The organism is Actinocrinis sp., assembly GCF_035605935.1.
In the GTDB taxonomy this organism is placed as follows: domain Bacteria; phylum Actinomycetota; class Actinomycetes; order Streptomycetales; family Catenulisporaceae; genus Actinocrinis.
The window spans coordinates 1-57,671 of the sequence record NZ_DATNGK010000266.1 but is presented as its reverse complement, the minus strand read 5'-3'; the positions used below and the strand labels follow the sequence as shown (position 1 = coordinate 57,671).

Annotated in this window: 47 protein-coding genes (1 of these 47 running past the window's edge); 21 read left to right on the top strand and 26 right to left on the bottom strand. The window is 68.9% G+C overall.

The features are described 5' to 3' along the window. Both VN779_RS21350 and VN779_RS21345 read left to right on the top strand, forming a co-directional pair. Nucleotides 1–1,262, top strand: the 3' portion of a protein-coding gene (locus VN779_RS21350) for an acyl-CoA dehydrogenase family protein (protein ID WP_325726126.1). The gene continues 382 nt to the left of window position 1, outside the view; only the last 1,262 of its 1,644 coding nucleotides appear in the window; its start codon lies beyond the left edge, outside the window; its stop codon occupies nucleotides 1,260–1,262. A 194-nt stretch (nucleotides 1,263–1,456) separates the two neighbouring features. Beyond that, nucleotides 1,457–2,113, top strand: coding sequence for a hypothetical protein (locus VN779_RS21345; RefSeq protein WP_325726124.1), 657 nt, complete (start codon nucleotides 1,457–1,459; stop codon nucleotides 2,111–2,113). Between the two features lie 47 nt (nucleotides 2,114–2,160). On the opposite strand, the gene VN779_RS21340 is transcribed toward VN779_RS21345, so the two are convergent. Then, nucleotides 2,161–3,363: a lactate 2-monooxygenase gene (locus tag VN779_RS21340; protein WP_325726122.1), complete on the bottom strand. Its 1,203-nt coding sequence runs from the start codon at nucleotides 3,361–3,363 to the stop codon at nucleotides 2,161–2,163. Between the two features lie 30 nt (nucleotides 3,364–3,393). Here VN779_RS21340 and VN779_RS21335 point away from each other — a divergent pair, with 30 nt between their 5' ends. Continuing rightward, on the top strand, nucleotides 3,394–4,839 hold the full coding sequence (locus tag VN779_RS21335) for a class II fumarate hydratase (RefSeq protein WP_325726120.1): 1,446 nt from the start codon (nucleotides 3,394–3,396) through the stop codon (nucleotides 4,837–4,839). Nucleotides 4,840–4,886: 47 nt separating this feature from the next. Here VN779_RS21335 and VN779_RS21330 read toward each other — a convergent pair whose 3' ends face one another. The 5 genes from VN779_RS21330 to VN779_RS21310 all read right to left on the bottom strand — a co-directional run bounded on the left by VN779_RS21330 (nucleotide 4,887) and on the right by VN779_RS21310 (nucleotide 14,412). Beyond that, complete coding sequence (locus VN779_RS21330; protein ID WP_325726118.1) at nucleotides 4,887–5,663, bottom strand: hypothetical protein; 777 nt, start codon at nucleotides 5,661–5,663, stop codon at nucleotides 4,887–4,889. A gap of 160 nt (nucleotides 5,664–5,823) precedes the next feature. After that, a complete protein-coding gene (locus tag VN779_RS21325) occupies nucleotides 5,824–6,978 on the bottom strand; it encodes a hypothetical protein (RefSeq protein ID WP_325726116.1) in 1,155 nt (384 codons plus the stop codon). A 190-nt stretch (nucleotides 6,979–7,168) separates the two neighbouring features. Then, complete coding sequence (locus tag VN779_RS21320; RefSeq protein ID WP_325726114.1) at nucleotides 7,169–8,362, bottom strand: methyltransferase; 1,194 nt, start codon at nucleotides 8,360–8,362, stop codon at nucleotides 7,169–7,171. 84 nt (nucleotides 8,363–8,446) lie between these two features. Next, complete coding sequence (locus VN779_RS21315) at nucleotides 8,447–13,018, bottom strand: carbohydrate binding domain-containing protein (RefSeq protein WP_325726112.1); 4,572 nt, start codon at nucleotides 13,016–13,018, stop codon at nucleotides 8,447–8,449. Then, nucleotides 13,018–14,412 carry a ricin-type beta-trefoil lectin domain protein gene (locus VN779_RS21310; RefSeq protein WP_325726108.1) on the bottom strand — a complete coding sequence of 465 codons (1,395 nt, stop codon included), beginning with the start codon at nucleotides 14,410–14,412 and terminating at the stop codon, nucleotides 13,018–13,020. The genes VN779_RS21315 and VN779_RS21310 overlap by 1 nt, the downstream gene beginning before the upstream one ends. Nucleotides 14,413–15,036: 624 nt before the next feature. Here VN779_RS21310 and VN779_RS21305 point away from each other — a divergent pair. After that, nucleotides 15,037–17,772, top strand: a complete 2,736-nt coding sequence (locus VN779_RS21305) for a caspase, EACC1-associated type (RefSeq protein WP_414639735.1) — start codon at nucleotides 15,037–15,039, stop codon at nucleotides 17,770–17,772. Nucleotides 17,773–17,801: 29 nt separating this feature from the next. Here VN779_RS21305 and VN779_RS21300 read toward each other — a convergent pair whose 3' ends face one another. From VN779_RS21300 to VN779_RS21290, 3 genes are all read right to left on the bottom strand, one after another. Further along, nucleotides 17,802–18,254: a hypothetical protein gene (locus VN779_RS21300; protein WP_325726104.1), complete on the bottom strand. Its 453-nt coding sequence runs from the start codon at nucleotides 18,252–18,254 to the stop codon at nucleotides 17,802–17,804. Between the two features lie 236 nt (nucleotides 18,255–18,490). Beyond that, on the bottom strand, nucleotides 18,491–19,108 hold the full coding sequence (locus VN779_RS21295; protein ID WP_325726102.1) for a flavin reductase family protein: 618 nt from the start codon (nucleotides 19,106–19,108) through the stop codon (nucleotides 18,491–18,493). A 141-nt stretch (nucleotides 19,109–19,249) separates the two neighbouring features. Beyond that, the gene (locus VN779_RS21290) at nucleotides 19,250–19,681 is read right to left on the bottom strand and encodes an STAS domain-containing protein (protein ID WP_325726100.1); all 432 of its coding nucleotides are present in this window, start codon (nucleotides 19,679–19,681) and stop codon (nucleotides 19,250–19,252) included. 232 nt (nucleotides 19,682–19,913) lie between these two features. On the opposite strand from VN779_RS21290, the gene VN779_RS21285 reads away from it, so the two are divergent. The 3 genes from VN779_RS21285 to VN779_RS21275 all read left to right on the top strand — a co-directional run bounded on the left by VN779_RS21285 (nucleotide 19,914) and on the right by VN779_RS21275 (nucleotide 22,857). Further along, complete coding sequence (locus tag VN779_RS21285; RefSeq protein WP_325726098.1) at nucleotides 19,914–20,768, top strand: DUF5753 domain-containing protein; 855 nt, start codon at nucleotides 19,914–19,916, stop codon at nucleotides 20,766–20,768. Next, nucleotides 20,768–20,962, top strand: coding sequence for a DUF397 domain-containing protein (locus tag VN779_RS21280; RefSeq protein ID WP_325726096.1), 195 nt, complete (start codon nucleotides 20,768–20,770; stop codon nucleotides 20,960–20,962). Before VN779_RS21285 ends, VN779_RS21280 begins: the two co-directional genes overlap by 1 nt. Nucleotides 20,963–21,111: 149 nt before the next feature. Next, entirely contained in the window at nucleotides 21,112–22,857 is a 1,746-nt protein-coding gene (locus VN779_RS21275) for a serine/threonine-protein kinase (protein ID WP_325726094.1), read from the top strand. A 351-nt stretch (nucleotides 22,858–23,208) separates the two neighbouring features. On the opposite strand, the gene VN779_RS21270 is transcribed toward VN779_RS21275, so the two are convergent. Together VN779_RS21270 and VN779_RS21265 are read right to left on the bottom strand one after the other, a co-directional pair. Continuing rightward, nucleotides 23,209–23,544 (bottom strand): hypothetical protein, encoded by a 336-nt coding sequence (locus tag VN779_RS21270; protein WP_325726092.1) that lies wholly within the window; start codon nucleotides 23,542–23,544, stop codon nucleotides 23,209–23,211. Nucleotides 23,545–23,689: 145 nt separating this feature from the next. Further along, complete coding sequence (locus VN779_RS21265) at nucleotides 23,690–23,923, bottom strand: hypothetical protein (RefSeq protein WP_325726090.1); 234 nt, start codon at nucleotides 23,921–23,923, stop codon at nucleotides 23,690–23,692. A 163-nt stretch (nucleotides 23,924–24,086) separates the two neighbouring features. Here VN779_RS21265 and VN779_RS21260 point away from each other — a divergent pair, with 163 nt between their 5' ends. After that, nucleotides 24,087–25,637 carry an MFS transporter gene (locus tag VN779_RS21260; protein ID WP_325726088.1) on the top strand — a complete coding sequence of 517 codons (1,551 nt, stop codon included), beginning with the start codon at nucleotides 24,087–24,089 and terminating at the stop codon, nucleotides 25,635–25,637. A gap of 147 nt (nucleotides 25,638–25,784) precedes the next feature. Continuing rightward, nucleotides 25,785–26,123, top strand: a complete 339-nt coding sequence (locus VN779_RS21255; RefSeq protein WP_325726086.1) for an STAS domain-containing protein — start codon at nucleotides 25,785–25,787, stop codon at nucleotides 26,121–26,123. Nucleotides 26,124–26,261: 138 nt separating this feature from the next. On the opposite strand, the gene VN779_RS21250 is transcribed toward VN779_RS21255, so the two are convergent. Both VN779_RS21250 and coaA read right to left on the bottom strand, forming a co-directional pair. Continuing rightward, entirely contained in the window at nucleotides 26,262–26,681 is a 420-nt protein-coding gene (locus VN779_RS21250; protein ID WP_325726084.1) for a CBS domain-containing protein, read from the bottom strand. A 79-nt stretch (nucleotides 26,682–26,760) separates the two neighbouring features. Next, a complete protein-coding gene (gene coaA, locus VN779_RS21245) occupies nucleotides 26,761–27,810 on the bottom strand; it encodes a type I pantothenate kinase (RefSeq protein ID WP_325726082.1) in 1,050 nt (349 codons plus the stop codon). Nucleotides 27,811–27,967: 157 nt separating this feature from the next. Between coaA and VN779_RS21240 the strand changes: the two genes are divergently transcribed. Beyond that, nucleotides 27,968–29,452: an SGNH/GDSL hydrolase family protein gene (locus VN779_RS21240; RefSeq protein ID WP_325726080.1), complete on the top strand. Its 1,485-nt coding sequence runs from the start codon at nucleotides 27,968–27,970 to the stop codon at nucleotides 29,450–29,452. A gap of 100 nt (nucleotides 29,453–29,552) precedes the next feature. Here the strand turns inward: VN779_RS21240 and VN779_RS21235 are convergent, their stop codons facing one another. Further along, a complete protein-coding gene (locus tag VN779_RS21235; protein WP_325726078.1) occupies nucleotides 29,553–29,858 on the bottom strand; it encodes an adhesin in 306 nt (101 codons plus the stop codon). A gap of 123 nt (nucleotides 29,859–29,981) precedes the next feature. Beyond that, the gene (locus tag VN779_RS21230) at nucleotides 29,982–30,593 is read right to left on the bottom strand and encodes a hypothetical protein (protein ID WP_325726076.1); all 612 of its coding nucleotides are present in this window, start codon (nucleotides 30,591–30,593) and stop codon (nucleotides 29,982–29,984) included. A gap of 249 nt (nucleotides 30,594–30,842) precedes the next feature. On the opposite strand from VN779_RS21230, the gene VN779_RS21225 reads away from it, so the two are divergent. The 4 genes from VN779_RS21225 (at nucleotide 30,843) to VN779_RS21210 (ending at nucleotide 35,421) form a co-directional block, all read left to right on the top strand. Next, nucleotides 30,843–31,556 (top strand): methyltransferase, encoded by a 714-nt coding sequence (locus VN779_RS21225; protein WP_325726074.1) that lies wholly within the window; start codon nucleotides 30,843–30,845, stop codon nucleotides 31,554–31,556. Nucleotides 31,557–31,677: 121 nt separating this feature from the next. Beyond that, entirely contained in the window at nucleotides 31,678–32,952 is a 1,275-nt protein-coding gene (locus VN779_RS21220; protein WP_325726072.1) for a cellulose-binding domain-containing protein, read from the top strand. Nucleotides 32,953–33,019: 67 nt separating this feature from the next. Further along, nucleotides 33,020–34,276, top strand: a complete 1,257-nt coding sequence (locus VN779_RS21215) for a cytochrome P450 (RefSeq protein ID WP_325726070.1) — start codon at nucleotides 33,020–33,022, stop codon at nucleotides 34,274–34,276. A gap of 443 nt (nucleotides 34,277–34,719) precedes the next feature. Beyond that, entirely contained in the window at nucleotides 34,720–35,421 is a 702-nt protein-coding gene (locus VN779_RS21210; protein WP_325726067.1) for a hypothetical protein, read from the top strand. Between the two features lie 11 nt (nucleotides 35,422–35,432). On the opposite strand, the gene VN779_RS21205 is transcribed toward VN779_RS21210, so the two are convergent. Then, complete coding sequence (locus VN779_RS21205) at nucleotides 35,433–36,887, bottom strand: ATP-binding protein (protein ID WP_325726065.1); 1,455 nt, start codon at nucleotides 36,885–36,887, stop codon at nucleotides 35,433–35,435. Nucleotides 36,888–36,891: 4 nt separating this feature from the next. Next, a complete protein-coding gene (locus tag VN779_RS21200; protein ID WP_325726063.1) occupies nucleotides 36,892–39,204 on the bottom strand; it encodes a terpene synthase family protein in 2,313 nt (770 codons plus the stop codon). Nucleotides 39,205–39,653: 449 nt separating this feature from the next. Between VN779_RS21200 and VN779_RS21195 the strand changes: the two genes are divergently transcribed. From VN779_RS21195 to VN779_RS21185, 3 genes are all read left to right on the top strand, one after another. After that, nucleotides 39,654–40,598, top strand: a complete 945-nt coding sequence (locus tag VN779_RS21195) for a lytic polysaccharide monooxygenase (RefSeq protein ID WP_325726061.1) — start codon at nucleotides 39,654–39,656, stop codon at nucleotides 40,596–40,598. Nucleotides 40,599–40,773: 175 nt separating this feature from the next. Then, the gene (locus VN779_RS21190) at nucleotides 40,774–41,697 is read left to right on the top strand and encodes a hypothetical protein (protein ID WP_325726059.1); all 924 of its coding nucleotides are present in this window, start codon (nucleotides 40,774–40,776) and stop codon (nucleotides 41,695–41,697) included. A 155-nt stretch (nucleotides 41,698–41,852) separates the two neighbouring features. Further along, entirely contained in the window at nucleotides 41,853–43,502 is a 1,650-nt protein-coding gene (locus tag VN779_RS21185) for a serine/threonine-protein kinase (protein ID WP_325726057.1), read from the top strand. 12 nt (nucleotides 43,503–43,514) lie between these two features. On the opposite strand, the gene VN779_RS21180 is transcribed toward VN779_RS21185, so the two are convergent. Genes VN779_RS21180 through VN779_RS21170 form a run of 3 tightly spaced genes read right to left on the bottom strand, consistent with a single transcriptional unit; the run spans nucleotide 43,515 to nucleotide 46,677 of the window. After that, nucleotides 43,515–43,991: a type II toxin-antitoxin system PemK/MazF family toxin gene (locus VN779_RS21180; RefSeq protein WP_325726055.1), complete on the bottom strand. Its 477-nt coding sequence runs from the start codon at nucleotides 43,989–43,991 to the stop codon at nucleotides 43,515–43,517. Continuing rightward, on the bottom strand, nucleotides 43,988–45,157 hold the full coding sequence (locus tag VN779_RS21175; protein ID WP_349260881.1) for an amidohydrolase family protein: 1,170 nt from the start codon (nucleotides 45,155–45,157) through the stop codon (nucleotides 43,988–43,990). Before VN779_RS21175 ends, VN779_RS21180 begins: the two co-directional genes overlap by 4 nt. Next, on the bottom strand, nucleotides 45,154–46,677 hold the full coding sequence (locus VN779_RS21170; RefSeq protein ID WP_325726051.1) for an APC family permease: 1,524 nt from the start codon (nucleotides 46,675–46,677) through the stop codon (nucleotides 45,154–45,156). Before VN779_RS21170 ends, VN779_RS21175 begins: the two co-directional genes overlap by 4 nt. A 208-nt stretch (nucleotides 46,678–46,885) precedes the next feature. Here VN779_RS21170 and VN779_RS21165 point away from each other — a divergent pair, with 208 nt between their 5' ends. The 4 genes from VN779_RS21165 (at nucleotide 46,886) to VN779_RS21150 (ending at nucleotide 51,664) form a co-directional block, all read left to right on the top strand. Further along, nucleotides 46,886–48,304 carry a hypothetical protein gene (locus VN779_RS21165; protein WP_325726049.1) on the top strand — a complete coding sequence of 473 codons (1,419 nt, stop codon included), beginning with the start codon at nucleotides 46,886–46,888 and terminating at the stop codon, nucleotides 48,302–48,304. A 258-nt stretch (nucleotides 48,305–48,562) separates the two neighbouring features. Continuing rightward, nucleotides 48,563–49,801 carry a hypothetical protein gene (locus VN779_RS21160; protein ID WP_325726048.1) on the top strand — a complete coding sequence of 413 codons (1,239 nt, stop codon included), beginning with the start codon at nucleotides 48,563–48,565 and terminating at the stop codon, nucleotides 49,799–49,801. Between the two features lies 1 nt (nucleotide 49,802). Further along, entirely contained in the window at nucleotides 49,803–50,789 is a 987-nt protein-coding gene (locus tag VN779_RS21155) for an ABC transporter ATP-binding protein (RefSeq protein ID WP_325726047.1), read from the top strand. Next, the gene (locus tag VN779_RS21150) at nucleotides 50,786–51,664 is read left to right on the top strand and encodes an ABC transporter permease (RefSeq protein WP_325726045.1); all 879 of its coding nucleotides are present in this window, start codon (nucleotides 50,786–50,788) and stop codon (nucleotides 51,662–51,664) included. Before VN779_RS21155 ends, VN779_RS21150 begins: the two co-directional genes overlap by 4 nt. Here the strand turns inward: VN779_RS21150 and VN779_RS21145 are convergent. The 6 genes from VN779_RS21145 to VN779_RS21120 all read right to left on the bottom strand — a co-directional run. Continuing rightward, nucleotides 51,654–52,511 (bottom strand): hypothetical protein, encoded by an 858-nt coding sequence (locus VN779_RS21145; protein ID WP_325726043.1) that lies wholly within the window; start codon nucleotides 52,509–52,511, stop codon nucleotides 51,654–51,656. The genes VN779_RS21150 and VN779_RS21145 overlap by 11 nt on opposite strands. Before the next feature lie 48 nt (nucleotides 52,512–52,559). Continuing rightward, nucleotides 52,560–53,408 (bottom strand): metal ABC transporter permease, encoded by an 849-nt coding sequence (locus tag VN779_RS21140; protein WP_325726041.1) that lies wholly within the window; start codon nucleotides 53,406–53,408, stop codon nucleotides 52,560–52,562. Beyond that, complete coding sequence (locus VN779_RS21135) at nucleotides 53,405–54,331, bottom strand: metal ABC transporter permease (protein ID WP_325726039.1); 927 nt, start codon at nucleotides 54,329–54,331, stop codon at nucleotides 53,405–53,407. Before VN779_RS21135 ends, VN779_RS21140 begins: the two co-directional genes overlap by 4 nt. Continuing rightward, nucleotides 54,321–55,244, bottom strand: a complete 924-nt coding sequence (locus tag VN779_RS21130) for a metal ABC transporter ATP-binding protein (RefSeq protein WP_325726037.1) — start codon at nucleotides 55,242–55,244, stop codon at nucleotides 54,321–54,323. Before VN779_RS21130 ends, VN779_RS21135 begins: the two co-directional genes overlap by 11 nt. A 76-nt stretch (nucleotides 55,245–55,320) precedes the next feature. Next, complete coding sequence (locus tag VN779_RS21125) at nucleotides 55,321–56,376, bottom strand: metal ABC transporter solute-binding protein, Zn/Mn family (protein ID WP_349260880.1); 1,056 nt, start codon at nucleotides 56,374–56,376, stop codon at nucleotides 55,321–55,323. Nucleotides 56,377–56,587: 211 nt separating this feature from the next. Continuing rightward, on the bottom strand, nucleotides 56,588–57,671 hold a 1,084-nt coding region (locus VN779_RS21120; RefSeq protein WP_325726036.1), incomplete at its 5' end, for an alkaline phosphatase family protein.

Here is a 57,671-nt window from a genome sequence, read left to right as displayed (position 1 = left end):
CAGGGCATGGATGCCCGATCTCGATGACCTACGCCGGGATCGCCGCGCTGCGCACCGATCCCGAGGCCGCGGCGATGTGGGAGCCTGGACTCAAGTCCCTGATTTACGACTTCGGGCTGCGGGCGCCGGCGGGAAAGGCCGGGCTGCTGTGCGGCATGGCGATGACCGAGAAGCAGGGCGGCTCGGACGTGCGCGCGAACACGACAGCGGCCGCGCCCCTCGACGCAGAAGCCGAATACCTGCTCACCGGCCACAAGTGGTTCTGTTCGGCTCCGATGAGCGACCTGTTCCTCGTCCTCGCCCAGGCGCCTGAAGGTCTGACCTGCTTCGTCGTGCCGCGCGTGTTACCTGACGGCACCCGCAACCGGATCTCCTTGCAACGGCTCAAGGACAAGCTCGGCAACCGCTCCAACGCGTCGAGCGAGATCGAGTTCGATGGCGCGTGGGCACGCCGGCTCGGCCCTGAGGGGCGCGGAGTGGCGACCATCATCGAGATGGTCTCGATGACGCGGCTGGACTGTGTGCTGGGTTCGGCCGCGATCATGCGCCGCGCGATTACCGAGGCGACACATCACGCCGCGCACCGCCGGGCCTTCGGCTCGGTACTCATCGACAAGCCGCTGATGCGCAACGTGCTGTCCGATCTCGCGGTCGAGTCGCAGGCGGCGACCGCGCTCGGCATCCGGCTGGCCGCCGCGTTCGACGCGGCGGATCCGGCCGAGCGTGCCTTCCGCCGCCTCGGCGTCGCGGTGGGCAAGTACTGGGTGACCAAGCGGGCGATCGGGGTCGCGGCCGAGGCGCTGGAGTGCTTGGGCGGCAACGGATACGTCGAGGAATCCGGGATGCCGCGGCTGCTGCGCGAAGCTCCGGTCAACTCGATCTGGGAGGGATCAGGGAACGTCAACGCCCTGGACGTGCTGCGGGCGCTGGCCCGCGAGCCGGAAAGCGCGGAAGCGTTTCTCGCGGAGGCGGGAGCGGCGCAGGGTTCAGATTCACGCTTCGACGCCGCTTTCGCTCGTTTGCGTGACGAGTTGACCAGCCTGGCCGATCTCGCGGAAGCGGAATTCCAGGCTCGGCGGCTGGTCGAAAGGCTCGCGACGGTGCTCCAGGGCTCGCTGTTGGTCCGGTACGCGCCGACAGCCGTCGCGGACGCATACTGCGCCACGCGCCTCGCCGGGAACGCCGGTCACACGTTCGGCACGCTCCCGGCCGGTACGGACACGAAGACGATCCTGCATCGGGCACAGCCGCGGCTCGGTTGAGGCGGTGCGGCTGAAGCGGCGTGCCGAGGTGCGCAGCTGAGCGCCCGCGCGTCACCGGTTCGGCCTTCACCTGCGTGGATGCATGGGGATGCGGCCCGGCGGCGCACCCGGATGACTGGAGGGCGAGAACCGCGCAGCGGACCGTCGCGCCCGCGACCCGGCCACGCCGCGCCCCAGCCAGGCAAGGAGTGCTCATGCTCAGCGACTTCCAGCGGGCCAAGCTCGAACGCCGCTTCGAACTGCTCGATATGGACGGCGACGGCTACATCACCGCGAACGACTACGACGTGGCCTCGGCGAGCGTGTGCCGCGCCTTCGACTTCGCGACGGATTCGCCGCAGTACGAGAAGGTGCACGTGCTCTACCTGCGGCTGTGGGTGGCCCTGAGCCGCCGGATGGACCAGCAGCAGACCGGCATGATCTCCCGCCAGCAGTTCGTCGCTTCCTGCGAGCGGGTCATCCTGGAGGCCGAGGAGGGCTATGACCGGATCATCGGCCCGATCGCGCTGACCATCTTCGACCTCATCGACGCCGACGACAGCGGCACGCTGGACATCGAGGAACTCACCACCTGGTTCAACGCGTACGGCGTGTGCGCGGACGACGCGGAACGCGCGTTCCGGGCGGTGGACCGCAACGGCGATGGCCTGCTGGACGTCAAGGAGGTGCAGCAGGCGATCCGCGAGTTCTACACCAGCGATGACCCGCAGGCGCCGGGCAACCTTATCTTCGGGCCGCTGCCGAGCCAGGCCGCCGTGAAGAACGGGGACGGCCACGCCGCCTCCATGCGGGCCGCAGCGCAAAAGCACCCGTCGAAGAAGAAGCCTGCGACGATCTCAGCCAAGCGATAACCATCTGCAAGGACGACTCAGTGCTCGCGCGTTATTGCGTCAGCGCATTAACGTACTAGCGCGTCCGGCGTCAGCTGGCCGGGTTCGGTGTAGCCCGACAAGGCGAGGGTGAGATCGAACTCGGCCAGCAGGCACCGCAGCACATGCTCGACCCCCGCTTGTCCGTCCAACCCGAGCCCGTACGCATACGGTCTGCCCAGCAGCACCGCTTGCGCGCCGAGCGCCAGGGCCTTGAACACGTCGTCGCCGCTGCGCACGCCGCTGTCGAAGAGCACAGTGATCTGGTCGCCGACCGCCCGCGCGATCCCCGGCAGCGCGTCCGCCGCGCCGATCGAGCCGTTGACTTGCCGGCCACCGTGGTTCGACACGACCAGGCCGTCCATTCCGGCGTCCGCGGCGCGCCGGGCGTCGTCTGGATGCAGAACTCCCTTCAGCACGATCGGTCCGTCCCAGTGCTCGCGCAGGAACGCCAGATCCGCCCAAGTCTTCGCGGGATCGGCGAACATTTGCGCGAAGTGCAGCACCGCCGCGTTCAAGTCCTCGTGCACCGGCTTGGCCAGCCCGGCCTGGAACGCCGGATCGGAGAAGTAGTTGGCGGTGCCGACGCCGCGCAGGAACGGCAGATACGCCTGGTCCAGGTCGCGCGGTCGCCAGGCCAGCAGCCAGGTGTCCAAGGTGACGACCAGGACCCGGTAGCCGGCCTTCGCCGCACGAGTAAGCAGGCTGACAGTCACCTCGCGATCCTTCGGCCAGTACAGCTGAAACCATCGTTCAGCCGCAGCGCTGACACTGTCCATCGCCTCAGCCACCTGCTCCAGCGTCGTGCTCGATGCCGTAGACAGGATGAACGGCAGTCCCTGCGCGGCGGCGGCGCGCGCCGCCGCCGGCTCGGCATCCGGATGCATGATCGACAGAACGCCCACCGGTGCCAGCGCGACCGGAGCGGGCACGCGCGTGCCGAACAGCTCGACTGAGAGGTCACGCTGCCGCACGTCGCGCAGCATCCGCGGCACGATCCGCCACCGGTCCAGCGCCTCCCGATTCGCCCGCACCGTCTTCCCGTCGCCCGCCGCACCCGCGACATACCCGACCGGCCCGGGACCGAGCCGCCGCTCGGCGATCTCCTCCAGCCGGGTCAGGTCGGTCGGCAGCCGCGGCACCGTGCCGGCCAGGCCGTTGAGGTAGATCTCGAACTGGAACGCGGACCAATCCTTCGCGGGGACCGGGTTCGGGACATCGGAAGCGGTCATAGGTGAGGATGGTAGGAGGAGGTGACCGGCATGAACAGTGACGACGCCGCCGTGACCGGCGGCGATCGCGGGCGCGTCGAGTCGCGCGAGGGCATGCGCGTCGAGCACGACTCGATGGGTGAAGTCCTGGTCCCGCAGCACGCCAAGTGGCGGGCGCAGACGCAGCGCGCGGTCCAGAACTTCCCGATCTCCGGGCTGCGGCTCGAACGGGCGCACATCGGCGCGCTCGGCCGGATCAAGGCAGCGGCGGCGGCCGCGAACGGAAAGCTCGGCGTGCTCGAGCCCGACCTGGCCGAGGCGATCAGGACCGCCGCGACCGAGGTGGCGGACGGCCGCTGGGACGAGCAGTTCCCGATCGACGTCTTCCAGACCGGCTCCGGTACCTCCTCCAACATGAACGCCAACGAGGTCATCGCGACGCTCGCGGCCGAACGGCTCGGCCGGCCGGTGCACCCGAACGATGAGGTGAACGCGTCGCAGAGCTCGAACGATGTGTTCCCGTCGTCGATTCACGTCGCGGCCACCGACCTGCTGGTGCGTGACCTGCTGCCAGCGCTCGACCTGCTGGAGAACGCGCTGGCGACCAAGGCCGCGCAGTTCGCCGAGGTGGTCAAGGCCGGGCGCACGCACCTGATGGACGCCACGCCGGTCACCCTCGGCCAGGAGTTCGGCGGCTACGCGGCGCAGGTCCGCCGCGCGGTGCAGCGGCTCGAGTCCGCGCTGCCCAGGCTGGCCGAGCTGCCACTCGGCGGTACCGCGGTGGGTACCGGCCTCAACGCTCCGCCCGGCTTCGCCGAGACCGCGGTGGCGCGGCTCGCCGAGGACACCGGCCTGCCCTTCACCGAGGCGCGTAACCACTTCGAGGCGCAGGGCTCGCGCGACGCGCTCGCCGAGTGCTCGGGCCAGCTGCGTGCCCTTGCCCTCGCCCTGTTCAAGATCTGCGGCGATCTGCGCTGGATGGGCTCTGGGCCGCGGGCCGGACTCGGCGAGATCGCGCTGCCGGATTTGCAACCCGGTTCCTCGATCATGCCGGGAAAGGTGAATCCGGTGATCCCGGAGGCGGTGCGCATGGTGTGCATCCAGGTGGTCGGCAACGACGCGGCGGTCGCCTTCGGCTGCGCCTCGGGCGAGTTCGAGCTCAACGTCACGCTGCCGGTGCTGGCGCGCAACCTGCTCGAGTCCATCAGGCTGCTGGCTTCCTCGGCGCGGCTGCTGGCCGAGCGGTGCGTATCAGGCATCGAAGCCAACGTGGACCGGCTGCGCGAGCACGCCCAGTCCTCGCCGTCGATCGTCACGCCGCTCAACCGGATCGTCGGCTACGAGGAGGCGGCGAAGATCGTCAAGCAGTCGCTGTCGCAGGGCACGACGATCCGGCAGGCCGTCATCGACCGCGGTCACGTCAAATCCGGTGCGATCAGCGAGCAGCGCCTTGACGAACTGCTCGACGTGCTCGGGATGACGCGCCCGCCGTCCTGACGAGACCGGGACACCCAAGCTCGGCACGCCCAAGCTCGGCACAGCGATCAGGCGAGCACGTCGAGGCCGACCGGGACGTCGCCGTCCGTCACGTTCACCGAGACCTTGTTCGTGTCCGCGGGCAGCGGCATGCTCACCGCGCCGCCGTTCGCCGCGACCGTGTGATTGACCACCGTCCAGCTGTTGTTCTTGAAGCTGAAGGTGGCCACGCGCACCGTCGCGTTGCCATAGTCACTGGCCAGCAGCATGGTCGAGCTGCCGCCCAGCGCCGCCGCCGGATTGGTGAACACCACCGGGGTGTTCAGCTTCAGGTCGACGTGCATGTCGTTCCTCCTGAGACGCGCGGCGAAGGTGCCCCCGGACGCCGAGTCGACGCCGGGCCAGTAGTCGGCGACCACGGACAGGTCATAGCCCGCCTGGTTGTTGTTGTAGTACTGCTTGGCGACCGCCCCGGCGGGCAGGGAGGCGACCCCGTCGTACTGGGCGATCCAGTAGTGCGGCTCGGCCACCCCGCGCGCCCTGAACGCAGAGCGCACGGTGGACCAGGTAGAGGTGTTCATGTAGACGGTCGGGTCCACGCCCGCGCCGCGACGCCGCAGTACCCAGTCCACTGATTCAGCCGGAGTCGCATTGCCCGGTTCGACGTCAAGCACCTCGCCGTCGTTCGTGCCCGACAACACGGCGATGCGCACCTTGACCGAATGCGGGAACCTCGCCCAATCGGCGGCGGACCACGCGTACAACCCGTCCACGTAACCGGCGACGAGTTGCGCGTTCGTCGGCAGTCTGCTCGCGTCCACGCCGTCGTACATCGTCCTGGTCACGATCGCGGCACTCCGTCCTATCCTGCGCGCGTGGCTTCGAACATGCCCGCCTTTCCCTTTCGCATGCCTCTGCACGCGCTACTGCGGTGTGGCGGTTCATGGCGTGTCCGAGGCCTGCGTAGATATGAGGCCTCGAGGTAGATATGAGACCTTGACGGGCTTAGCCGCCGGAGCAGACGGTGCTGATCTCGGCGTCCAGATCCTTGGTGAACTGCGCGCCGAGCTTCGCGTCCCAGGTCTGCGTGGTCTGATTCGCCAGAGCGGTGATCTCCACTCCGGGCGCCGAATGCACCGAGGTGGCGATGACGCAGCTCATCACGCGCCAGGTGACGGTCAGCCGGACGGTCTGCCCGTCGAGCACGGTAACCGGCACCGGCGGATCGGTCGTCGCGCTGATGCCGGGATTGTCCTGCGAGATGCTGCTGACCGTGACGACGGTGCTCGGTGGCGCGGTGAGCGTCAGGCTGTAATTGAAGTGAACCGGAGTCAGTCCCACCATGGTGTCGCCGTAACCGCCGTACGCCACCTTGAGGTCGGTCTGGGGCGAGGGCTGGTCGCATAGCGCCGTGCGCAGTGCGTCGCGTGACTGCCAGGGCGTCGCATCGAGGGGGAGGGCGAGTTGGATCGTGCGTGAGTTGCCGCGCGAGCTGAATCCGGTAATGCCCACGGTGTGCGTCACCGCCGGGTCGGTCCGGTTCGAGCAGTCGTAGCGGAACGGCACGGTGACCATTTCGACGTCGCGCGGGGAGATCGCGACCGGATTGATCGCGGTGCCGAGGCCGAACGCGGACTGCTGCGGCGAGCCGACTTCGAACTCGGTGACGCCGGGCGCCTCTTCGGCCTGCGTGAACCTGATCAGCCCGGGCTGGTAGATCGACACCCCGGTCAGCTCGATCATTGTCGAGCCCATGTTCTGCACGGCCATCGCCAGATCGATGCCGGAGGCGTCCTGCCGCAGCGTGTACTGCGCGGAGATCAGCGTGACGTCGAAGTCGTCGCTCGTGCGGTCCTGGTGCCGCACGACCGCATACGCGCCGCCGGCGACTGCGAGGACCAGCACCGCCAGCAGCGTGGTGACCGGCGTGATCCAGGCGTTCGCCCGGATCCGGCGGCGAAGCGCGAGTCCCGGCAGTTGGACGCGGCGGCGCGGCGGCTCTGAGCCGAGGGCCTCGCGGTCGGACTCTGCTGCATCTTCGGATCGCGCTGGGGAGGTTGAGCCGGCCGCTGAATCGGCCGGGCCTTCGGCGCCGGCAGCGTCGGGTTCCGGCTCGGCTTCGTCGTCCGGGCCGAGGAACTCGACCTCGGAGATTCCCATGTTTCCAGTGTCCTCTGTGCGCTCGCCGCCGGGTACTGCGCGGCGAAGTTTCTGGTCGCCGCTGCCTGTCTCGTGAGCGGACACCCCTGCCCCGCTCAACGAGACGGGCAACTGTCCCGTTCAACTGAACACGACTGTCCCGATCAACTGGACACCGCGGCGCCTCCGGCATGCACCGCCCAGGAGCCGCCTAAAAGCCACCGTCTGACACGATTCCGGCCCGGATCGCGCGCTCACGCCACCGGTCGAGCGTGTTGGGCAGCCGGACCTCGGCGCTGTAGCCGGGCGCGGCGAGGATGACGTGCGAGACGCGCCCGGCGAGGCGGATCGTCTGCACCAGCGCGACCGTGTATCCAGCCCGATCCAGTCGTGACGGAACCTCGAGATCCGCCTCGGCCACGGTGCAGATCCGGCCATGCGGCGCGAGCGCGCCCGCAATTGTGCGCCAGAAGGGGTCGAGCGACTCGGCCAGCGAGCCTGCCGCGCCCACGGCCCGATTCCACGGCGGGTTGGTGACCAGCAGATCGAACCGTCCGTCGGCCCACGTCGGACGCCCGGCATCGGCCAGCACGAAGCGCGTACGGGTCGCGACGCGGGCTCGCGCGGCGTTCGCGCGGGCATTGCCTAAGCGCTCCGCGTCCAGGTCGGCGGCCACGACGCGGGCGCCGGGGAAGGCGTGCGCGGTTTCGATGGCGAGGGTGCCATCGCCGCAGAACGGATCGAGCGCCGTCTCCAGCGGGCCTTGGCCGCCGATCCGGGCGAGCGCGGCCGCCAACGGCGGGTGCAGCGTGCCCGGGCCGGTGGCCAGCTTCCACGAGCGCCGATGCAGCGGCTTGCGGGAGAGGCGCAGCGCGACGTCGACAGAGTCGCCGCTTAGCGAAAGCCGCACCGTGAACTCGGCCTCCGCCGCCCCGAGTGCCCGGCCGAAGCCGGCCGCGGGATTGCGTGAGGCGTACCGCGCGCCGACCGCCTTGGCCACGACCTCACCGGCGGCGTCCTCGACCATGAACCGGTTGTAGTTGCGCCGGCCGAGCAGGCTCACCACCACATCGAAGGCGAGCGCGCCGAGTTCGTCGCCTTCATCGCCACGCGCTCGCTGCACCAAGGCGAGCCCGGTGCCGAAATCGATGCCGGCCAGCTGCCGGGAAAGCTCGGCCACCGCGGCGCGCGTGTGGTCGACGCCGTGCAAGGTCCCCAGATCCAGCAGCACATCGTCGGCGGTGCGCAGATCGAGCCAGCCCGCGTCGATCTCGGCGGTTTCGAAGGACACCTGGCGTTCGCCGAAAGTGATCTCGCGCGCCGCGCCGTCCGCGATGCCCGCCACTTCGGCTGCGAGAAGCCACTCGAGGCCGCGTACGCAGCGGGCGGTAAGGCGGAAGGTCACGCAGGACATGGTACGGGCGGCGCCCGACCGGACGCCGCCCGTAGGTCCCTTCTTCTCGATGAGCACTGTCCGCGCGGTGAGCGACTACTTCGCGGTGAGCATCGCCTTGGTCAACCCGCTGATCGCCGCTTCCGCTTCGCCGCTGAGCAGGGCGTGCTCGGCGTCGGCCGTCGTCGCCGCGGTCTTCGTCATGGCCGCCGCTCCGCCCGCCGTGATCGCCTGCTGTGCGAAGTCGCGCACGACCGAGACCAGCAGGTTCGCGTTCTGCTCCGCTGCGGGCGAGGTACCGGAGACGGCTGGGGAGGCGAGTCCGATCAGCACCAGCGCCACTGTCTGGTTACGTACCGAGCCGTCCGCGTTCCAGTTGCCCTTTGCTGCCAGCAGCGCGCTGAGCGATACCGCACCAAACTGCGCGATGAAGCTGGGCTGCTTGGCCAACGCATCGCGCACTGCGGTAACGCGTGCCTTCTCCGAGTCGGTCCGCAGGCCCCAGCCATACGGGTACAGCGGGTCGTACGTTCCAGTCGTATGCGGTACGCCAACGTCCACAGGCGAAGTGGTGGTGTCCACCTGCTTGGCCCAGGTATCGGGCAGCCGGCCGGTGAACGCGGACTTGCCGAACAGCGTGTCGGCGACACCCTCGCCCTCCGAGCCGGGCAGCCACGAGGCCACGATCGCGGTTGCCTCGGCCTGAATCGGCGCGATGTTCATCGGCCGGCCGGAAACGACCAGCACCACGCACTTCATCGCCGCGCAGACCTTGTCCACGGCTGCCTTGTCGGCCGCCGTCAGGTCGAGCGTGTGGCCGTTGCCGACGTCGCCCACGCCCTCGGCGTATGGCGTTTCGCCGACCACGACGACGCCGACATCAGAGCCCGTAGTAGGAGCCGAGGCGTCCTTCGAGTAAGTGAAGTGCGCGTTCGGCGCATCGGCTTGCATGCCCTGGTAGATGGTGGTGCCCACGTCCGTGTTGCCCGAGGCGCCCTGCCAGGTGACCGTCCAGCCGCCTACCTGGTTGCCGAGATTGTCGGCGTTGCTTCCGGCGACATAGATGTTCGCGGTCGAGGACAACGGCAGCGCTGCCTTCCCGTCCGCTCCGGCCGCGTTCTTGAGCAGCACCTGCGACTCGGCCGCCGCCTGCCGCGCCACGGCCCGGTGCGCCGCGTCACCGATGGTCGAGGCGTTGGTCCGGTCCGCGTACGGCTGCTCGAACAGGCCAAGCCGGAACTTCTGGGTCAGGATCCTGCTGACCGCGTCGTCGATCCGGGACTGCGCCACCAGGCCCTTGGTCACCAGGTCCTTCAGGTCGTTCTCGAAGGTCGTGTACTGGTCCGGCACCATGATCATGTCGAGGCCGGCGTTGATCGAGGTCTCGATGTCGGTCTCGTAGTCCGGGCCGAGCTGGTTGATGGCCTGCCAGTCGCTGATCACGAACCCGGAGAAGCCGTACTGCTGCTTGAGCACTCCGGCGATCATGTCGGCGCGGGCATGCATCTTGATCGGCGCGGCGTCCTTGCCGATGATCTGCAGGCTCGAATAGGACGGCATGACCGAGCCGACCTCGTGCTGCTGCACGGCCGCCTGGAACGGCGCCAGGTACAGCGCTTGCAGCTGAGCCTGCGTCACCTGAGTGACGCCTTGGTCGATCTTGTACGAGCCCGTGGTCGACGAGCCGTAGGTCGTGCCGCCGTCACCGACGAAGTGCTTCGCCGTCGCCAGCACGCTGGTGTCCTTGTTCAGCGCGCCGTCCCCTTGCAGGCCGTCGATGATGGTCTCCATCTGGGTGACCAGCGCCGGGTCCTCGCCGAAGGACTCGTACGTGCGGCCCCAGCGTTCGTCCCGCGCCACGCACAGGCAGGGCGAGAAGGCCCAAGTGACGCCGGTCGCGCGGGTCTCGGTCGCGGTGATCTGGCCGTCCTGCTTCACCAGCGCCGGGTCACGCGTCGCGCCCATCGCGATGTTCTGCGGGAAGACCGTCGCGCCGACCAGGTTGTTGTCTCCGTGTACTGAGTCCTCGCCGTAGATCAGCGGGATCTGCAGCGCCGTGGCCTGCGCCCGCGCCTGGAAGGAATCGATCATGTCGGCCCAGGCCTGCGCCGTGTTCGGGGTCGGCGTCGAGCCGCCGCCGCTCAGCAGCGAGCCGAGCGCCGCTCCGGTGATGTCCGACTGATGCGCCAGGTCACCGCGCTCCGCCTGCGTCATCTGGCCGATCTTCTGATCCAGCGTCATCCGCGAAAGCAGATCCTGCACGCGCTTGGCGACCGGCAGCGAAGAGTCCAGATATGGCAGCCCGTGCGCGTTGATGACCACCACCGGGTTGTCCGCGGTCACGTCGGCGCCGGTGGGCGTCAGCTGGATCGGGATCGTCTTCGCGGTCGAGGCGGCCGTGTTCGGCAGCGTCTGCACCGTGAAGGACTGGGTGCTGCCCGAGGCCGAACCGGTGGCGAAGGTGAGGCTGCCGCTGGCATCGGTGTAGTCCGTGCCGGCTGCCGCGCTTGCGCCGCCGAGCGCGTAGTTGACGGTCACGTCGTGATCCAACGCCTTGCCGCCGTCAGTCGTCAGCGTCACACCGACCGTGGCGGTGCCGCCGGGGTTGACCGCGTAGACGGCCTGAGCGGTGCTCACGTGCGCACCAAGGGTCCCGGTGTTGATTCCGTAGACCGCGAACTGGTCCACGTCGAACTCGCCGTTGGTCGTGCCGGCCGGCTCGGTGAGGGCGAAGCCGCGCATCGTGGTCAGGTCGATCGTGGTGTTGCCGGGCGCGCCGGAGGGCTGGAAGTCGGTGCGCCGCTTGAGCGAGGAGAACGGCACTTGGATCAGGTGCCAGCCCTGCCAGTCGTCGGTGAAGAAGGTCTGCCACAGCTCGGCGTGCTCGCCGTCCGCGCCGCCCATCTTCACTTCGAACTCGTATTTGGCGCCGGAGCCGGGCACCGCGTCATTGCTTGGGTTGTGGCCGTAGAACCAGAACTCGATGCCGGCGTAGGGGCTCCAGTCCTGCGGCGTGTTCGTCGCCAGGTCGTAGCTCATGCCGCCGTAGCTGCTGTCGGAGACCCAGGCGCCGCGCAGCACGTGGTTGTTGGTCACGCCCGGCCGGTCGAGCTGCGCGATGCTCAGCGTCGGGGTGCTGTTGGTATCGCCGCCCCAGGAGAACGCGCCGGTGTTCGCGAGCGCGCCATTGGTGTCCGTGATCGGGTTCGCGCCCTCGAAGTCCTGGATGGTCTGCAGCGACTGGTAGACCTGGAAGTCGTCGAACCGCAGTGTGTTCGTGGAGTTGCCGGGCAGATTGACCGCATAACCCCACATGCTGGCCAGCGAGATCTGCGCGGAGTTCGGTGCGCCAGAGGGCTGGTAGTCGGCCCGCTTCTTCAGGTTCGCGAAACCGACCTGCACCTTCTTCCAGCCGTTGACGTCGTCGGTGAAGAAGGACTGCCACAGCTCGGCGTGCTCTGCGTCCGCGCCGCCCATCTTGACCTCGAACTCGACCTTCTGGCCCGAACCGGTGCCCTTGACCCAGAAGCTGAAGCCGTCATAGGCGCTCCAGTCCTGCGCCGCGGCCAGGTCGTGCGAGAACCCGCCCCAGCCGCTGATCTTGTAAGAGACCTGCAACGCGTGGTTGCCGCTCGCGGCGCCGGGCCGGTCAGCGGCCGCGACCTGGGTGAGCGTGGGCGTCGATGCGGCGTCGGAGGAGAAGGTGAAGATGCCCGGATTGCCGCTGCTGAATGGGACCGTGCCCTCGAAGTCGTCGACGGTCGCCACCGCCCCGTCGCTGGGCACCGGATTGTTGTTCAGGATACTGACAGTCGTGGTGGCACGCGGGCCGATCGCGGTCCCGGACGGGCTCGCGTTCGCCAGCGTCACGCTGAAGGTCTTGGTCGGCGCGTGCAGCGCGTTCGGTAGCGCGACCAGATGGATCGTCTGCGAGGTCTGACCCGCCGCGAAGGTCAGCGTCCCGGCGGCCGCGGTGTAGTCGGCGCCGGCCACCGCGCTGCCGTCGGTGGTCGCGTAGTCCACGGTGACCGGTGCGGTCGAGGCCGTGTTCAGCTTCACCGGCAGGTCTATCGACGTGCCCTGCTGCAGACTGACCGCGTCAGTGCTCGTACTCACTGCCTGCTGGGTGAAGTGCCCGAGCACCTGGAACTCAAAGATCGAATAGCCGTACTGCGCGCCGCCGATGGTGGTGCGCGCGGTGCCGGTCAGCCGCACGTAGCGGCCGGTGGTGCCGGACGGCACCGAGACGGACTCGGTGCCGCCGGCGCCCGACGTGGTCGCAGAGACCTGCGACCACGTCGTCGCGTCGCTGGAGACCTCGATGTGGTACGCGGTGGCGAAGGCGGCTTCCCACTGGATCGAGAAGCCGCTGATCGCCGCGTTCGCGCCGAGATCTACTTGCAGCCATTGCGGATCGCTCCACGCGGAAGACCACCGCGTGGTCGAGTCGCCGTCCACGGCGGCGGAGGCCGGCGTGTCGGCCCCCTGGACCGAGGAGGCGGTGGCTTCGGCGCCGAGTGCGATGTTCGTATCGGCGGCCGTGTCGGCCACGGCGATCCGCTGGAATCCCAGCCCGAGCAGGCCCGCGAGGAGGGCGAGCACCGCGGCGTACACGATGGCTCGCCGCCGCGCCCGAGATCGGCTGCGATCAGCGACGGGGGAGAACATCAGGGCAGATTCCACTTCTGGTTGGAGTTACCGGTGCAATCCCAGATCTCGGTTTGCGTCCCAGAGCCGCCCCAACCCGTGTCGTCGAGACACTTGTTGGACTGCGGGTTGTAGAGCGACCCGTTGGACTGCGGGATGAAGACCTGCGCGGCCGTGTTATTGCAGTCGTACAGATCCACGGTCGTGCCGTTGGCCGTCCCGCCTCCGTTGATATCGAGGCACTTACCGAGTGCGTGCAGCGTGGAGCCGGCTTGGACGAAGTTCCACTGCTGCGCGTTGGTGCCGTTGCAGGTGTAGACCTGGACTGGCGTGAAGTTGGCGCTGTTGGCACCACGCACGTCGAGGCACAGGCCGTTGTAGGCGAGGGTCACCGCGCCGGAGCCGGGCGGCGGAGGCGGCGGGCCGCCGCTGCCGTTAGTGGTGTACGCGGCGACGTAGTCGACCCGCATCGTGCCGCCGGACGCGGTCGAGCCAGTCGGCGTCGAGCAGCCGCACACGCCGTTGGGGAACGCCCCGCCGATCGCCAAGTCGAAGATGATCGACAGGTTGTGGTCGAAGGCCTGCTGCCAGGTCGAGGCGCCGACCTGCCCCTCGGTGACGGTGAAGTACGACGCGCCGTCGAGGTAGAAGGTGATCGACTCGTTCGAGGTGTTCGTGCGGTCGAGGATCATCGTGTAGGTGTGGAAGCCGGACTGGCAGCCGCCGCATCCGCGCAGCCCGCTGCCGATTCCGTTGCCCTCGTTGCACGGTCCGCCGGGGGAGACGCCGCAGTGGATGGTGCCCGCCACCTCGGAGAGCGCGTTGACGTCCTCCATGATGTCGATCTCGCCGTTCTCAGGCCATTGACCCGGACCGAGCATCCAGAACGCCGGCCAGTAGCCGAGGCCGCCGGTCGGTTGCTGAAGCGAAGCGGTGACCTCCAGCTTGCCGCCGGCCGGCGCGCCGACGTTCGCGCTGGTGGTCTGCACCCGGCCGGAGGTCCAGTTGCTTCCGGAACCGAGCGCGGTGATGTCGAGGTTGCCCGCGCCGTCCAGGTGGACGTTGGCGGTGGAGTTGGTCATGTTCTCGATCTCACCGGTACCCCAGACGCCCTGGCCGGTGTCGTACATCCACTGTCCGTCGATGCCGCTGCCGTTGGAGCCGTTGAAATCGTCGGCGAAAACCTGCGTCCAGCCCGAGGGCGGGCCGGGCAGCGCCGCGTTCGCCTGGGTGGTCGCGACGGTGAACAGTCCGACCAGCGCGACGGCCGCCCCGGCGGCGATCAGCCGGGACCAGCGGCCGGGCAGCAGCCGCGTGACGCGCGATCGGCGCGTAGTGGTGGAGTGGGTGTGGGTGGATGAGGTGGGTACGGCGGGGTCAGGGGGATTGGCGCGACCTCGCGTCTCTTCGATCATGGCATGCGACCTCTCGCGTTGGACGCCTGCACCCGTCAGGCCGCGCCGAGCCGTCCGAGCAGTATTGGGTTCTGTGCGCTCGCGCTCAAGGCGTCCGCAGGTCGGAAACGAGACACGGACCAGCCGCGCTTGGAAACGTTTCCGAGCCGTTGCCGACTCCGCAACCGCTGAGCTTCGGGGTGGTGGTTGGGAGTATGTGGTCGCGGACAACTAACGTCAAGAGAGTGGTGTTCTGCCGCGTCGCAGGCCGAACACCGGCTCGAACGCCCGTCCGGAAGAGCCGGAAAAACCCGAGCCACATTCACGTTCACCTGCCAGTGAGCCGAGGGTGATCGGATTCGGCGCAGAGTAAAGCGACACTAAGGGCAAAACAGCTTATTGCGCGCAGAAGTATCGCAAGAACGCACCGTGGTTGATTTCCCGGCTTTCATGGGCGCACGCGGTATTCTTCAGGGCGCGACATTCGCGGGCTCAACTGTGCCTACACTGTGGGATCGATCCCAATGCCCAACAGCGGTAACGGCTCGGTTACAGCGGCTCGAATGGGCATCGGATTTTACCGTCGCGTTGCAGGATCATCTGATGAACCCTGCGGCGGCCCAGAGGGAGGGGGCGGCATTGCCAGTGCAAGATCCGAGCACGTCGCGCGCGGTCCTCATCGCGGTGGACGACTATCTGCCCACTGACGACCTCGGACCGGTACCCGGCGTCGCCGAGAACGTCGAACAACTGTCCGCGTTGCTCACCGATCCCGGGCTGCTCGGCCTCGCCCCGGAGCACTGCACCGTGCTGCGCAATCCGCCCGACGCGGCGACGGTTTTCGACGTCGTCTACGAGGCGGCCGCGGCAGCGACGGGGGCACTCATCCTCTACCTCGCCGGCTACACCCTGGCCGCGCCCCGTCACCCGGATCTCTACTTCGCACTGCCCGGTTCGTCGGAATCCCGGCTCTACCGCGCGCTGCGCTACCCGGATGTCGCCGCGCTGGTGCGTGACACCGGCCGCGCCGCCGACCGCATCGTCATCCTCGACTACTGCTATGACGGCGAGACCCCGCCCACGCACTCCACCGGACCGGCGATCCTCGAGGCCGTGCCGGGTGCCTCGGTCCTCGCCGCCACCGCGAAGGACGCGAAGTCCTGGGTGCCGTCTGGGCAGCGGTTGACCGCGTTCACCGGCTCGCTGATCCGTACCGCGCAACACGGCGTCGCGGACGCCGGAGACGCACTCGACCTGGCCGCGCTGCACCATGAAGTCGGCCAGGACCTATCGGCCCATCAGTTCCCCACGCCCCGGCTGTGGCCGGGCCAAGGCGAACGGAGAGTCTTGCTGCTCCGCAATACACACATTCAGGAAGCGAACGGAGCCGGGTCCGCCGGGCCCGGCGCCGCGAACGGCACTGCGAACGGCACCGCAAACAGCGGCGCGACCGGAGCCGGGAGCGCCGCGGCACCGGGGCAGGAGCGCTCCACCGCCGAGCCGGATCCGGCTGATCGCACCTACACCGACAATCTGCCCAAGGTGCCGGAAGGGCAGGACGCCGCGCTGACCATGGCGCCGTCGGCCCTGGCCGACTGGACCGCGCAGCTGCGCACCTCGGGCTGGGGACAGGTGGCCGACGAGGTGCTCGCCGGGGTAGCCGCGCGCGGCTTGCCCCCGAACGTCGCGCTGCTGCTGGTCGTGTTGCGAATGGCCGGCCGCGAGGCCGAGGCCGACCAGGCCGGGTCGGTCGCGCTGCTGCGGCCGCCGGATCAAAGCGCTGAGATCACGCTCGCGCTGGTGCAGTCCGGCTACCGAGAGGAATGCGGCAGGCTGCTGGCGCAGGCCGCGCGCCGGCCGGCCGACCACATCAAACGGCTGGTGCGGGCGCTGATGGCGCGCGGCGGCAGGCCGCAGGCCGCGCTGCTGTTCGCCGAGGCCACCGGACACGCCCCGGCCGGCGCCGCGATCGAGCCCTTCGCCGACCTGCTCTCGGAGCTCGGCGCGCCGAGCGAGATCGGCCCGGCGCTGGCCGAAGCCACCACGCACTGGCAGGAAGGCAGGGTGCTGACGCTCGCGGAGGAGCTTGAGGCCGGGGGAGCGGAACGCTACTCCTACGCGCTCTACGCCCGCGCCGCACAGCTCGCCGCCGGCAACTGGCCGCCGGACCGCTTCGCCGCGCTGCTGCACCGCATGTCCGACGCCGGCGCGCTGGCGGAGATCGACACTCTGCTCGGCGCGGCCGAGAAGGCGGTGGGCCCGTTCCCGTCGCTGACCGCATACCTCGCCACCGACCTGGCCTCCGCCAAGGTCCCCGGCCTCGCCTACAAGCTGCTCAGCCACGCCGTCCCGGCGTACTCGGACGTCGAGCTGGTCGCCCTTTCCTCGTACCTTGAGGCGGGCCGGCAACGGGACCTGGCCGTGCACGCGTACGCCACCGCCGCGCTCAGCCGTCCACCGTCCGCGACCGTCGGCTACATCGACGTGCTGCGGCGGCACCGCGAGGCCGCCAACGCCGACAAGCTCATCCTCGGCGTGCTCGGCGGCAGACCCGGTTATGTCGTCGGCCTGCTCGAGGCGTTGCGCGCAGCCGAGCGGGAAGCGGACGCGGACCACGTCCTGACGCTCGCCGCCAAGGGTCCCGCCGAGTTGGCCGGGGCGGTGGCCCGAGAGCTGTGGGAGGCCGGCAGCGAGCAGGACACGGCTCGGGTGCTCGACGGCGTCGCCAGCAGGCCGCTGGTGGACATCGCCGGGTCGCTGGTCGCCCTCGCCACGTCAGGCTCGACCGCGGCGCTGCTCGATCCGCAGCTGCGTGCCCGCTCGCCGCAGGAGTTCATCGACGCCGTCAGTGTGCTGCGAACCGCCAAGCGGGATGAGGAGGCTGATCTGCTCTTCGCCGCCCTCGGCCGCGGCGCCCCGCACCAGATGTGCGCCGCGGTGCTCGCGCTCACTCAGGCTGGCCGGCATCAGGACGCCGCCAGTTTGCTCGACAGCTTCGCCGCACAGGCCACCGCGATCGAGGCGGTCGAGGCGATGGCGCTGCTCGCGGAGACGCGGCAGGGAGCGCAAGCCGCTGGGGAGCTGTTGATCACCGCGCTGGCTACGCGTACCGATCCCAGCCGCGTCCTGGCCACGCTGCGACAGGTGCGCGCCTCCGACCAGACGGACCGCTACCTGGAACACCTCGGCGCCAGCATGCCGCCCGCTGATCTGGTCGTGCTCGCCTCGAACCTGGCGACGCGCGGCTGCGACGCTGAGGCGGACTTGATGCTGACCCGGGCCGCGCGCCGCGACGACTTCATGGATCTACGCGCGGCCTTCCACGAGGCCGGCCGGCACGCCCAGGCCTACCACCTGACCGAGCGCCGCGGAGAGTTCTAAGAGCGAGGCGAGCCCTGAGAGCGGTCCGGCTAAGCTGCCAGCCGTCTGCTGCGAGGTTGCCGCACGGAGGCCTGCGCGAGACCGGCCAGCGCGGTCACCGTCGCGACGGCCTCGGCGATCGTCGCGGCGGTCTTCTTCGGGAACCACAAGGGCTCGTACATGTTCGGCAGCGGACCCAGGGTGCCGACATTGACATAGCGGTACAGCAGGAGCGCCCCGACCCCGCTGGCCGCGACGACGAACGCGAACGCCCACACGAGGCGATGCGCGCTCAGCAGGATGAGCAGCGCGGCGAGCGCGGACGCGCCGGCCTCGATGCGGAACAGGTCCCCCTGGCTGATGCTTTTGCGTACCGGATCGTAGGCCGAGGCCAGGTCCGCGTGCACGTACGCGTCCACGGCCAGTCCGGCGGCAGTCAGCACGCGCAGCAGAGCCTGCCTCCCCGTCTCGGGACGCGACCCCACCTGTCCGTACTTGATCATTGCCTCACCGTCCGTCACAGTCACTGTTCAACACGTGACGGTAGACGTAAGGGTTCAAGGCTGCATCCGATCGGCGGCCATTCGCGTCTGTAATCGTCGGATGGTTGTGGCCGGGGTCGCTCCCCGGTCACCGAGGCACAGAGCAGGACTGCCCGTCCGCGTCGTGGATGGTCATCCAAGGCGCGGACGGCTTCGTCTCGCCAGCCGTGCTATCAGCTGTGATATCAGCCGTCTGATCAGCAGACTCGCGGCAGCGCGCCGTTACCCGCGACCGGGAAGCAATTGGCGAACGCGCCGCGGTGATAGACCAGCGGGGCCGCCTCTCGCTGCACCGCGAGCGAGCGCACGTTACCGACCACGATCGTGTGATCCCCGGCCGGGTACTCCGCCTCGACCGTGCAGTCGATCCAGGCCAGCGAACCGTCAAGCACCGGGTTGCCGCCGGGCGAGCGCCACCAGTCGACGCCGAGGAAGCGGTCGACCTCGCGGGTGGCGAACCGGGCGCACAGCGAGTGCTGGTCGAAGGCCAGCACGTTCACACAGAACCGGCCGGCGGCGAGTATCCGCGGGCGGCTGCTCGAGGCACGCGCGACGGAGAAGGAGACCATCGGCGGGTCGAGCGAGAGCGAATTGAACGCCTGGCAGGTAAAGCCGATGGGCCGCGGACCGTCCAGCGTGGTGATGACGGTGACCCCGGTGGCGAAGTTGCCCAGCACCTCGCGAAACTCGCCGGCTGCGACCTCCTGCGTGTCAGATGCCATCTCGGCTCGGTGGCGTGGCCGGAAGGGCAGGGCCGGGGCGTCTTGGACGTCCGCGCGCTCGAAACCGGGCACCGCGCGCCGCCGTCCGTCCATCGAGCCTCCCAGCTTCAGCTCCAGTAGGTAAGCCTCACCTTACTAGATAGTACGGTGCGCGCGCCGGGACCTTAATCGGGTCTCGGCGGCTTCCAGTACCCCTAACTGGGAAGATGAATGCACAGCGCGGACGGGATGTGGCTAAAACCTCACTGAACGCCGAATGAGTGCGCGCTCGGACTCCGTCTCGATGCGTTTTACGGCCTCGAGCGCTGATTCGACGTCGGCGTGAATGGGCCAGAGCTTGACCAGGCCCATCCGCCGCAGCTTGACCAGCAGGTGGCTTTCCGGGATCACCAGCCGCAGGGTGCCGGCCCGGGCGGTGGCCTGCTTGCCCAGCGCCACGATCACGGCGATGCCGGCCGAGTCGATGAAACCGAGCCGCCGCAGGTCCATCACCACATGCACGAACCGGCTTGGCGGATACAGCGCGAGATAGCGGCGTAGCTCGTACGCCGTGTATGCGTCGAACTCCCCCGAAAGCTCGAGGACGGTCGCCGATCCGCTGTCACGGATGGTGAGCGTCAAATCCGCGAAGGTCTTGCAGTCGCACGCATCGCGGGGGAGCGTCATGCCGAATCCTGAGATAGAGATGAGGCGCGAGTTACCGACGTGGCGACAACCCGGCGCTTAACATGTGCAGATCCGATGCGCTGTGCATCCGCCGTGTGCGAGTGCGGGGCGCTAACATCTCGTCAGACGGTGAGGATGCCTTTACGCTAAGTTACTAAACTGACGATGCACCGGAGCGTGCTCCGGTGCAAGCAACGACGTGTGGCTTTACCAACTCTTTACTCTTTGCTGGTTGGGGTTCCCGATGGCGTTCCAAGCGAGCTGGCTGCAACGGCAGCTGGGCCGGGAACTGCTGGAACTGCGCGAAGAGCGGGGGCACACCACGCGCGAGGTCGGCGAGGCGCTGGGTTGGGCGCACACCAAGGTGGGCCGGATCGAGCGGGCCGAGAACAAGATCGACCCGATGGACGTCATCCGGCTGGCAAAGCACTACAAGCTCTCCGACACGGACGCCGAGCGGCTGTGCACCATGGCCCGGGAAAGCCGCACGGACAGCTGGTGGGAACGCTTCAGACCCTGGATCAACGAGCCGTACTACACCCTCCTCGGCTACGAGAACGACGCGACGCGCCTGCTGGCGCTGCACAACTCCGTGGTCCACGGCCTCCTGCAGACCGAGGGCTACATGCGGGGCCTCTTCGAGACCAGTGCGCTGATCCGCGATCCGGATCATGTGGACATACACGTCGAAGTGCGCCTGCTGCGCCAGCGCCGCCTGTTCGAACCCGAACCGTTGCTCGTCGACGTGATCCTTCAGGACAGCGTCCTGGGTACCCCCTTCGGCGGTGTCAGTGTGCTCAACGAGCAGCTCAAGCACCTTCGAGAGCTGGCAGAGCTGCCCAACGTGGTGCTCCGCAGCATCCCGGCGACCAGTCCGGTGACCCGGATGCCGCTGGACATCTACGAGTTCGGCGGCGGTGGCGGGCCGGCCGTGGCGAGCTCGGAATCGATCTTCTCGACCGTCGTGCACGACGGTCCGCTGGAGGTCCGCCAGGCGCGCAGAGCGCTTGAGCGGGTGCGCAGCGCGGCGCTCACGCCGGAGGAGACTGTCCGGATAATCGAGCAGAGGATCAGAGAAACCCACTGATGGAACGCAATGTGTGGCGCAAGGCGAGCGCAAGCGGCGGCAACGGCGGCCAGTGCGTGGAGGTCATGGTCACCGACCACGCCGTGAGGGTGCGGGACACCAAGGACGCGGGCGCCGGTCCGGTGCACGTCTACACGCACGCCGAGTGGAATGCCTTCGTGGACGGGGTCAAGAAGGGCGAGTTCGACTTGTAGATCGCGCGGCGGCTAAGGCCCACGGCCGGGTGGTGACGGCTCGTCACCATCCGGCTGTCGCGTTCCGGGTCCTTACGAACCGCTTAACTGGGCATCAGTTCTGTCATGGTTTCGGCCAGCACCCCGCGAGCGGCGCAATAATCCGGGATATGGAGCCCGCGATACCCGGCACGCTGCTCGCCGGCCGCTACCTGTTGGTCAGGCCGCTCGGCAGTGGCGGCAGCGCGACCGTGTGGGAGGCCGTCGACACCTCCCAGGACCGACCGGTCGCCGTCAAACTGCTGCGCGGCGCCGCGGTGAACGACCCGACCGAGCGCGAGCGGCTGCGCCGCGAGGCCAGGGCGCTCGCCCGCCTGGCCCACCCGCGCATCTGCGCGATCCACGACTACCTGGAGAGCCCGCGCCCGGACGGCAGCACGGTGCCGGTCCTGGTCACCGAACTGCTCACCGGCACCAGCCTGGCCCGGCGGCTGAAGGAAGGGCCGTTGCCGTGGGCCGAAGCGGTGTCCGTGTGCGCGCAGATCGCCGACGCGCTGCTGGCCGCGCACCATGCCGGGATCGTGCACCGGGACGTGAAGCCGGCGAACGTGATGCTGGTGCCGGACGGCGCGAAGCTGCTGGACTTCGGTATCGCGCGCGGGGCCGGCGACGGCGATCTGACCGGCAACCTGACCGTCGGCACGCCGCTGTGCATGGCTCCGGAGCAAGTGCGCGGGCAGCGAGCTAAGCCGGCCTCGGATATCTACGCGCTGGGCTGCGTGCTGTTCTGGGCGCTGACCGGCCATCCGCCGTATCAGAGCAAAGACATCACCGAGATCTTCGAGTCGCAGCTCTACGATCCGCCGCCGCCGATCGACGTTCCGGGGCTGCCCGCGCGCGTCGTGGAGTTCTGCCACGCCTGCCTGTCGAAGAATCCCGCCTTCCGGCCCAACGCGGCCCAGGCGCTCACGACGCTGTCCGGCCTCGCCGCGGCGGCCGGGTTGCCACTCGGCGACGAGTACATCGGCCGCCGTTCGATTTCCGCGTTCGAGGCGGTGCAAGACCCGCGCGGCGGCCAGGACCCTCGCGCCGCCGTGCCGTATCAGGGCGCGTCGGCCTATCCGGCCGCCGGACAGTTCAGCGCCGTGTCGCCGCCGCCCGGCGAGAACACGATGCTGTCCAACGCATTCGACGAGGACGACGAAGCAGACCTCGGCGAGGTCGGCGGCTACGGTTCGCGGCGGTCGGGGCGCTCGGGGGACCCCTCCGGCTCGGCGAGCGGGGAGTCGACCGCGGCCTTCGACGGCAGGATGCGGCCGCGCGGCGAGCCCGAGACGGGCAGGCGGCGCGACCAAGGTGATCGCGACGGCAGGCGAGGGCCGCGTCGGATGATCCTCGGTATGGCGGCGCTCGTCGTGCTGCTGGCCGTCGGAGCGGTCGCGCTGGTGCTCACCACCAGCCGCGCGGCCACGGGCACGATCTCCGCTGGGCCGCGGGTGACGGACCAGATGCCGAACCCGTCGCTGCCCACTGCCGGGCCCACCGCAGCCGCTAGTGCCCCGATGCCCCGGATGAGTGGTGGCGCGGCGCCTTCGATAACCGCGGCGGCCTCCGCCGACCCGATCCGCTACCTGGAGGCGGTGCGCGCCCAGATCCGTACCTTCGTCGCGGCCGGCCCGGCCACGCTCGATCCGACGAGCGGCGGCGACCTGCAGAACTCGATCATCGACATCGAGAACTCGGTGGTCTCGGCGCAGCGCAACGGCGGCGCCGCGCATCTGCAGGAGATCCGCAACAAGATCGCGAAGTTCGACGGCAGGCTGGGCCAGCTGGTGGGCAAGGAACGGATTTCCGCGATGGCGGCCAACCAGCTGACCGCGGAGGTGCAGCGCCTGTCCGGCACGGTCACCGACTAACGCCTCTCGCGCCGCCGTTTCCATCCCGGGCGGGTGCGACCGTCCCGCCGACCCGTCGGTCGCACCCGCGCTCGGGGATCCCCGTTTCAGTGCCGCCTGTGGCCTCTTCGTCGAAACTGAGCGTGGCTCGTTCGATCGAGTCAGGACGGTAGTGCGCGGCGGCGGTGAGCGTAGGTAACCAACCAATCACACTGCGTTACCGCAGCTAGCAAACGACATTGACGTGACGCTCACGTGAAAGCAGCTGAAAGTTGCCGCAGACCACGAATACGGGGCCGCACAATCACCCCGCACGTGAGCGGCGCTCATCTTCAGCGTCCGGCCGACGCGGCTACGACTCCGGTGAAGCTATTACTCCGGGAAAGTCATCCGGGACCTGCTCGTGCCCCATCGCTCCCTGCGGCGTCGCTCCAGGCGACCGCGCACCGCGCCGTAGAGGAGGAATACAGTCATCGCACCGACGCAACAGGCCGCTATCACCACGGCGTGAGTCCCGGTGCGCCCGGCGGCGAGCGCGAGGAGCAGCGTCGTTGGTATCAAGAGGCTTAATTCTGCACCGCGCAGCCTGCGTTGGACCGACAGCAGCCTGAGTCTGAGGGGCAAACGAAGATCGCGCAGTCGCTCGTCGAGCTTCCGGTCCCGGCGCAGTACCGTCTCGATCTCCGCGAGAATGCGCTGCTCGCGCACCGAGAGCCGTCTTCCATCCATAGCCCGCCTCCGCACTGACTGCAACGTGCGTGTTTGTCGGTCTTGTGTACCCCGTCGGCGGTGGAAAATGCGCTGCAACCAGGTGTCCTGCGTTACGTTGTCGGCGGCTCAGTACTCCCTCGGCTTAGTACTCCGACGGCGGCCGCACGACGACGGTCCGCTCCGGCGGCTGGACCTCCGCCGCGGTCATCTGGCGCTGCCGGTGCAAGGCCGCGATCTGAAGGCACAGCGCGACGATGCCGACCACCATGAGCACCCCGCCCATCGCGATCACACTGAAGCCCGAGCTGTGCACGTGCGTGGCGAAGCTGAGAATCGCGCCGACTGCGACCACCGTGATGCTCGCCCCGATCGACATGGCTCTCCCTAAGTCCGGATACGAGTTCCGTCTCGCGGAACCGATAGCGCCGAGTACCCGGCCGACCGGTTCTTACGCGGGGCTCGATCACGCAGTGCGACACCGCCGTTTGCCCCACCGCTGCGCCGGTTATCCGGCACCGGGGTTTCGAATGGAGGTACGTATGTCGGCCATCGATGTTGACGGCTCACCCTCGCAACCAGCGCGGATCCGAACGCTGATCCCAGCCAGGATCGACCGGCTGCCCTGGTCTCGTTTCCACACCCGGCTCGTGATTGCGCTGGGTGTGGCGTGGGTCCTGGACGGTCTGGAGATCACCGTGGCCAGCGCGGTCGCGGGCGTGCTCAGTACGAAGCAGACCCTCGGCATGTCGTCGACCGCGGTCGGCGCGATCGCGACGGTGTACCTGGCCGGCGAGGTCGTCGGTGCGCTCGGCTTCGGCCGTCTCTCCGACAAGCTGGGCCGGCGCAACCTGTTCATGGTGACGCTGGCCGTCTACCTCGTCGGCAGCGGCCTGACCGCGTTGACGCTCGGGTCGGGCTGGGCTTGGGTCGGCTTCCTGTACCTCACCCGGTTCATCGCCGGTACCGGCATCGGCGGCGAGTACGCCGCGATCAACTCCGCGATCGACGAGATGATCCCGGCCAGGCACCGCGGCCGGGTCGACATCGCGGTCAACGGAACCTACTGGGGCGGCGCGATCCTCGGCACGCTCGCTTCGCTGTTCCTGCTGAACGTGCTTTCCGAGAGCGTCGGCTGGCGGCTCGGCTTCCTGGTCGGTCCGGTGCTGGCGGTCGTGGTGATCTTCGTGCGGCGCAACCTGCCGGAGAGCCCGCGCTGGCTGGTGATGCACGGCCGGGAGGCCGAGGCTGAGGCGTCGATCCGCGCGATCGAGGACGAGGTCGCGCGCCGCGGCGGGCAGTTGGAGCGGGTGCCGCAGGACCGGCTCATGGAGATCGAGCCGGTCGAGCGCACCGGATACCTCGCGCTTGTCAAAGTCCTGTTCTCCGAGTACCCGAAGCGTTCGGTACTCGGCGCGAGTCTGATGATCAGTCAGTCCTTCCTGTACAACGCGATTTTCTTCACCTACACGCTGGTGCTGACCAAGTTCTACGGGGTCGCGGCGAATGCGGCGCCCTGGTTCCTCATCGCCTTCGCGGTCGGGAACCTGGCCGGGCCGCTGACCATCGGGCGGCTGTTCGACACCATCGGACGCAAGCAGATGATCAGCGCGACCTACCTGCTCTCCGGCGTGCTGCTGGCCATCACCGCGGAGCTGTTCCGCTCCGGCGTGCTCACCGCGACGACGCAGACGATCGCCTGGTGCGTCATCTTCTTCTTCGCCTCGAGCGGGGCGAGCGCCGCGTATCTGACGGTCAGCGAGATCTTCCCGCTGGAGGTGCGGGCGCAGGCCATCGCGGTCTTCTTCGCCATCGCGCAGTGCTTCGGCGCTCTCGGCCCGGTCTTCTACGGCCACCTGATCGGCAACGGCTCCAACCGGAACATGCTGTTCATCGGCTATCTGATCGGCGCCGCGGTGATGGTCGTCGGCGGGCTGGTCGAACTGGCGCTCGGCATCGCGGCGGAACGCCAGTCGCTGGAGAGCATCGCCCGCCCGCTCTCGCTGGTGCGGCAGGCGACGGCGGCGGCGTCCACCGCCATCACGACGCGCACGCCGACCATCCGGCCCACCGGGACCGCGCAGTCCGGCTAGGGAAGGTTCGTTCGACTCAGCTGGCGGGAGGCGTTTGCGAGTCGGGAGCCCGGGCATAGTCCGGGCTCCCTTCGCATGCGTCCGAATCAGCGATAAGGTGGGACCGAAGGGGCAACAGGACTCTTACAGCAATATAATGGAGCTTCCATGGAGCGTTTCGAGGTCGGCGTCGGGCCAGCCGAAGAAGGCGGCCGGGTGGTGACCGCGCGCGGCGAGCTGGACCTGGCGGCCGCGGATCAGCTGTGGGAGACGCTCGAGCCGCTGCTGCTTCCCGGCACGCTCGTGGTGCTGGACGGGACGGATATGACGTTCCTCGATTCCAGCGGCCTGCGGATCCTGCTGCAGGCGCACAAGCGTGCGGAGAGCGAGGGCGCGGTGTTCCGGATCGTCGCTCCGCAGCAGGCGGTGCAGCGCGTGCTGGACCTGGCCGGCGCGGCCGGCTATCTCCAGATGCGCGATGACGTGCCGAGCGCGCTCGCGGGCTGACCAGCGGTGTCCAGTTGAACTGGACAACAGGGCGGCTCGCAGTTCACAGTCACCGGCACACGAATCGGCGGCGTGACACAGGTTGTGTCACGCCGCCGATACGTTGCGCGCGGGTAGCGGCCGACTGCGCCGCACCCGTCAGCCGGTCGGCGGTTGCGCACTGATGTCGGCGAGCACCGAGGTGTCGTCCCGGTCCTTGGCCAGGTCACCCAGCGACACGATGCCGACCGCGGTGCCCCGATCCACTACCGGGACGCGCCGGATGCCGTGCCGGCGCATGAGGGCGGCCGCCTCGGCTGGGTCGTCGTCCGGCGCCAGGGTGATCGGGGAGGCGGTGGTCACCTCGGCGATCGACGCGATGTCCGGGTCGGCGCCCTCGGCCATCCCGCGCACCACCAGGTCGCGGTCGGTGACGATGCCGAGCAGCTCGTCTCCGTCCACCACCAGCACGGCGCCGATGTTCGTGTCCCGCATCAGCGTGGCGGCGGAGCGCATCGGGGCGGTCAGCGGCAGCGTCACCGGGACGGGGCTCATCACGTCGGCGATCTTCGTCTGCATGGTCCCTTCTTCCACAATCGCGGTCCTTTTTCTGTATTTGCTCCCGCCTACCCGCGACCGCGATTCGAAACGGATCAGCTCACAGCTTGCGCAGCCACACTCGTTCGATACTGTGATCAGGCCCCTTACGCAGCACGAGCGTCGCGCGCCGCCGGGTCGGCAGCACGTTCTCCACAAGATTCGGCAGGTTGATGCGCTGCCAGAAGGTGCGCGCCTGCGCCAAGGCCTCCTGCTCGGAGAGCGCGGCGAAGCGGCGGAAGTACGAGTCAGGGTCGGTGAACGCGGTGGCGCGCAGCTGCGCGAACCGGTCGAGGTACCAGCGTTCGATGTCATCGGTGCGCGCGTCGACGTAGATGCTGAAGTCGAAGTAGTCGGCCAGGCCCATGCGGATGCGGCCGTCGGTGCCGAGGGCAGCTGGTTGCAGCACATTGAGACCCTCGACGATGAGGATGTCCGGGCGGCGCACCGTCAGCCGCTCGTCGGGCACGATGTCATACACCAGGTGCGAGTACACCGGCGCGCTGACCTCCGGCCTGCCTGACTTCACGTCAGCCACGAAGCGGGTCAGCGCCCGGCGGTCGTAGGACTCGGGGAAGCCCTTACGCGCCATCAGGCCACGCCGCTCCAGTTCGGCGTTGGGGAACAGGAAGCCGTCGGTGGTCACTAGTTCCACGCGCGGGTGCTCCGGCCAACGCGCCAGCAACGCCTGGAGCAGGCGTGCGGTGGTCGACTTGCCGACCGCGACGCTGCCCGCGATCCCGATGACGAAGGGCGTGCGGCTCGCCGCGTCGCCGTCGTCGTCTTTCTCGTCCGTGCCCGCACCGAGGAACGTGTCCAAGGCACCGCGCAGACCGTGTACTGCGGCGACGTAGAGGTTGAGCAGCCGGGAGATCGGAAGGTACATCTCCCGTACCTCGTCCAGGTCGATCATGTCGCCCAAACCGCGTAACTGCTCGACCTCAATTGCGGTGAGCGGCAAGGGCGTGCGTTCGCCTAACGCGCTCCAGGCCGCTCGATCGAGATCGACGTAGGGCGAGCCCTCGCCACGGCGCACGGTGCCCGCTGGCGCGGAGGACGAGCCTGCGGCGGCCGCGCGGCTTGCTGCGGAGGCTCCGGCGGAGATCGACATTGGTCCATTGTGGCCGAGAGATCGGGCCGGCAGGCCGCCGGGGCGGCGGGCAGTGGAAGCGCGAGCAGCGCGGCGAGCTTCGCACAATAGTCCGCTTTTGGATCGTCCTATGAGATGATGAGCGTCCTGTGCTGATTCGTGTGTGAACCGGAGTCTCTTGAGCCACAGCAACCTCTCGCGGCGCATCTTCGAACGGCCTCCAGCCAACCTCGTCAGCCGCATCCTGCGCAGCCGCGGGTTCTGGGGCCGCACCCGCCGCGCCACCACCGTCTCCCTCGCCCTGCTGCTCGTCGCCGCGGTGGCGGCCTGGCTGGCGTTGCTGGTGACGCCCGCACAGTCGGTCTCGGCCGCGGGCCAGACCCTGAAGGTCGGCGCGACCTCACCGCACCTGGCTTTGTCCGGTCCGGGCGAAATGGACCTCTTCGGCCAGTCCGTGCCCACGACCCTGGAGTTCAGCGGCCTGATCCGGCCGAAGCTCGAACTCACCCACATCACCATCGACAGCCAGCTCACCCAGTTCGTGCAGACCTCCGCGGACCACGGCGGCGCCAGCGCGCAAAGCCGGCTGGCCGCGAGCCTGGTCAGCGGCTGGGAGCACTACTTCCTCTGGCAGACGGCGGTAACGGCCGGGTTCGCGGTCCTGTTGCTGCTCGCCTTCTCGGGCCTGCGCCACTACACCCACCGCAGAATGCTCAAGGTCGTGGTGACCGGGACGCTGGTCGCGGTCGCGGCGAACGTCGGCGCGGTCGCCGCCTTCGCCACCGGGGCGCCCAGCACGTTGCGGCAGGTCAAGTCGCTCAGCGATCTGGTCGGTGACAGCGCGCTCGGCCCGGCCGCCCCGAATGCGGCCGGTGCGCACCTTCCGGGCGTGCAGGCCGTCGTCATCGGCGACTCGACCGCGGCCGCGATCGGCAACCCGCCGGTCGCACACGCCTCGGCGCTGGACAAGGCCTGTGGCCGCAGCGCCGACTCCTATGCGGCGGACTTGGCCCAAGCCAACGGCTGGAACGTGCTGAATCTGGCGTGCAGCGGCGCGACCGTGAGCGAGGGTGTTCTCGGCCCGCAGCTGACCGGCGGGCTGACCGTACCGCCGCAGATCGGCGTTCTGGAGCAGGCGGACCACGCTTCGGTGGTCGTGGTGAGCATCGGCGCGAACGATCTGAAGTGGGTCGCCACCGAGGCGCTGTGCGTGATGGCCGCCGCCTGCGACGACCAGGCGTCCACCGCCTACTTCCAGAGCAACCTGCACGATTTCACTCGCGCGTACTACGAGATGCTGCACGACCTGGCCACGTTGCCGCAGCATCCGCGCGTTCTGGTCAACACATACTTCGACCCGTTGGGGCCGAACCTGAGCTGCCTGAGCAGCGTCGGCTTCACGCCCGCGAAGACGAAGGTGCTCTCATCACGTCTGACGACACTCAACACGGTGCTCGCGGATGGCGCCCAGACCTTCGGATTCATCACGGTGCGCCCGAGCTTTGCCGGTCACGAACTGTGCAGCAGCCAGTCCTACGTGCAAGGGCTCAAAGACGCCGCGCCGTTCCATCCGACCGCGGCCGGGGAACTGACGATCGCGCTGGCGGATCAGCAGGCGCTGACCAAAGACGCGCTGTCGGTCTCCGCCGCCGGCGTCAAGTGACACGCACCTGACCAAGCCGACGCCGAAGACCGACAGTCCCGTCTCAAGATGAGTCCGCGTCAGACGCCTCAGGCCCACGCGGACTGCCGCTCTGAGTGCGCTACACGCTTTGCGGCGGCTGCTGCGAGATCATGAAGGCGATCTCGCCCTGCTCGTCGATCCGCGCGTCGAGCACCTTGTCGTCGAGCAGCTGCGATACCGCGGGCTCCAGGTAGATCCGCGCGTCCGGGGTCTCGATGACCTCGTCCGCCACTTGCGGGGTCTGCGTCAACGAGAGCGCGAAGGCGGGGCCTTCGCCGTTGTCCGCGGGCTGCGGGGCAATCCGCAGGCCGGTCCCGTCGGGCAGGCCCGGCTGGGTGGTCAGGTCGTGGATGACGCCCACGGCCGTTTGGGTAACTGCGAGCACGGGGTTTCTCCTCACTGTCCGTCTCCAGGGTCCGCCCCGCAGTACCCCCTGAGCCTGACCCAAACGGTCCGATCCGCGGAAAACTCGCGCGCGCCAGGCACCGCCTGGGGCACGGATGCCGTGTCACAGCAGGTTCGTCAGATGATCCGGCTCCTGCGCGTCGCGCAAACCGACGATGTACTCGCGCAGCTCGAACAGCAGCGACGGGTCCGGCATCGCGTCACCCTCCGCCGTGGCGACGGCCAGGTCGTCGTACTTGGCGCTGGTCTCGTCCAGCAACCGTTGCAGCATCGGCTCGATCACCCGGTGCCCGTAGTCCACATAGCTCTGCGCGTGCGTGATCGCTTCCGGCCGGTGCACGAGGTCCTCGACCGCTTCCCGCGTCGCGCCTTGGGCGCTGAGGGTCTTGAAATCGCTGTACTCCAGCCGCGCGCCGCGGGTGATCTCGTGCAGGCGGCGCACTTCGAGCCGGGCGAGCACGACCAGGTTCTCCAGCGCCCTGGCCTCCACGACGCACCGCAGCTTTGATAGCTCGCGGCGGGTCTTGGTCAGCACGTCGAGCACGTGCCGCCCCACGGACCTGCCGGAATCCCCGAGCCGGTCCTGCCGGTCGATGGCCGAGAGCGCGGTGGACAGCCCGACGAGCTCATCGCAGGTCTGCGAGAGCTCGGCGACCGCCTCCGCGAGCCGGTCTTCACGGTCCCAGCTGACTGGGCCGTCTTGCGCCTGTGACACCTGTTTTCCTTCCGAGCCTTACTTGAGCGCACCGCCCTGAACGGATTATCCGTCGCGACACGCCGGATACCACCCTAAGGGCGACCGAGGAATGGGGGCCGGGCTCTCGTGCCGATGGCCTTCGCCTGGCTGCGTTGTCGTCGGTCGACGCAGAACACCGCTGCGCCTACCTCCTCCGCCTTGCCAGACTCGGCCCTCGACCCGCTCGCTGATCCGCCCCCCATTCCTCGGTCGCCCTAAGCTGCGGCGGTGACCGATTTCGTCCCCACCGTCTCCGCTGACCAGGTAGAGCGCATCCGGGCCTGGCACCTGAGCGCGTATCAGGCGATGAAGGCCGAGGGAGCGGGCGGCCAGACCTTCGACTATCTCGGCCGGACCCTGATCGTTCCACCCGAGGTGATGCCGATCACGGGTATGCACGAGCTTCTGGGCAATGTGGTGCTCGCCGAGGTCAGGGAAGAGGATCGGGTGCTCGACATGGGCACAGGCAGCGGCGTCAACGCGATCCTCGCGGCCGGCACGGCGCGCAGGGTGCTCGCGGTGGACATCAACCCGGTCGCGATCGCGGCGGCGCGCGAGAATGCCGAGGCCAACGGGGTCGCCGACCGGGTCGAGGTCCGCGAGAGCGACGTGTTCAGCGCGGTCGACGGCGAGTTCGACCTGATCGTGTTCGACCCGCCGTATCGCTGGTTCGCGCCGCGCGATCTACTCGAGGCGGCCAGCACCGACGAGAACTATCGCGCGATGACCACGTTCTTCCGCGAGGCGCACCGGTATCTGGCTCCCGAGGGCCGCATGCTGATCGCCTTCGGCTCCTCCGGTGACCTCGGCTATCTACGCGGCTTGATTGCCGAACACCGGCTGCACACTGAAGTCCTCGCGCACCGCGATCTGGTCAAGGAGGGCGTGCGCGTGGACTACTACGTGTTCCGGCTCACCCCCGGCAGCGCTTCAGCCGTCTGATATGTAACTTTCCGTGTCGATCACGGTGATTGCGCCTCTCCGCGCAGGACACCGCCGATCTCTCCTCGCGGCCCGCGCCGCGTGGTTGCCCGGCTCAGCCGGCCGCCCGAATACTGCGCCCATGGTTTATCTCCCGCGCCGGCCCCGCCGGCTGCGCGATGCCGCCCTGGCCGTCGCGACCGCCGCCGTCGCGGCAAGTGTCGTCGCGGTGGCGCCCAGTGTGAGCGCCGCGGCCGGTCCATGCAGCGTCGCCTATCAGGTCAACCAGTGGTCAGGCGGGTTCACCGCGAACGTGACGCTGACCAACACCGCAGCCGCCGTGACCAGCTGGACGTTGAGCTGGACCTTCGCTGGCAATCAGCAGATCACTTCGGGCTGGAACGCGCAGATCACCCAGACCGGCCAGTCGGTCAAAGCGGTGAACCTGTCCTACAACGGCTCGATCGCGACCGGCGGCACCGCGAGCTTCGGCTTCCAGGGGACCTTCTCCGGTACCAACGCGACGCCCACCGACTTCGCCCTCAACGGCGTGTCCTGCGCGGGTGGTTCCTCATCGTCGCCGAGCGCGAGTGCGAGCGCGAGTCGTAGCGCCAGCCCGACGCCCAGTGCCACCCCGAGCACCAGCCCGTCGAGCAGTCCCTCGACAAGCCCGTCGGCCAGTCCCTCCGCCAGCCCCAGTGGCAACTCGGGCGGCGGCTGCTCAAGCGCGACAGTGTTCTGCGACGGCTTCGAGAACCAGACCGTCGGCAGCGTGCCCTCCGGCCGGTGGAGTATCAACAACCTCAACTGCTCCGGCAGCGGCACCGCGACCATTACCGGCGCGCAGGCGCACGGCGGAGTCAAGTCGTTGGAGATCGACGGCGTCGGCACGTACTGCAACCACGTGTTCGCCGACGACACCACGGACATGCCGCTCGCCGCGCCGACCTGGTACGTGCGGTTCTGGTTCAAGCACACCGCGCCGCTGCCGACCAACCACACCACGTTCCTGGCCATGAACAACTCCGCCGACGGCAACACCGATCTGCGGCTTGGCGCGCAAAACGGCGCGCTGATGTGGAACCGGCAGTCCGACGACGCGACGCTGCCCGCGCAGAGCCCGGCCGGAGTCGCGCAGAGCGTGGTCGTGCCGACCGGCGCGTGGGAGTGCCTTGAGTTCTCGGTGAGCAAGACCAACGGCCAGATCTACACCTGGTACAACGGCACCTTGGTGCCCGGCCTGACCGAAGACGGCGTGCCGACTCAGGACATCGACTCGCAATGGCTCGGCGGTTCCGGAGCGAACTGGCGGCCCAACCTGACCGACCTCAAGCTCGGCTGGGAGAATTACAGCAACGGCAACGACACGCTGTGGTTCGACGACGTCGCCCTCAGCACCTCACGCATCGGCTGCTGACCGCGCTGCCGCGGCCGACCCCTTTGCCGACGCCCCAGCGCCTCGGCAGAGGGGTTAGCCTGTTCACATGAGTTCGCCACGCGCCGACCGGTTCCCGGTCGGCGCCGCCGCGACCATCGCCGAACTCGAGCGCGACCCGCATCCGCTGCTCGCCCGGCTGCGCGCCAGCGAGCCGGTCTCCTGGATCCCGGCCCTGGGCGGCTGGCTGGTCACCCGGCGCGACCTGGCCGTGGCCGTCATGCGCGACGCCGAGACGTTCACCGTGGACGACCCGCGCTTCTCGACCGCCCGCGTCGTCGGCCCGAGCATGCTCTCCCTCGACGGACCGGTGCACGCGCGCCACCGCGCACCCTTCGCCGACCGGTTCCGGCCGCGCGACGTGGAAGCCAGGCTCGCCGCGTTCATCGAGCAGGAAGCCGCGCGCCTGGTTGGGGGCTTACGACCGGCCGGAGCCGCCGAGCTGCGGCGCGGCCTAGCCGGCCCGCTCGCCGTCGCGGTGGTCGCTGAATCGCTCGGCTTGCTGGGGACGGATTCGGCCACCGTCCTGGGCTGGTACGACGCGATCGTCGGCGCGGTTTCCGACATCTCGGCCGGGCTCGAACCGCGCCCGAGCGGCGCCGAAGCCTTCGCGCGGCTGGCCGAGAGCGTGCACGCCACCGTGCAGACCGGTGATCCCGATGCGCTGCTGGTCGTCGCGGCCACGGGCGCGGCAAGCGGCACCACCGACACGGGTGACGCGGCCGGCGCGGCCGGAAACGCCGCGCCGCGAGCCCTCGCATCAGGGCTGGAGCTTCCCGAGGTGGTCTCGAACGCGGCCGTGATGATGTTCGGCGGGATCGAGACGACCGAGGCGATGATCGTCAACGCCGCGCTGCACCTGCTGTCCCACCCTGACCAGCTCGCGCTGGTCCGGACCGACCCCGCGCTGGTCGCGGACGCGGTCGAGGAGTCGGTGCGGCTGGAACCCGCGGCAGCAGTCGTCGACCGCTATGCGACGCGCGACGTCGAACTGGCCGGCGCTGCGATCAGCGCCGGCGACCTGGTCACCGTTTCGATCGCGGGCGCGAACCGCGATCCGGCGGTGTTCACCGAGCCGGACCGCTTCGAGCTGCGCCGCCCGAACGCCAGGCTGAATCTCGCCTTCGCTCAGGGTCCGCATTTCTGCCTCGGCGCGCACGCCGCTCGGCTGGAAACCAGAGTCGCCATCAGTACGCTGCTGCGCGAATTGCCCGATGTGCGCCTGGATCCGGACCGGCTGGCCGCGGCGCCACGCGGACTGGTCTTCCGCAAGCCCGAGTCCTTATACGTCCGTTGGGACGACTGACGAGGCGAGCGCCCAGCGGCCCGGCCAGGTGACAAGAACCCGCCGCGCACTGCTGATCGGTGCGCGGCTTGGCGATCTCTTGCCAGAAAAGAGGTCCCCCGGCGTCTCTGGGGGAAGGCGACGCCGGGGGGTGCGACCGAGCCGCGTAATCGCGCTCCTCGGCCGCGTGATCAGACTGGGGGGATGCCTGATCTGCCTTTCAGTCTCTCACCTGATGCGCCGTGAGCTGTGTGCCGGACCGATCAGTGTGGCATCAATTCGCCAATGTGATTCGTGGGACTTCCGTGACGCCGTATCACGGTCCTCGCGGCGGTATCCGGTGGGCCGCGATGCGGGCTTTGCCCGGCATATCATTCTGTAACGGTTCGGTCCGCACACTCGTAGTGAGCACTCCGTGACCGCTAACCTGCGTGCCGTCCGCCACCTGATCCCGAGGGGATTGCATGCGCGTCTTGAGTGTCAGCTCCTGCATCGCCGCTTTGAGTTCCGCCGCCCTTGTCGGGCTGACTGCGGGCGGCTGCTCGTCGTCCGCCGCGGCGAGCTCGCCTGGCGCCGCGGGTTCCGCGCAGCCCTCAGCGACAGCCCCGAAAGCCATGGGCACGGCGCCCTCGACGGCCCCGAGCGCTACCGGGTTGGCGGCGAAGCTGCTGGCGCCGGCGGACCTGCCGGCCGGATGGGGTATCGACGCGGCGGCCACGAACCCGACCATGCAGACCGACTGCCCGCTGCTCAACACCTCGATCTGGAACGCGCCGCTCACCGACCACGCGGAGGCGGACCTGAACGGCGGACTGGCCGGTCCGTTCCTGGTCGAGCAGATCGCCGCGGGAGACGCGGCCCAGGTGGCGAAGTCGTGGGCCGCGCTGGTCAACGGGCTGTCCAAGTGCACCACCTACACGCACGGCGGGGCCAACGGGTCGAGCACGTTCTCGATCGTGCGTACCGGGCTGCCCGCCTATGGAGACAGTTCGTACTCGTTCACGCTCTCGATCCAGATCTCCACCGGAATCAAGGGCAACGGCTACATCGTGGCCGCGCGCAACGGGAACACTGTCGCAGTGATCTACATCGTCGCGCTCACGCCGGTGGACAAGACCTTTGTCGAGACCACGATGGGCAAGGCGGTGACCAAGTCGCGCACCTGAGCGCCACGCGCTCAGGCGGACTCGGCGCGGCCGCCCCCACCCCCCGCGCCGAGCAGTCGCCGGGTGAGCGCGTTGCCGTCACCGAGCAGGACGTCGAGCGCGGCGTGCAGGTGCGGGTCGGTGACCCGCAAGCTGCCCTGTGCCGGCGGTTGCGCCGAACCGCCGCCTTCAGCTTCCTCGGCTTCCTCGACCGCGACCAGCGCCGCTCGCCGTAGCAGCTCCTTGATAAATGACGCCGTCACGCCCTCGGTGCGCCGGACCACCTCGTCCGGATTGGCGAGGCTCAGGTCCAGGCTGCCGCGGTAGAGCTCGATCAGGGCACGGCGACCTTCCGCGTCGGGGAGCGGGATCTCCACCGCGTGATCGATCCGGCCCGGTCGGCTGGCCAGCGCCGGCTCCAGCACGTCGACGCGGTTGGTGGTCAGCACGAACGTGACGTCGATGTCGTCGCGCAGCCCGTCCATCTCGTTGAGCAGCTGGAAGAGCAGCGGATTCTGGCCGGGATGCGCGCCGCGCTCCTCGCCGATGAGGTCTACGTCCTCGATGATGAGCATCGCGGGTTGCAGATCACGGGCGATGGTGCAGGCCTGCTGGATGAACTGCAACGCCGAGGCCGAGAGGATCACCACGGACACCTCGGGCAGCCTGCTTATCAAGTAGCGCACGGTGTGGGTCTTGCCGACGCCGGGCGCGCCGTAGAGCAGGACGCCGCGCTTGAGATGCTGGCCGTGCGCGAGCAGCAGTTCCCGGTGCCGCGCGACGCCGAGGATCTGCCGCTCGACGCCTTCCAGCACGCCGTCCGGAAGCACCAGCTGTTCGCGGGTCATCTGCGGGCGCTGATGGAAGGCGAGCAGCCCGCCGCGCCGCGGACCGAAGACGCCGGGGTCGAAGGAGACGACCTGGCGGCGGTAGACGCTATGGCGCAACCCGAGTTCACCGATTTCGGAGAGCGCCTGTCGCGCCGCGCCCGGATCGGTGGCCGCGATCTCCAGGCTGACGTCGGGCTGCGGGCCGCGCTGATCGGAGCCGCGCAGCAGCAGGACCATGCGAAGGTCGCCGTCGGAAAGCAGGTACAGCCCGCATTGCACACAGCTGCGCATCTGCCCGTCAGGACCCGAGGGCTGCTCGCTGACCGGCACGCCGGCCAGCGCCATTCCCGACTCCATGCCGGGCTGGCAGAGGTCTGCCAAGCCGAACATCCGGTGCCGGAACCCGGCCAGTCCGTGTACCTCGTATTCCCCGGGCCAGCTCTCCAGCCACCGGTCCAGGCCACCCTGCACGTTGACGTGTTCGTACGCGGGCCAGCTGCCGGAGGTGACCGGGAGCGCCCCGGCATCCTGGCCGAGGTGATCGATCAGAATGCTGCTTATCGTGTTCGCTTGTCCCGTACCGGAATCCGGCCTGGGAGTGGGCTTACCGGCTGAGATGAATCCGACGGTAGCTCGTACGGAACCCCGTTCGCTCATGCATTCAGCATGGCACGCGAGCGGAATGGAAGGCGGGGAACTGGCCGAACCCTGATGCGGCGCCGACCGCGGCGGGCATTGCTTCGACGGTGCCAGTCGCGCCGTACCTGTCGCGCAGCGCGGCTTCGTCGTACCGGTCACAGCCCTGGTGCCAGTTGAGGATTCCGGAGAGCCAGTTCTGCATCTGCCGGACATAGCCGTCTACCGCGCCGCGCGCTGCGTCATCGAGCTCGAAGTCGTCGCACAGCACCGGCAGCTCGGCCGCGATCACGTGCTGGAACTGGTGCATTCGCGAGTTCATCAGGTCACCGACGATGGCGAGCGCCTGGTCCCGGCCGCAGTCCAGGAAGTGCTGCACCACCAGCACGCAGTTGTGCCGGTCGCCTTCGAACTCGATTTCCTTCTGGTAGGAGAACAGGTCGTTGAGCAGGCACGCGTAGTCCATCGCCGAGTTGTCCAGCGAGCGCATGGTTCCGGCGCGGAACACCTCCGGGGGCACCCGGCTCGACTGCCGCAGCCTGGCCAGGCTCGCGGTCAGCTCGGAGCCGAAGGTTTTGCGGCGCATCTCGAGGTAGTCGACCGGGTCCGGGATGCGGTTCTGGATGTGATTGGCCAGTTCCCACAAGCCGGCGGCCAGCATGTCCTCGATCGCGGCGCGGAAGTCGGCGCGGGCGCCAGGATCCATCGGCCCTGCCGTGCGCTCCCACAGATCGGCCAGCCCGCGTTCCAGGGCGGTCAGCGGCGTTGCCGCGGCCGACGCGCCGCGGGCGGTTTCGGCCGATTCCAACGGCATGAACAGCGACAGCCGGTCAGTGGCTGCTTTCGCGGTCGCGTAGTCCCGGCGTGAGCCGTAGACCGCCGGCACGAGGTCATCCCAGTAGGTGCCCCAGGTCAACCAGTGCGCGCCGAGTTCCAGCTCCTCCCGTGAGCCGTCCGGGTTGAGCCCCGCCATGCACAGCGGGAAATCGAAGCCGGACAGTCGCGTCTCGTCCCAGATTCCTGACATCGGCTCGCCAGGTTGCTGGATCAGCATGCCCATCCGCCGGGCCCAATCCAGGGTGCTGCGACGTGCCTCGTCCAGGTGCGGATTGAGCCGGAGCGTGAACGGCATCTCGAAGTCGGGCAGCGGCGTCGGCCCGACTTTCCGGTACGGCGCGAAGGTGAAGCCGCGCGCCCGCAACGCCTCGCTGTCCACGGTGATCGGCGGCCGAGGAGCCACGGCAGCCAGCCCCAGGTCAGCCAGCGGCAGTTCGGTGAGGCCGAAGGGGAGTGGCAGGTTCGAGGCTCGAGTGCTGCCACGCCCAGCGCCGTCGCGGGCCGCGCTGCCGCTGCCGTTCATGTAGCGGCTTGACCGCATGTGCCACTCGTGGCCGCCCGCCTGCCAGTCTTGCAGACCCTTGATATACGCGAGCACCTTCGCGATCGAGACGGCGTCCAGCGCGTGCTCGGCGAACAGCGGCGGCAGTTCGGTCAGCGCGGTGTTCTCGAACTGCTGAAGCCGTGAGGTCAGCAGATCGTTGACGGCGTCGGCGGCGCGTTGCGTGTCATAGCCGAGGAAGGTCTCCAGCACCAGCACACCGTTGCTCAGCTCGCCCTCGGTGCCGGTTTCACGCTCATACGAGAACAGGTCGTTGCGCAGGTGGACGCCGTCGGAGAAGGCGTCTCGCAGCACCCTCATCGGTCGGCTGCGGGCGATCACCGCCGGCACCTCGGCCCCGGCCGCGTGCTCGACCAGCCCGGCCGACCACGGCGCGCCGCCGACCTTGCGCCGCATCTCGATATACTCGACCGGGTTGGGGATCCGGCCCTCGTTGATGTTCGAGAGCTCCCACAGCGACTCGTTGAGCAGGTTCTCGGTGCTCTCAGCGAACCGGGCGCGCCAGTCCATTGACATGCTCGGCACGGTCCGCGCCCACAGGTCGGCCAGCCCGGCTTCCACTGGGTTCGTCGGTTCCGGCATCCCGACGGCGAGATCCATCGGCATGAACGCGGGCAGCCGGTCCAGGTATGCCTTGCCGCCTGCCCGATCCTGGCTGCGCTTGAAGGTCTCCAGGAAGTGGTCGTCGAAGAAGAACACCCACACGTACCAGTCGGTGACCAAGTCCAGCTCAGCGCCAGAGGCGTCAGGGTGCGTATACGCGCAGAGCAGTCCGTAGTCGTGCGCGTCGAGGTCGGCCTCGGTCCACACGCCTGAGCCCTCGAGCATGCCCATCTCGCGCGCCCACTGCTTCGAGTGCGTTCGCGCGCCCTCCAGGTGCGGGTTGAGCCGGGCGGGATATGGGAGGTAGAAGTCCGGCAGCTCGAACGGCTGGGTCACGCGGCCCGCCTTTCCTCGTCGGTGGCCCTCATGTGGATTGAAGAAGACGCCCGCGCGGTCCCGCAAGCAACGTCACCCGTACCAGTGACAATCAGGGTGTTGCCGTGGTTTGCGTGCACGGCCGCTGAGAAAGCTTCACGATCCGCTCGGAAAGTTTCATCCGCTTCGTCCGGAATGGGACCTGCTGAATCAGCCTCCTGTGTATCCTGACGTGCGCTTATCGGCTTCGTGACCTACGGCAAAGCTTTCCGGAACGAGGTCAAGATCGCCGCGCCGTTCACCCGCTCCCGCCCCGCAGGTACTCTCCGCCACGACCATGCACCTCGCTGGACCCAAGAAGGGTGGGCAATGTGAGGAAAACAACGAGATGGGGCCTCTGGGGCACTGTGGCGGTGGCGCTGACGGCGAGTGTCGTGAGTGCGGCCCCCGCCTCAGCCCACGGAGCCATGATGATCCCCGGCAGTCGTACCTTCTTCTGCTATGAGGACGGACTGACTTCCACCGGCCAGATCATCCCGCAGAACCCAGCCTGTCAGGCAGCCGTCGCCAGCAGCGGCACCACGCCGCTGTACAACTGGTTCGCCGTCGGCAACCGAAGCGGCGCCACCAGCGGCGAGACCAGCGCGCTGATCCCGGACGGCAAGCTGTGCAGCGGGAACAGCAACTACTACGACTTCTCCGGATTCGACCAGGCCAGCAGCTACTGGCCGGTCACCCACCTGACGGCCGGCGCGAACATCCAGATCCAGTACAACAAGTGGGCCGCGCACCCGGGGACGTTCTCGCTCTACGTCACCAAGGCCGGCTGGGACCAGACCAAGCCGCTGACCTGGTCCGAGCTGGAGTCGACGCCGTTCTCCACGGCGACGCTGCCGCCTTCGACGGGCAACGCGGGCAGTGCCAGTAGCTACTACTACTGGAACGCCACGCTGCCGGCCGGTCTGACCGGGCGTCACATCATCTACTCGATTTGGGCGCGCTCGGACAGCACCGAGACCTTCTACGGCTGCTCCGACGTGGTGTTCGACGGTGGCAGCGGCCAGGTGACCGGCCTCGGCCCCGGCTCAGGACCGCCGCCGCCCTCCGTTCCGTGCACCGCGGCCTACTCGGTGACCAGCAGCTGGCCCGGTGGTTTCCAGGCCTCGGTCAACATCACCAACCCGAACGCGTCCACGATCAACAGCTGGTCCGCGAGCTGGGACCTGCCGGACGGCGAGACCATCAGCAGTGCCTGGAACGGGACGCTGTCCCAAGCCGGCACCCTGGCCACGGTGAAATCGGCGAGTTGGAACGGCCAGTTGGCACCGAAGGCGAGTACGTCCTTCGGCTTCACGGCGAACTACACGGGTTCGACCGCGCCCGCTGCGCCAACCGTGTCCTGCACCAGCCCGTGACCGTGATCGCCGGGTGATCTATCGTGTCCTGATTCAGCGAACCAGGAATCTGACACAACCGGCCGTGAGCGGCCAGCGGACCCGTGCCGCGACGCCGCTCACGGCTGCACGGTCAACGGCATCGCCATTGCTGTCGCCGTGAGCACCCGAACCGCAAGCAGAGGGAGCCCGCACGTTGCGTCACCCACTTCTCGCGCGCCGGATCGCGGCCGCGTTCCTGTTGGCCGTGGTGGTCCTGCCCGCGGCGGCGTGCAGCTCCTCGAAGACGACGAAAATCAGCACCGGTACGGCCGATAGAGGTTCGTCGCAGAAGATGTCCGACATGGACATGGGCGACATGGCCGGCATCCCGACCGCGCCCGCGCTCGCGGAGGCCGCGCCCGCCAGTACCGGTCTCGCCGCCAGCTACTCAGGGTACATATATCTGCCGGCTGCGGCTTCCGTGTCCGCGAACACGCCGGCCGCATTCAACTTCCACATCACCGGCCCGAACGACCACGCCGTGACGCGGTATCAGCCGTACGAGAGCAAGCTGGTGACCTTCTACCTCGTCCGCTCGGACCTCACCGGCTTCCAGGAACTCGACCCGACGATGCGGCAGGACGGTACCTGGACCGTCGGCCTGCCTGCACTGGCGGCCGGCTCGTACCGCACCTACGTCACCTTCGCCGCGCCTGACTCCAGCGAAGGCACGCCGCTGGTCTACTCCCTCTCAGCTCCGTTGAGCGTGACGGGGCCAGGGGCCAACGCCGTGGCGGCACTTCCCGCCCCGGCTACGTCGGTCGCGGTCGACGGCTACACGCTCAAGCTTTCCGGCGCGCTGAAGGCGGGAACCACCGCCCAACTGGCGCTCGACGTCACCAGCGGCGGCAAGCCGGTCGCGTACTTCGACCGCTACCTCGACGGATACGCGCACCTGACCGGATTCCGCGAAGGTGACGGCGCTTTCGCCCACCTGCTGGCCACCGGCCGGGCCGGCGGCTCGGGCGCGCTCACGACGCGGGCGCTGTTCCCGGAAAGCGGCACCTGGAGACTGTTCGTCCAGTTCGAAACCGCCGGAAAGCTGCACGAGGCCGCCTTCACCGTCACAGTGTCCTGATCACTGTGTCCTGATCACTGTGTCCTGACCACCGAGCCTGATCATCGCGCCTGATCACCGCACCGATCACAGCGCGAAACTCTCATTCGATTACAGTCAGCGGCAAACATCTTGATCGAAGGGTCATCGCCCGGATAGTCCCGTATAGTGCGGCCATGACTGCTGGGGGGCCGGCTCGCGGCCTTATCGACGGCCGCTTTGAGCTGCTGGAACGGCTTGGCGGCGGCGGTATGGGCCTGGTGTGGCGCGCTCGGGACACGGCGCTTGAGCGCGAGGTCGCGCTCAAGGAGGTGCGTCCCGCCGGGATCGCCACCTTCGACGACGATCCGATCGCGGCGCACGTGCAGCGGGAACGTGTCCTTCGGGAGGCTCGCGCACTCGCGCGGCTACACCACCCGAATGTCGTGACGATCCATCACATCGTGGACTCGGTGCAGTATCGGTACCCATGGCTTGTCATGGAGCTGGTGTCCGGTGGCTCGCTGGACGAGCGGATCAAGCGCGGACCGCTCACGCCCGCGCAGGTCGCGCACGTCGGCCGCGGTGTTCTGGCGGCGCTGCGCGCGGCGCACGAGGCGGGTATCCAGCACCGCGACGTGAAGCCGGCCAACGTCCTGCTGCGGGCCGATGGAACGCCGGTGCTGACGGATTTCGGCATCGCCGCCCTGCGCGAGTCCACCGCGTTGACCACGACCGGCACGCTGATCGGCTCGCCCGAGTACATCGCGCCCGAGCGCATCCGCGGCCACGAGGGCGATCCGGCCTCAGATCTGTGGTCGCTGGGCATGCTGATGTACGTCGCGGTCGAGGGCGATAACCCGCTGCGGCGCGAGACCACACTGGCGACCATCGCGGCGGTGCTCGACGCTCCGCTGCCGGAACCCCGCCGGAGCGGTCCGCTCGCCCCCATCCTCGCGGCGCTCCTCGTACGTGACCCCGCCGCCCGACCTGACGCCGCACGCCTCGACCAACTGCTCGCGGCCGCGCAGCGGGAGCATCCGCTAGCTCAGCAGTCGACATCTTGGAACGCGTGGTCCCCGAACGACGCCGCGGCGCAGAACTCGCAGTCGCAACCGGTGTCGCCATCACCATTACCGTCGCCGTCGCAGCCACTCTCGCAGCCGCACCTCCAGATGCCGCGTAAGCGCCGTAACGGTGCGTTCGTCGCCTCAGTGGCCGGTGTGGCTGTGGTAGGCCTGTCCGCGGCGCTGGTCTGGACTCTGCACAACCAATCCGCGTCGGCCTCCACCGGGAACGGAGGCACGCACGGTGCCGGCACGCCGTCAGCCGCTGACAGCGCGAATGCCGCAGCCGCGACCGCCTCGGCCTCCGCGACGGATCAGGCCCCGGATACCGGCAGCCAGGGCTCGCAACTCAACCTTCTGACTTCAGCAGGCGCCCGCACCCTGGTGAACGCGCTGAAGCAGCAGGTCGGTAGCCGCAAGATCGTCGAACTCGACATTTACCCCGACCATGCCAGCGCCGAGGTCCTTACCGCGGGCGATCCGACCGAATACGACGACTACACCTACCGCGGCGGTCAGATGGAGAACGCCCCGGGAGGAACGATCTCCGACGAGGCGGCGTTCGATCCCGGGGCGATCAACTGGAACAAGGTGCCGACCCTGCTCACCGAGGCCGAGCAGCGGCTCAAGGTCGCCAACGCCGACAGCGAGTACCTGATCATCGCAGGCAACTTCTTCGGTGACGGTCCGGGAATCGGCGTCTACATCGACAACAACTACAGCGCCGGCGGCTACATGCTGACCGACTTCAAGGGCAACATACTGCGCGTCGTCAAGTAGCGCCCCGCCCGTTCAGCTCCAGCCGTAGCGGGCGCGCAGCCGTTCGACGACCAGGTCGAAGTAGTTGCGGTGCATGGCGCAGGACTCGCGTCGCATGCCGCGTTCGTGCACCCGCACCACGCGCTCCAGGTTCACCCAGGACTCGCGACCCTCGCGGTCCCAGGCTCCGGTGCCGACGTCGACGAAGTCCGTCGTACCGTCGTGCCGCTTACTGGTCAGCTGCACCGCGAGCAGGGTGCCGGTGTGCTCCCGCGCGACGATCAGCACCGGCCGGTCCTTGCCGCGCCCGTCGTGCTCCTCGAACGGCACCCAGGTCCACACGATCTCGCCCGGGTCCGGGTCGCCGTCGTGATTCGGCGCGTATGCGGTGTGCACCTTGCCGATGCGGGTCGGCTCGACCTCGACGGTCGCGGTGGCGCCGAGGCGGCCGGGGGAGTCGGCGAACGGGTCGGCCGGGTCGTGCTCGTATGCGATTCCCAGATCAGTCACGCGGTCACTATAGGGCCGGGCGTCAGCCGGTAGACGCGGTTCGCGTTTTCCGAGCCGATCAGCCGCGCTACGCGGGCGGCATCGGCGGCCGACCATTCGTCCGCTTCGATACCGGCGCTCAGGAACGCGGCCAGCCCGCGCCGGAACAACGCCGCGCCGAGGTAATACAGCTCGGGCAGGCCGTACGCGTCGGAGGAGTAGAGGAACTTGCCGAACGGGGCGAGTTCGAGCGCCTCGGCGATCAGCGCGCGCGAGCCGTAGCCGAGGTTGTGCGTGGCCAGTCCGACGTCGAGAAAGACGTTGCCGAAGACCTGCGCCAGGAAGCCGGCCTGCCGGTGGAAGGGGTAGTTGTGCAGCAGCAGCACCGGGACGCCGGTCGGCTCGATCGCGCGCAGCAGGTCGGTGAGCAGCAGCGGATCGCAACGGTCGAGGTTCACGTCCGCGTCGCCGTAGCCGACGTGGAACTGGACCGGAAGGCCGAGATCGACCGCGCACCAGACCAGGAAGCGGTGCAGGGTCTCCTCGGTCAGCCGCAGCGGTGATCGCGGGTCGCCATTCGCGCTCGCCTTGTCGGCGCTTTCCTCCCTCGTGAGCCAGTGACCTACTGCGATCCTGACCTCGGCATCGCTCGGCCGCTCACCGGCGAGCTGCAACCCATGCCGGTACGCCGCGATCGACTTGAAGCCGACCGCGGTGCGCGCCCGCTCAGCCAACCGCTCCCGGACCGCATCGGCGAATCCGGCGGCCGTCGTCATCGGCGCGGTCTGCTCCGCGACCTGCTCCAACCGGACGATTTCGTACGATGATGCGCCCGCGATCTCGCCGAGCTGTTGGGGCGAGAGCAGCGCTTCCGGTTCGAACCCGGTATCCACGCACAGCGCGTCGAGTCCGGCGGAGCGAAGGAAGCGCGCGGTGACCTCCGCGTGGCCGAGTTCGGCGCGACGCTCTAAATAGACGTCGGCGTCGGCGTGCGGTTCCAGGTCGAGCAGAGGAGCGCACCAGCGCCGTACCGCGAAGCCGATCTGTGAATCGAAGACGCTACCGCCCAGCGCCCCGACCGAACCGGCCTCGGTGAGCAGCAGCTCAAAGCCGGTTCGGTCGAGGTCGCGACGGATGACGCCGTGGCAGTGATGGTCGATCAGCCCCGACGGCTCGGTTTCGTTCAGCCCGCACCACCTTCCAATGCCACGCTATCGGCCGGCACCCGCTGCGGCTCGGAAGCCTTGGCCGCCGCGACGCCCTCCATCTCACTGAGCTGGACACCCATACGCCGTGCCGTGGCCGGCGCCGCGAACACCGCGACGATGCCGATCAGCAGCCAGCCGCCCGAGACCACCGGCAGCCAGCGAGCCGCGCCAGAGGGCGGATACGGGATCACATTGCGGTACAGCGTGTAGCCGAGGAGCACGATCGCCGCAATCGGAATGACGACCTGCCAGGTCGGCACCGCCATCTTGCGCTGTATGAAGAACAGATAGATTGCGCCGATCGTGGTCAGAACGTAGGCCACCAGGAGGATCAGCGTGCCGATCGTGCCGCCCCAGATGAAGGTGTCCTCCGGGTTCGCCGAGAACAGCACGATCGAGGCGCCGATGATCAGGGCCATGATGCCGGCCACCACGCTGCCGGCCCGCGCCGGAGTGCCGACGTGGGAAACGCGGCCGAGGCCGCGCTCGCCGAAGCCGTCCCGGTTGAGCGCGAACAGCAGTCGCGCGCCGCCGACCGTGCAGGCCAGGCAGCAGCCGAACGCACTGATCATCGCGCCGAGCGTGATGGCGTCGCCGACCCACGAGCCGACGTACGTCTTGCCGAGGTCGCCGATCAGCGAGGTTGAGCTGCCGAACGCGGTGACGCCCTTGGCGTCGGTGCCGAAGCCCATCGACTCGATCGCGGTCACCACGGTGAAGAAGATCCCGCCGAAGATCGCCGTGCCGAGGATCGCGCGCGGGATGTCCCGGTGCGGATGTGCGGCCTCTTCGCCGAGCGTCGCGGCCGCCTCGAAGCCGGCGAAGGACAGGAAGCCGAACACGATGCCGAGGAAGACCGCGGAGACCCCGGTGCCGTGCGGGACCGTGAACACGCTCATGGTGAAGTGCTGCCCGGCGGGTGTCTTGTGCGACAGCAGCTTGACCAGCACCACCGCGGAGACGACCAGGATCAGCGCCACGGTCGCGCCCTCGACCGTGAGCAGTATGTTCGTGCCGCGCCGCACCGGCACGACGGTGAGCAGCCAGCACAGCACCAGCGCGACCGCGGTCAGGATGTAGGGCGCGAGGATCGGCGGGTTGTCCCACACGTGGACGCTCTGCAGGAAGTCGGTGCCGAAGATCCCGACCACCGACGAGGTGGTCACACCGTAGAAGACGTAGGTGCCCATCAGGCCCCAGCCGGCTACCACTCCGGCGCGCGGGCCGAGGGTCGCGCCGACGAAGGCGTAGACCGATCCGGAATGATTGAAGTACTGGCACAGTCGTACGAACACGTAGGCGACCAGCAGCACGCCGACGGCCGCGAGCAGGAACGCCAGCGGCACCGCGCGGCCGACTGACGGAACGCTTGCCTGAGGGTTGATATTCGAGGCCATGCTCGGCGCCATCAGCGCTACCGAGAGCCCGACCGCCTGCCACACGTTGAGTGTGCGGCGCAGGCCTGCGGTGGACGCGGGCTGCTGGATCTGGGTCGGCATATGCGACTCCTCACTCCCATCGAGTGCACTTGCGGCCAGTGTGACGCGTGATGCAACGACAGGTAAGTGGCACCCGGCATCTTTAACAAAGAATTCCAGCGAGGGCGTCGCCGTAATCACCCCGTCAGCTGTGGCGACCTCACCCGTCGCCGAGCGATCGGGCAGACTGGTCCGGCGGATCACCGAGAGTTCGGCGAAAGGATGAGCGATGAGCCGGTGGGGGATCGTGGAGCAGGCGGAGCGTGACGAGCGCGCGGCAAAGGCGCGCGGGATCGCCGCGGACCTAGCCGAGCGCGGCGTCAGCGGTGTCGCCGTCACCTGGGTCGACAACAGCGGCATCACGCGAGTGAAAGCCGTGCCGCTGCAGAAGCTCGAGCGCGCGGCGGCCTGGGGGATCGGTGTATCGCCGTGCTTTGATACGTTCCTGCTCGACGACTCGGCCGCGGTCGCCAAGTACGCCGGCGGCGCGGTCGGCGACCTGCGGCTGATGCTCGACCTCGACCGCCTCACGCCGCTGGTCGCGCAGCCGGGCTGGGCCTGGGCGCCGGCCGACCGGTTCCGGCAGGACGGCACGGTGCACCCGATCGACCAGCGCAGCCTCGCCAAGCGCGAAGTGGAGCGGCTCGCCGCACTGGGCTACTCGGTACGCGCGGCATTCGAGGTCGAATGGTGCGTGTCGGTCGGTCTCGGCGATGAGTTCGTACCCGCGTGCGCCGGTCCCGCGTACGGTTTCGCCCGGCTCACCGAGCAATCCGACTATGTCAGAGACGTGATGAACGCGCTCATCGGGCAAGGCCTGACGGTCGACCAGATCCATCCCGAGTACGCGGCGGGGCAGTACGAGGTCTCCGTCGGCGCGCAGGATCCGGTCGGCGCCGCGGACACGCTGATCCTGGTGCGCGAGACGATCCGCGCGATCAGCGCCCGAGCCGGCCTGCGCGCGACCTTCTCGCCGAAGGTGCTGGCCGGGGGAGTGGGCAACGGCGGCCACGTACACCTGAGCCTGTGGAGCGGCGACTCGACCGAGACCCCTGCCGCCGGACAGAACCTGATGTCAGGCGGATCCGGCCGCTACGGCCTGACCGAACCGGGCGAGGCTTTCGCAGGAGGCTTACTCGCGCACCTGCCGGCGCTGCTGGCTCTCGGTACCCCGGCCGTGGCCAGTTACCTGCGGCTGATCCCGTCACACTGGGCCGGCGCGTACGCCTGCTGGGGCCTGGAGAACCGGGAAGCCGCACTGCGCTTCGTGACCGGTTCGACCGGCGACAACGCGAACGCGGCGAACCTGGAGATCAAGAGCTTTGACGCCGCCGCGAACCCTTACCTGCTGATCGCCGGCCTTCTCGCGGCGGGCCGTGCGGGTCTGGCTTCCGGCACCAGGCTGCCCGAGCCGATCGAAGTCGACCCGGCGACGCTCTCGGCCGAGGAGGCCAGCCGGCATGACATCAGGCCTCTGCCATCCGAGTTGGCGGGTGCGGTCGCGGCGTTCGAGAAGGACGAGGTGTTCACCGAGGCGTTCGGGCCCGAGTTCGTCGACACGATCGCCACGGTGCGCCGCGCCGAGATCAAGCTTTTCGAGGGCGCCAGCCCGGAGGACATCGTCGCCCGAACCCGCTGGCGGCACTGAGGGCGATCGGCGGCCGGTCCAAGTCTGGGGCGGCTGCCCGTCCAATTGAGCGAGACACACCTGGTGCAGGTCGCGCTTTGTCCCGCTGAGCGAGACACCGCACTCCGCGCGGGTCACGTTGTGTCTAACTCAGCGGGACACATTCCGCTGCGTGTCCCGCACAGCTGGACACGCCGAATCCGCCTCCTTGATCGTCGTCTTCACCTCGTAATGCTGTTACCGGCCGCATCTTCAGGCAACGGACGTATCGTGGGCCGGGTGAGCGTTGTCCGCCGCGACACGTACCGCCGCTGGGCTGTCGTCGGAGTGGCGATCGCCGTGCTGTGCGCCCTGCCGAGCGTCGTCTCCGCGCTGCCGGCGCACACCGCCGCCATCGCACCCGCCGCGCTGCGGACACGCATGCTCGCCTCCGCCGACCACCCATATCAGGGCTATGCTGAGATCGACGGCCGGCTCAACCTGCCCCAGCTGCCGCAACTCGGCACGATCAGCTCGCTGCTCAGCGGGTCGACCAAAATCCGCACCTGGTTCGCCGCCCCCGACGAGTGGCGCACCGACGTGCTGACCGACACCGGCGAGCAAGACACTTACGGGACCCAGGTGGGCACCCTTTCCTGGGACTTCGAGACCGGGCAGGTCACCCAGATCCTCGGCGACCCGGTGGTCCGGCTGCCGCGCGCCGACGATCTCACCCCGCCCAACCTCGCGCAGCGCCTGCTGCACACCGCGGCCGGCAACGACAAGCTGGTCTCGCTGCCCGCGCGCGACGTGGCCGGGATTTCCGCGCCAGGCCTGGAGATCCGGCCCGTCTCCCCGGACACCACGATCGCGCGCGTCGACATCTGGGCCGATCCGGCGACCGGCGTGCCGCTCGACGTGGAGGTGTACGGGCGCGCCTCCTCGGCGCCCGTGATCACCAGCCGCTTCCTCGACTTCTCCTCCGCGCGCCCCGCCGACTCGGCCGCGCAGTTCGACCTTCCCGACGGCGTGCCGATCGCGACCGCCAGATCCTCGGACATCAACTCCCTTCTCGACACGCACGCCCGTTTCCCGTTGCCCGCCGAACTGGCCGGCCAGGCCGCGAAGCCGGTGCTCGACGGGTATAGCGCCGACGTCTCCGGCTACGGCTCCGGCTTCGCCACCTTCGCGGTGCTCTTCCTCGGCGACCGGATCGGCGACAGCGCTCTGTCCGCCGCGACCCAGGCCGGCGCGGCCCCGGTCACCTTCCCGAACGGCACCGGACGATTGATCCGCACGCCGCTGCTGTCCGTGTTGCTGGTGCGCTCCGACCGGTTCGACCGGATCTTCCTTCTGGTCGCACTGACCGGCCCGGACCTGCTGACCAAGGCGGCGACCGACCTGCTCACCGACGTGGACACGCAGTTCGACCGGTGCCGGGCGCTGCTGCAAGGACGCTCGCCGGGCCAGGTCCCGCCGGACCAGCTGCCCGCAGCATGCCGCCCCGTCCCGGCCCCAGGCTCCGGAGGTAACCCCTGACGTGATCGAGACCCGGCAGCTCACCAAGCGCTACGGCGCGGTCCTCGCGGTGGACCAGGTCGACCTCGGCGTGCGCGAAGGCGACCGCTACGGCCTGCTCGGACCGAACGGCTCCGGCAAGACCACGCTGATCCGGATGCTGCTCGGCCTGGTCTTCGCGACCAGCGGGCAGATCGAGATCGACGGCTGCCCGGTGCCACGCCGCGTCGCCCAGGTGCTGCCGCGCATCGGGGCCTTGATCGAGGGGCCCGCGTCGTACAGCTACATGTCCGGACGAGCGAACCTCACCTTGATCGACGCGGCAGGACCGGGACCCGGCGGCGGACGGCGAACGCGGCGCGCGCGGGTCGAGGAGGCGCTGGAACGGGTCGGTCTCGCCGGAGTCGACCGGCGCCCGGTGCGCGCCTACTCCCTCGGCATGCGCCAGCGCCTCGGCCTGGCCGCCGCGCTGCTGCGCAAGCCCACGCTGCTGATCCTGGACGAGCCGACCAACGGCCTCGACCCGCGCGGCATCCGGGAAATCAGGGACCTGCTGATCGAGCTGAACAAGGAGGGCACCACGGTCCTGCTCTCCAGCCACCTGCTCGGCGAGGTCGAGCAGCTGTGCACCCGCATCGGTGTCCTCGATCGCGGCCGCCTGGTGATCCAAGACGAACTCGCGACGCTGCGCGCGCCGACCGACCGCATCCTGCTGCGCACCCCGGACGCGGACCGTGCCACGGCGCTGCTCGACGGAACGCTGCTGAGCCGGGACGGCGACCGGCTGATCGTTCGCGGAGTGGATCCGGCGCGGCTGAACGCTCAGCTCGTCGGCGAGGGCGTGCGTGTCGCAGAACTCGTACGTGAGCGCCGGTCGCTGGAGGATCTGGTCGTCGAGGCCACGCAACCGGGCTCGGATCGGGTGGACCAGTCGGCCATCGCCACGGCCGGTCCGCACCCGCATCCAGCCGCGGACGAGATGACTTCCGCCGAGGAGGGGGCGCAGTGATCCACGTCGAGCTGCTGCGGATGGTGCGCCGCCCGCGCACCTGGATGAACCTGATCCTGTTGTGCGCGCTGCCGATCATCGTCGCGGTGTTCATCGCGGTCACCAACCTGGTTCCAGCACCAGGTCAGGGTCCTGCTTTCCTCTCCGCCGTGCTCTCCGACGGCTCGCTCTATCCTGCCGCCGGGCTCGCCATCGTGCTGCCGGTATTCCTGCCCGTCTCAGTGGCCGTACTCTCCGGTGACGGGGTGGCGGGCGAATCCGGCACCGGAATGCTGCGCTACCTGCTCACCCGGCCGGTCGCGCGCACCCGCCTGCTGACCGCGAAGCTGATCGGCACCATGTCCTTCGTGGTGACCGCCGTCATCCTGGTCGCCATCACCTCATATATCACCGGCGTGCTCGCGTTTGGCAGCAATGGCCTCAAGCCGGTCTCCACCTCTTCGACCTCCGGCGCGGTCTCGTCCGCGACCACCGGCGTGTCGATCGGCACGGTCTCCACCTCGCTGTCCGGGACGCCGCTCGGCACCGGCCAGTTGATCGTGCGCGTCGCCTACGGCATCGGCTACATCTCGGTCTCGATGCTCGGCGTCGCGGCGATCGCGCTTTTCCTTTCCACGCTCACGGATTCGGCGCTCGGCGCGGCGCTCGGCGCGCTCGCGGTGCTCGTCACCAGCGAGGTGCTGGCGACCCTCGACGCGGCCGGCTCGGTGAAGGCGTACCTGCCCACGAACTACTGGCTCGCCTGGATCGACCTGTTCCGCGACCCGATCCTCTGGCACAACGTAGTCCGCGGGTTAGGCATCCAAGCCATCTACGCGGTGGTCTTCCTCGGCTTGGCCTGGGCCAACTTCTCCACCAAGGACGTCACCGGCTGAGCGCACGCAAAGCAGAGCACTGCGACGGATCGGGCGCGGCCAGCGGCGCGGTGCCGAGCGCCTGCAACACCATCCCGACCACCGCTGCATCCGTCGGCAGCTGACCATGCGAGACCTGCTCACTCGGGCAGACCGACTGCACCGGCACGCCCACGGCGTCCGGCAACTGGGCCGAGGTCGGCGGAACGACCGTCTGGTCCTGCTGCGTCCAGATCGAGAGCCACGGCGGATGCCCAGTGGCCGGTGCGCCGGCGTCGAGCTGATCTAGCAGGCTGCTCCCGGGAATCAGCTGCTGACACGCCGCCGGGCACGCACCCGCGCCCGCCCCGGCGGCGGCGCCGGCCGCGGCGACCGTCGTGCCGTGGAAGGGAGAGCCGAGCGTGATCACGCGGCGCGCCTTGGCTGAGCCGTCGTGCTGCTCGACCCACAGCCGCACCACGACGCCGCCGGCCGAGTAGCCGATCAGATCAACCGAGGGCGCACTCTTCAGCGCGTCCGAGACGTAGCCGTCGAGCACCGAAGCCTGCTGGTTCAGATCGCCGACGCCGCCGTCCGGCAACTGCACGACCTCCGCCTGCCGCCCGGCGGCCCGAATCCGCGCCGCCAGCACGTCGAGCGATTCGGTCCCGCCGCCGTAGCCGGGCACCAGCAGCACGGTGCCGAGCCGATCCTGCGCCGGATATCCGGTCGGCTCGCTGCTATCAAGCCGTGAGAGCAACGCCGGAGCGCCCAGCGCGCCCAAGAGCGCGACGACAGCCGCGAGCGACGCGCCGAGGAACCAGCGCCGCCGCGGGCTGAGCGCGCCGAGCCGCCTGCCCAGCGCGGCCGCAGGTCGAATCCGTGCCACCCTGTTCACGATAAGGGCCAGTCGGCCGCTGCGACGCGCGCACGCTCCTTACGCGGCCGTTACCGCTACCTGCCCCTGACCGGAACGCAGCCGGCCACGAACGACGGCGGCCGCGTACACCACAGTGACCACGGCTGTGATCGAGAAGCTCGGCGGCAGCTTGGGCACGTAGTAAGCCAGCAACAACCCGCCCCACATCGAACCCACCGCGAGCCCCGCCGAGATCACCATGCCTTGATATGGCCGGTCGGTCAGCGCGAGCGCCGCGCCGGCCGGACCGGCTAGCAGACCCAGTAGCAACAGCGCGCCGACCGCCTGCGTCGCCTCGGCGGTCGTCACCCCGACCAGCGCGAGGAAGCCGAAACCGAGCAACCGCACCGGTACCCCGCGCGCCGCCGCGACCGCCTCGTCGACCGTGGCGAACAGCAGCGGCCTGGCGATCGCCACGACCGCGCCGAACACCGCGATCCCGATCCACAGTGCCGCGCGCGCCTGGCCGCCGGAGAGCCCGAAGATCGAGCCGAACAGCACGCTCGTCGTCGCGTTTCCGGTGCCGCCGCCCGAGCGGTTCGTCGTGTAGAGGGTCAGGAAGAACACGCCGAGACCGAGCACCCACGCGAACACGCTGCCGATCACCACGTCGTCGGCGCGGCCGCGCTTGCCGAGCACGCCGAGCAGCAGCGCGACCAGGATCGTCGCGGCGAACAGCCCGAGCCGCAGTTCGACGCCGAAGGCGAGAGCCGCCAGCGCGCCGGTGAACGCCACGTGCGAGAGCGCGTCGCCGGTGAACACCTGCGCCCGCAGCACCAGGAAGTAACCGACCAGGCCGCAAGCCAGCGCGATCCCGGTACCGGCGAGCAGCGCGCTGACCATGAAGGGGTGATCGAAAAGGCTCATACCGCGCTCGCCGCCCTTGCCGCGTCGTTCGCCGATCGAAGCCGGGACACGCGGGCCGCCAGCACCGGCCCGGCGCCGCGCACGAGATACGCCAGGACGTACGCCCCGAACGCGAAAGTCGTGATGTAGAAGCCGATCGGGTAGATCGTGAAGAACGCGAACGCGAACCCGGCCCAGGTCACCACCAGGCCGATCAGCACGGTCAGCAGCAGGCTGAGACCGGGGCGCGCGGTGATGATCTGGGCGGTCGCCGCGGGCATGACCAGCAGTGCGAACACCAACAATGAGCCGGTGATCTGCGAGACTTCGGCCGTCGCCGCGCCGAGCAGGACTAGGAAGAGCGCGCCGAGCAGCCGCACCGGCACCCCGCGCGCCCGAGCGACGTCCGGATCCACCGAGGCGAACAGCAGCGGCCGCCCGATCGCCGCCATGGCGCCGAGTACGGCCACAGCCACCGCCGCGAGCAGGATCACATCGCCGTCGGTGATGCCGAGAATGCTGCCGAACAGCAGGTTGTCGACCTGGTTGAGGAAGCCGCCGTAGAGGGAGACGAACAGCATTCCGCAGGCGAGCACGAAGGCCTGCACGACGCCGGTCAGCGCGGATTCGTTGGCGGGCTCACGGTTTCCGGGCCGCGCGCCGTACGCGATGACGAGCGCCGCCGCGACGCAGAACCCGAAGTATCCGTACCCTGATGCGATCCCGAGCAGCACCGCCCCGGCCGCGCCAGGGAAACCCGCGAGCGAGATGGTGTGCCCTGCGAAGGTCTGGCGGCGCAGCACCATGAACCAGCCGACGACCCCGGCCGTGACCGCGATGATCGTCCCGGCCCGGTACGCGTTCACCATCGAAGGCAGCGACCACATCTCCTGAATGTCGCGCACGACGTTCCAGGAGATCGACCAAGCGGCATTACCCGGCATGGCGGTCGGCTCCCTGCCGCGCAGAGCCCTGATGACCCGCGTGCGCGTGCCGATCGGTGTGCAGCGCGGGCGCCTCCGGACCGCCGACGACCACGAGACGCCCGTCTGAGGTGCGCAGCACTTCGACCGGCGTGCTGTACAGGCGGGTCAGCGTCTCGGTCGTGATCACCTCCTGCGGAGTTCCGCAGGCCGCGCCGCCCGAAGCGATGTACACGACCCGGTCGAGGTAGGGCAGGATCGGGTTCACGTCGTGTGCCACCATCACCACCGCGACGTTGGCCTCCCGGCAGATCCGGTGGATCAATGCCGCGACAGAAGCCTGATTCGGTAGGTCGAGCGAGTCCAGCGGCTCGTCGAGCAGCAACAGTCCGGGGCGGCGCACCAGCGCCTGCGCGATCAGCAGCCGCTGCTGTTCGCCGCCGGAGAGCGCGCCGATCGGCCGGTGCGCATAGGCCGACGCTCCGACCAGGTCGATGACCTCGTGCACCCGCGCCTGAGCCGCGCGCTGCCGGGCGCTGAACCGCGCGGCGCCGGGCAGCGGCACGCCCCAGCGGTCGCCGTCGAGGCCGAGCCGCACGATGTCGATCCCGCGGATACGCAGCGAGGCGTCGAAGTTGCGCCGCTGCGGCAGATATCCGATCCGCTCGCCCGCGCCGCCAGGCCGCCGGCCGAGCACGGACACGGTGCCGTTCGCGGAGGATAAGGTCCCCAGCAGCACCTTGATCAAGGTCGACTTGCCGACCCCGTTCGGACCGAGTACGGCCACGAATTCGCCGCTGTGCACGGTCAGATTCACGCCGCTCCACAGCGTGCGGCCGCCGACCACGGCCGACGCGCCGCGCAGTGCGACCACCGTGTCCGATTCAGCGCTCGCGCCGAAGCCCGAGCCTGCTGCCACCGGATCCACGCTCATCGCGCTCACGCCTCTCGCCGGTGCCGCACTCCTCGTCATGCTCCTCATGACCGCGCCCTTCATAAGCATGGCCGTATCACCGTCCACTCGCGCTGGCCAGCGCGCTCTCCAGCTTCTTGAGCTGGTTCAGCTGCCACTGCTGGAAGCTGTCGCCCGCGGGGAAAAGGGTCTCGGTCACCGTGGTCACCGGGATACCTTCCGCCTTGGCCTCGGCGACCTGCGCTGCGATATCAGGTGTCGCATTCTGCGAGTTGTACACGTAGACCTTGATCGCCTTGCTCTTGATCTGCTGGTCGATCAGGGTTTTGTCGGCCGCCGTCGGGTCGTTGCCCTCGCTTATGTCACGCAGGAACGAGTACGGCGTCAGCATTTTGAGTCCCAAAGTGTCGGCGAGCCCTGAGACGATCGACTCGGAGGCGCCGATCGGCGTTCCGGCGTACCGGCCGCGGATATCGCTGATCAGCTGGTTGTACGGAGCCAGCGTGGCCTGCTCGAAGCTGCTCTTCTGCGCGGCGAAGTAGGCCGCGTCCGCCGGATCGGCCTTCTGGTAGGCGGCGGTGATCGCGTCGATCACCTTGTACACGCTGGACTTCACGTACCACTGGTGCGGGTTGTCGCCGTCCTTGAGCCCGACGAGGTCCCCGACGGTGAGCACGGTGCGGTCGACGTTCGGGTTGGCCGCGACCAGCTTCGGCGCCCACGAGGAGTCGTAGCCGAGGCCGTTCTGGATGAAGACCTGCGCGGCGCTGATGGTGCGCGCGTCCGCGGGCGTGGCCTCGTAGTCGTGCGGATCGGTGTCGGGATTGCTGATGATCGAGGTCTCGGCCACGTGCGAGCCACCGAGCTGCGCCGCGATCGAGCCCCAGAAGTTCTCCGCGGCCACGACCGTGATCGTCTGACCGGAGCCCCCGGCCGCGGCGCCAACCGCGGCCGAGCCGCCAGGGGCCGTGGTCGCGCAGCCGGTCGCCAGCAGCAGCGTCCCCGCGGCCGCGGCCACTGCGGTGGCGGCTCTGGCGGTCGCGCCGGTTCTCGCGGTCGCACCCGCTTTCGCGGTGGTGACGCCGCGCGAACGCCTGCCGACGTAGGCACGGACCATGACGGCCCCCTCGATGAAGATGAACATCGTTTTCAATAGCTGTGCATAGCTTATGAAAACCATTCCGATTAGGCAAGGCGGGTGATCACGCGAGGCCTCTGTGGCCCGGCCCGTGACGCATGAGGAACTAACGGAACAACCCGGCCTCTGGTTCTGCCCGAGGCCGGGTTGTTACGAGACGATAGGCCCAACGTGTGAGACGCACGCGGGCGTGCGGCGCTGGCGGCTCCGCGCGACCAGCCGCCCGTCAGCCGGTAACGCTCGCCTTTCCGTTCTCAATGTGGCCGGCGAAGCGCCGAACGTACGCCGGGTCGGCCGCGAGAGTGACCGACAGGTCGTACCACCCGTGCGCGGTCCGCACCGGGTCGAAGCGCAGCGTCTCGCACTCGCCCGCCGCCAGCCACACCGTTGTCGACTTATCGCCTTGGCCGCCAGGTGCGCCGTCGCGCTGGAGCAGGTCGCGCACGTTCAGCTGCACATCCGTCCGCGTCCCGTTGCTGGCGGTGAGCCGCAGTTCGCCGCCCTGCGCCACATCTGCGGTCACCTCCACGCCCGCGCCACCGGTCAGCGTGTTGCCGGCGAACTGGGTGACGAAGCCGTTCGGACCGTGCACGGTCACGTCGTACGGACCAGCGACCGCCAGATCGATCGGACCGGCGGTCCCACGTGGCGCAACGTCGTACCCTGTCATCGCGACCCCCGATCCCTCTCCCTGATAGACCTGCATGTGCACCGAACCTGCGCCGCCGTTCGCGAGACTCACCGTCAGCTGCGTGCCGTGCGCCCCGAGCCGCGCATTCGCCGTGGGCTGATACGGCAGCGCGCGGGCCGGACGGGTGCCAGGGTCCTGCCTCGGCACACTCTGCTCACCCGGTGCGGGAGGCGTCGGAGTCGGCAGACCCGGCTGAGTCTGGTCGGCTAGCTTACGCAGCATCGAGGTGTCAGGCAGCAGCGGAAGCGTCAAGTTTCTGCGACCGAAGTCGAAAGCTCCGGTCAAGTCTGAGCACACCGCGCGCCGCCAGGCCGAGATGTTCGGCTCGCGCACGCCGGTCCAGCGCTCGAGGAACCGCAGCACCGAGGTGTGGTCCGCGACCGCTGAGTCCACCCAGCCGCCACGCGACCACGGCGAGATCAGCGTGAGCGGCACGCGCGGGCCCAAGCCGATCGGCAGGCCGCCGACGAACTCGCCCGCGGTTCCGCTAGGCGCGGTGGGCGCAACGACGTGGTCGAAGAAACCATCGTTCTCGTCGTATGTAATCAGGACAACCGTGTTGCGCCATAGCTTCGGGTCCGACCAGATGGCCTCAAGCATCGTCTGCGTGTACGCGGCG

Bases quoted from the DNA above. Each gene is read 5' to 3' on its own strand.
- VN779_RS21130 (WP_325726037.1), bottom strand. From the start codon at position 55,244: ATGAGCGTGGATCCGGTGGCAGCAGGCTCGGGCTTCGGCGCGAGCGCT.
- VN779_RS21210 (WP_325726067.1), top strand. From the start codon at position 34,720: ATGCGCGTCTTGAGTGTCAGCTCCTGCATCGCCGCTTTGAGTTCCGCC.
- VN779_RS21280 (WP_325726096.1), top strand. From the start codon at position 20,768: ATGGAACGCAATGTGTGGCGCAAGGCGAGCGCAAGCGGCGGCAACGGC.
- VN779_RS21165 (WP_325726049.1), top strand. From the start codon at position 46,886: ATGAGCCGGTGGGGGATCGTGGAGCAGGCGGAGCGTGACGAGCGCGCG.
- VN779_RS21140 (WP_325726041.1), bottom strand. From the start codon at position 53,408: ATGAGCCTTTTCGATCACCCCTTCATGGTCAGCGCGCTGCTCGCCGGT.
- VN779_RS21205 (WP_325726065.1), bottom strand. From the start codon at position 36,887: ATGAGCGAACGGGGTTCCGTACGAGCTACCGTCGGATTCATCTCAGCC.
- VN779_RS21255 (WP_325726086.1), top strand. From the start codon at position 25,785: ATGGAGCGTTTCGAGGTCGGCGTCGGGCCAGCCGAAGAAGGCGGCCGG.
- VN779_RS21340 (WP_325726122.1), bottom strand. From the start codon at position 3,363: ATGACCGCTTCCGATGTCCCGAACCCGGTCCCCGCGAAGGATTGGTCC.
- VN779_RS21135 (WP_325726039.1), bottom strand. From the start codon at position 54,331: ATGCCGGGTAATGCCGCTTGGTCGATCTCCTGGAACGTCGTGCGCGAC.
- VN779_RS21250 (WP_325726084.1), bottom strand. From the start codon at position 26,681: ATGCAGACGAAGATCGCCGACGTGATGAGCCCCGTCCCGGTGACGCTG.
- VN779_RS21195 (WP_325726061.1), top strand. From the start codon at position 39,654: ATGATCCCCGGCAGTCGTACCTTCTTCTGCTATGAGGACGGACTGACT.
- VN779_RS21215 (WP_325726070.1), top strand. From the start codon at position 33,020: ATGAGTTCGCCACGCGCCGACCGGTTCCCGGTCGGCGCCGCCGCGACC.
- VN779_RS21295 (WP_325726102.1), bottom strand. From the start codon at position 19,108: ATGGACGGACGGCGGCGCGCGGTGCCCGGTTTCGAGCGCGCGGACGTC.
- VN779_RS21265 (WP_325726090.1), bottom strand. From the start codon at position 23,923: ATGTCGATCGGGGCGAGCATCACGGTGGTCGCAGTCGGCGCGATTCTC.
- VN779_RS21185 (WP_325726057.1), top strand. From the start codon at position 41,853: ATGACTGCTGGGGGGCCGGCTCGCGGCCTTATCGACGGCCGCTTTGAG.
- VN779_RS21275 (WP_325726094.1), top strand. From the start codon at position 21,112: ATGGAGCCCGCGATACCCGGCACGCTGCTCGCCGGCCGCTACCTGTTG.
- VN779_RS21325 (WP_325726116.1), bottom strand. From the start codon at position 6,978: ATGGGAATCTCCGAGGTCGAGTTCCTCGGCCCGGACGACGAAGCCGAG.
- VN779_RS21310 (WP_325726108.1), bottom strand. From the start codon at position 14,412: ATGATCGAAGAGACGCGAGGTCGCGCCAATCCCCCTGACCCCGCCGTA.
- VN779_RS21335 (WP_325726120.1), top strand. From the start codon at position 3,394: ATGAACAGTGACGACGCCGCCGTGACCGGCGGCGATCGCGGGCGCGTC.
- VN779_RS21290 (WP_325726100.1), bottom strand. From the start codon at position 19,681: ATGACGCTCCCCCGCGATGCGTGCGACTGCAAGACCTTCGCGGATTTG.
- VN779_RS21170 (WP_325726051.1), bottom strand. From the start codon at position 46,677: ATGCCGACCCAGATCCAGCAGCCCGCGTCCACCGCAGGCCTGCGCCGC.
- VN779_RS21220 (WP_325726072.1), top strand. From the start codon at position 31,678: ATGGTTTATCTCCCGCGCCGGCCCCGCCGGCTGCGCGATGCCGCCCTG.
- VN779_RS21315 (WP_325726112.1), bottom strand. From the start codon at position 13,018: ATGTTCTCCCCCGTCGCTGATCGCAGCCGATCTCGGGCGCGGCGGCGA.
- coaA (WP_325726082.1), bottom strand. From the start codon at position 27,810: ATGTCGATCTCCGCCGGAGCCTCCGCAGCAAGCCGCGCGGCCGCCGCA.
- VN779_RS21300 (WP_325726104.1), bottom strand. From the start codon at position 18,254: ATGATCAAGTACGGACAGGTGGGGTCGCGTCCCGAGACGGGGAGGCAG.
- VN779_RS21260 (WP_325726088.1), top strand. From the start codon at position 24,087: ATGTCGGCCATCGATGTTGACGGCTCACCCTCGCAACCAGCGCGGATC.
- VN779_RS21345 (WP_325726124.1), top strand. From the start codon at position 1,457: ATGCTCAGCGACTTCCAGCGGGCCAAGCTCGAACGCCGCTTCGAACTG.